Annotated in this window: 59 protein-coding genes, 19 tRNA genes, 3 rRNA genes and 2 pseudogenes (1 of these 83 only partly in view); 72 read left to right on the forward strand and 11 right to left on the reverse strand. The window is 40.7% G+C overall.

Going from position 1 to position 55,836, the window contains the following annotated elements; genetic code table 11:
* Positions 1-116 precede the first annotated feature (116 nt).
* The 19 genes from rimP (at position 117) to SK637_RS02020 (ending at position 17,900) form a co-directional block, all read left to right on the forward strand.
* On the forward strand, positions 117-596 hold the full coding sequence (gene rimP / locus SK637_RS01930; RefSeq protein WP_001808916.1) for a ribosome maturation factor RimP: 480 nt from the start codon (positions 117-119) through the stop codon (positions 594-596).
* Positions 597-639: 43 nt separating this feature from the next.
* The gene (gene nusA, locus SK637_RS01935; protein WP_033688160.1) at positions 640-1,776 is read left to right on the forward strand and encodes a transcription termination factor NusA; all 1,137 of its coding nucleotides are present in this window, start codon (positions 640-642) and stop codon (positions 1,774-1,776) included.
* Positions 1,777-1,797: 21 nt separating this feature from the next.
* Positions 1,798-2,091: an RNase P modulator RnpM gene (gene rnpM, locus SK637_RS01940; RefSeq protein WP_000857567.1), complete on the forward strand. Its 294-nt coding sequence runs from the start codon at positions 1,798-1,800 to the stop codon at positions 2,089-2,091.
* Positions 2,084-2,383 (forward strand): YlxQ-related RNA-binding protein, encoded by a 300-nt coding sequence (locus SK637_RS01945; protein WP_001041392.1) that lies wholly within the window; start codon positions 2,084-2,086, stop codon positions 2,381-2,383. Before rnpM ends, SK637_RS01945 begins: the two co-directional genes overlap by 8 nt.
* A 16-nt stretch (positions 2,384-2,399) precedes the next feature.
* Entirely contained in the window at positions 2,400-5,201 is a 2,802-nt protein-coding gene (gene infB, locus SK637_RS01950) for a translation initiation factor IF-2 (RefSeq protein ID WP_033688161.1), read from the forward strand.
* A 166-nt stretch (positions 5,202-5,367) separates the two neighbouring features.
* The gene (gene rbfA / locus SK637_RS01955) at positions 5,368-5,718 is read left to right on the forward strand and encodes a 30S ribosome-binding factor RbfA (protein ID WP_001273601.1); all 351 of its coding nucleotides are present in this window, start codon (positions 5,368-5,370) and stop codon (positions 5,716-5,718) included.
* Positions 5,719-5,933: 215 nt separating this feature from the next.
* Entirely contained in the window at positions 5,934-6,116 is a 183-nt protein-coding gene (locus SK637_RS01960; protein ID WP_033688163.1) for a hypothetical protein, read from the forward strand.
* Between the two features lie 265 nt (positions 6,117-6,381).
* Positions 6,382-6,615: a DUF1858 domain-containing protein gene (locus tag SK637_RS01965; RefSeq protein ID WP_000368739.1), complete on the forward strand. Its 234-nt coding sequence runs from the start codon at positions 6,382-6,384 to the stop codon at positions 6,613-6,615.
* Positions 6,615-7,949, forward strand: a complete 1,335-nt coding sequence (locus SK637_RS01970) for a DUF438 domain-containing protein (RefSeq protein ID WP_033688165.1) — start codon at positions 6,615-6,617, stop codon at positions 7,947-7,949. The genes SK637_RS01965 and SK637_RS01970 overlap by 1 nt, the downstream gene beginning before the upstream one ends.
* 9 nt (positions 7,950-7,958) lie before the next feature.
* Positions 7,959-8,213, forward strand: a complete 255-nt coding sequence (locus tag SK637_RS01975) for a DUF1912 family protein (RefSeq protein ID WP_000119706.1) — start codon at positions 7,959-7,961, stop codon at positions 8,211-8,213.
* A gap of 95 nt (positions 8,214-8,308) precedes the next feature.
* Positions 8,309-8,704, forward strand: a complete 396-nt coding sequence (locus tag SK637_RS01980; protein ID WP_033688166.1) for a helix-hairpin-helix domain-containing protein — start codon at positions 8,309-8,311, stop codon at positions 8,702-8,704.
* A gap of 285 nt (positions 8,705-8,989) precedes the next feature.
* Positions 8,990-9,568 (forward strand): flavin reductase family protein, encoded by a 579-nt coding sequence (locus tag SK637_RS01985; protein WP_033688167.1) that lies wholly within the window; start codon positions 8,990-8,992, stop codon positions 9,566-9,568.
* Positions 9,555-10,115 (forward strand): GNAT family N-acetyltransferase, encoded by a 561-nt coding sequence (locus SK637_RS01990; RefSeq protein WP_033688168.1) that lies wholly within the window; start codon positions 9,555-9,557, stop codon positions 10,113-10,115. Before SK637_RS01985 ends, SK637_RS01990 begins: the two co-directional genes overlap by 14 nt.
* The gene (locus SK637_RS01995; RefSeq protein ID WP_033688169.1) at positions 10,115-10,693 is read left to right on the forward strand and encodes a DEAD/DEAH box helicase family protein; all 579 of its coding nucleotides are present in this window, start codon (positions 10,115-10,117) and stop codon (positions 10,691-10,693) included. Before SK637_RS01990 ends, SK637_RS01995 begins: the two co-directional genes overlap by 1 nt.
* Positions 10,686-13,337, forward strand: coding sequence for a valine--tRNA ligase (locus tag SK637_RS02000; RefSeq protein ID WP_033688170.1), 2,652 nt, complete (start codon positions 10,686-10,688; stop codon positions 13,335-13,337). The genes SK637_RS01995 and SK637_RS02000 overlap by 8 nt, the downstream gene beginning before the upstream one ends.
* A 69-nt stretch (positions 13,338-13,406) precedes the next feature.
* Positions 13,407-14,162: a protein NO VEIN domain-containing protein gene (locus SK637_RS02005; protein WP_033679733.1), complete on the forward strand. Its 756-nt coding sequence runs from the start codon at positions 13,407-13,409 to the stop codon at positions 14,160-14,162.
* Between the two features lie 115 nt (positions 14,163-14,277).
* Positions 14,278-14,865 (forward strand): DNA-directed RNA polymerase subunit delta, encoded by a 588-nt coding sequence (gene rpoE, locus SK637_RS02010; protein WP_031227756.1) that lies wholly within the window; start codon positions 14,278-14,280, stop codon positions 14,863-14,865.
* A 235-nt stretch (positions 14,866-15,100) separates the two neighbouring features.
* Entirely contained in the window at positions 15,101-16,708 is a 1,608-nt protein-coding gene (locus tag SK637_RS02015) for a CTP synthase (protein ID WP_033688171.1), read from the forward strand.
* A 118-nt stretch (positions 16,709-16,826) separates the two neighbouring features.
* Positions 16,827-17,900 (forward strand): N-acetylmuramoyl-L-alanine amidase family protein, encoded by a 1,074-nt coding sequence (locus SK637_RS02020; RefSeq protein WP_033688172.1) that lies wholly within the window; start codon positions 16,827-16,829, stop codon positions 17,898-17,900.
* 24 nt (positions 17,901-17,924) lie between these two features.
* On the opposite strand, the gene SK637_RS10220 is transcribed toward SK637_RS02020, so the two are convergent.
* Positions 17,925-18,056, reverse strand: coding sequence for a hypothetical protein (locus SK637_RS10220; RefSeq protein WP_033688173.1), 132 nt, complete (start codon positions 18,054-18,056; stop codon positions 17,925-17,927).
* 93 nt (positions 18,057-18,149) lie between these two features.
* On the opposite strand from SK637_RS10220, the gene SK637_RS02025 reads away from it, so the two are divergent.
* The 8 genes from SK637_RS02025 to SK637_RS02060 all read left to right on the forward strand — a co-directional run bounded on the left by SK637_RS02025 (position 18,150) and on the right by SK637_RS02060 (position 23,665).
* Positions 18,150-18,449, forward strand: coding sequence for a DUF4651 domain-containing protein (locus tag SK637_RS02025; protein WP_033688174.1), 300 nt, complete (start codon positions 18,150-18,152; stop codon positions 18,447-18,449).
* Positions 18,446-18,763, forward strand: a complete 318-nt coding sequence (locus SK637_RS02030) for a thioredoxin family protein (protein ID WP_000615777.1) — start codon at positions 18,446-18,448, stop codon at positions 18,761-18,763. The genes SK637_RS02025 and SK637_RS02030 overlap by 4 nt, the downstream gene beginning before the upstream one ends.
* Positions 18,764-18,778: 15 nt before the next feature.
* Positions 18,779-19,405 (forward strand): YtpR family tRNA-binding protein, encoded by a 627-nt coding sequence (gene ytpR / locus SK637_RS02035; protein ID WP_033688176.1) that lies wholly within the window; start codon positions 18,779-18,781, stop codon positions 19,403-19,405.
* Positions 19,406-19,447: 42 nt separating this feature from the next.
* Entirely contained in the window at positions 19,448-20,209 is a 762-nt protein-coding gene (locus SK637_RS02040) for an SDR family NAD(P)-dependent oxidoreductase (RefSeq protein WP_033688177.1), read from the forward strand.
* Positions 20,210-20,286: 77 nt separating this feature from the next.
* The gene (locus tag SK637_RS02045) at positions 20,287-20,682 is read left to right on the forward strand and encodes a single-stranded DNA-binding protein (RefSeq protein WP_033688178.1); all 396 of its coding nucleotides are present in this window, start codon (positions 20,287-20,289) and stop codon (positions 20,680-20,682) included.
* A 155-nt stretch (positions 20,683-20,837) separates the two neighbouring features.
* Positions 20,838-21,122, forward strand: a complete 285-nt coding sequence (groES, locus tag SK637_RS02050) for a co-chaperone GroES (RefSeq protein ID WP_033688179.1) — start codon at positions 20,838-20,840, stop codon at positions 21,120-21,122.
* 15 nt (positions 21,123-21,137) lie between these two features.
* Positions 21,138-22,760: a chaperonin GroEL gene (groL, locus tag SK637_RS02055; protein ID WP_033688181.1), complete on the forward strand. Its 1,623-nt coding sequence runs from the start codon at positions 21,138-21,140 to the stop codon at positions 22,758-22,760.
* Positions 22,761-22,897: 137 nt separating this feature from the next.
* Positions 22,898-23,665, forward strand: a complete 768-nt coding sequence (locus tag SK637_RS02060) for an epoxyqueuosine reductase QueH (protein ID WP_000567567.1) — start codon at positions 22,898-22,900, stop codon at positions 23,663-23,665.
* 222 nt (positions 23,666-23,887) lie between these two features.
* Here SK637_RS02060 and ntdP read toward each other — a convergent pair whose 3' ends face one another.
* From ntdP to SK637_RS02100, 7 genes are all read right to left on the reverse strand, one after another.
* Positions 23,888-24,421 (reverse strand): nucleoside tri-diphosphate phosphatase, encoded by a 534-nt coding sequence (ntdP, locus tag SK637_RS02065; protein WP_000775316.1) that lies wholly within the window; start codon positions 24,419-24,421, stop codon positions 23,888-23,890.
* Positions 24,422-24,509: 88 nt separating this feature from the next.
* Positions 24,510-25,286 carry a recombination regulator RecX gene (gene recX / locus SK637_RS02070; protein WP_033688183.1) on the reverse strand — a complete coding sequence of 259 codons (777 nt, stop codon included), beginning with the start codon at positions 25,284-25,286 and terminating at the stop codon, positions 24,510-24,512.
* An 89-nt stretch (positions 25,287-25,375) separates the two neighbouring features.
* A complete protein-coding gene (locus tag SK637_RS02075) occupies positions 25,376-26,542 on the reverse strand; it encodes a tyrosine-type recombinase/integrase (protein WP_033688184.1) in 1,167 nt (388 codons plus the stop codon).
* A 408-nt stretch (positions 26,543-26,950) separates the two neighbouring features.
* On the reverse strand, positions 26,951-28,093 hold the full coding sequence (locus SK637_RS02085) for a Fic family protein (RefSeq protein WP_050489866.1): 1,143 nt from the start codon (positions 28,091-28,093) through the stop codon (positions 26,951-26,953).
* 419 nt (positions 28,094-28,512) lie between these two features.
* On the reverse strand, positions 28,513-29,052 hold the full coding sequence (locus SK637_RS02090) for a hypothetical protein (RefSeq protein WP_033688188.1): 540 nt from the start codon (positions 29,050-29,052) through the stop codon (positions 28,513-28,515).
* A 47-nt stretch (positions 29,053-29,099) separates the two neighbouring features.
* Positions 29,100-29,369, reverse strand: coding sequence for a DUF4177 domain-containing protein (locus tag SK637_RS02095; RefSeq protein WP_000505375.1), 270 nt, complete (start codon positions 29,367-29,369; stop codon positions 29,100-29,102).
* Positions 29,370-29,408: 39 nt separating this feature from the next.
* Positions 29,409-29,930 (reverse strand): helix-turn-helix domain-containing protein, encoded by a 522-nt coding sequence (locus SK637_RS02100; RefSeq protein ID WP_033688189.1) that lies wholly within the window; start codon positions 29,928-29,930, stop codon positions 29,409-29,411.
* Between the two features lie 201 nt (positions 29,931-30,131).
* On the opposite strand from SK637_RS02100, the gene SK637_RS02105 reads away from it, so the two are divergent.
* The 38 genes and pseudogenes from SK637_RS02105 to SK637_RS02290 all read left to right on the forward strand — a co-directional run bounded on the left by SK637_RS02105 (position 30,132) and on the right by SK637_RS02290 (position 46,332).
* A complete protein-coding gene (locus SK637_RS02105; protein WP_000794673.1) occupies positions 30,132-30,329 on the forward strand; it encodes a helix-turn-helix domain-containing protein in 198 nt (65 codons plus the stop codon).
* Positions 30,330-30,559: 230 nt separating this feature from the next.
* Positions 30,560-31,162 (forward strand): Rha family transcriptional regulator, encoded by a 603-nt coding sequence (locus SK637_RS02110; protein WP_033688200.1) that lies wholly within the window; start codon positions 30,560-30,562, stop codon positions 31,160-31,162.
* An 11-nt stretch (positions 31,163-31,173) separates the two neighbouring features.
* Positions 31,174-31,434, forward strand: coding sequence for a hypothetical protein (locus SK637_RS02115; protein ID WP_033688190.1), 261 nt, complete (start codon positions 31,174-31,176; stop codon positions 31,432-31,434).
* A 320-nt stretch (positions 31,435-31,754) separates the two neighbouring features.
* Positions 31,755-32,060 (forward strand): hypothetical protein, encoded by a 306-nt coding sequence (locus SK637_RS02125; protein WP_237397639.1) that lies wholly within the window; start codon positions 31,755-31,757, stop codon positions 32,058-32,060.
* Positions 32,017-32,220 carry a hypothetical protein gene (locus SK637_RS02130; RefSeq protein ID WP_033688191.1) on the forward strand — a complete coding sequence of 68 codons (204 nt, stop codon included), beginning with the start codon at positions 32,017-32,019 and terminating at the stop codon, positions 32,218-32,220. Before SK637_RS02125 ends, SK637_RS02130 begins: the two co-directional genes overlap by 44 nt.
* Position 32,221: 1 nt before the next feature.
* Positions 32,222-32,428 carry a hypothetical protein gene (locus SK637_RS10055; protein WP_078352928.1) on the forward strand — a complete coding sequence of 69 codons (207 nt, stop codon included), beginning with the start codon at positions 32,222-32,224 and terminating at the stop codon, positions 32,426-32,428.
* A gap of 4 nt (positions 32,429-32,432) precedes the next feature.
* Entirely contained in the window at positions 32,433-32,705 is a 273-nt protein-coding gene (locus SK637_RS02140) for a hypothetical protein (RefSeq protein WP_033688202.1), read from the forward strand.
* Positions 32,692-33,576, forward strand: a complete 885-nt coding sequence (locus SK637_RS02145) for a conserved phage C-terminal domain-containing protein (protein ID WP_033688192.1) — start codon at positions 32,692-32,694, stop codon at positions 33,574-33,576. The genes SK637_RS02140 and SK637_RS02145 overlap by 14 nt, the downstream gene beginning before the upstream one ends.
* Before the next feature lie 11 nt (positions 33,577-33,587).
* Positions 33,588-34,410: pseudogene (locus SK637_RS02150) on the forward strand (ATP-binding protein).
* Between the two features lie 5 nt (positions 34,411-34,415).
* Positions 34,416-34,571: a hypothetical protein gene (locus tag SK637_RS09835; RefSeq protein ID WP_000344069.1), complete on the forward strand. Its 156-nt coding sequence runs from the start codon at positions 34,416-34,418 to the stop codon at positions 34,569-34,571.
* A gap of 89 nt (positions 34,572-34,660) precedes the next feature.
* Positions 34,661-34,855, forward strand: coding sequence for a hypothetical protein (locus tag SK637_RS02155; RefSeq protein WP_000090304.1), 195 nt, complete (start codon positions 34,661-34,663; stop codon positions 34,853-34,855).
* 83 nt (positions 34,856-34,938) lie between these two features.
* Complete coding sequence (locus SK637_RS02160) at positions 34,939-35,799, forward strand: phage major capsid protein (RefSeq protein ID WP_033688194.1); 861 nt, start codon at positions 34,939-34,941, stop codon at positions 35,797-35,799.
* A gap of 9 nt (positions 35,800-35,808) precedes the next feature.
* Positions 35,809-36,360, forward strand: a complete 552-nt coding sequence (locus tag SK637_RS02165) for a hypothetical protein (RefSeq protein ID WP_033688195.1) — start codon at positions 35,809-35,811, stop codon at positions 36,358-36,360.
* Positions 36,361-36,785: 425 nt separating this feature from the next.
* The gene (locus SK637_RS02170) at positions 36,786-37,133 is read left to right on the forward strand and encodes a DUF722 domain-containing protein (RefSeq protein ID WP_237397640.1); all 348 of its coding nucleotides are present in this window, start codon (positions 36,786-36,788) and stop codon (positions 37,131-37,133) included.
* 254 nt (positions 37,134-37,387) lie between these two features.
* Positions 37,388-37,723, forward strand: a complete 336-nt coding sequence (locus SK637_RS02175) for a YjcQ family protein (protein ID WP_033688196.1) — start codon at positions 37,388-37,390, stop codon at positions 37,721-37,723.
* Positions 37,724-38,197: 474 nt separating this feature from the next.
* Positions 38,198-39,589, forward strand: a complete 1,392-nt coding sequence (rlmD, locus tag SK637_RS02180) for a 23S rRNA (uracil(1939)-C(5))-methyltransferase RlmD (RefSeq protein ID WP_033688197.1) — start codon at positions 38,198-38,200, stop codon at positions 39,587-39,589.
* Between the two features lie 26 nt (positions 39,590-39,615).
* A tRNA-Glu gene (locus SK637_RS02185) sits at positions 39,616-39,687 on the forward strand.
* A 242-nt stretch (positions 39,688-39,929) separates the two neighbouring features.
* Positions 39,930-41,475: ribosomal RNA gene (locus SK637_RS02190) — 16S ribosomal RNA — on the forward strand.
* Between the two features lie 52 nt (positions 41,476-41,527).
* A tRNA-Ala gene (locus SK637_RS02195) sits at positions 41,528-41,600 on the forward strand.
* Between the two features lie 125 nt (positions 41,601-41,725).
* Positions 41,726-44,626 (forward strand): 23S ribosomal RNA (locus SK637_RS02200).
* Positions 44,627-44,702: 76 nt separating this feature from the next.
* Positions 44,703-44,818 (forward strand): 5S ribosomal RNA (rrf, locus tag SK637_RS02205).
* Together the 16S, 23S and 5S rRNA genes with 19 tRNA genes alongside form the textbook arrangement of a ribosomal RNA operon.
* A 4-nt stretch (positions 44,819-44,822) precedes the next feature.
* Positions 44,823-44,895 (forward strand) — tRNA-Val (locus SK637_RS02210).
* Between the two features lie 2 nt (positions 44,896-44,897).
* Positions 44,898-44,970 (forward strand) — tRNA-Asp (locus SK637_RS02215).
* Between the two features lie 24 nt (positions 44,971-44,994).
* Positions 44,995-45,067: transfer RNA gene (locus tag SK637_RS02220), tRNA-Lys, on the forward strand.
* 5 nt (positions 45,068-45,072) lie between these two features.
* Positions 45,073-45,154: transfer RNA gene (locus SK637_RS02225), tRNA-Leu, on the forward strand.
* A gap of 18 nt (positions 45,155-45,172) precedes the next feature.
* Positions 45,173-45,245: transfer RNA gene (locus tag SK637_RS02230), tRNA-Thr, on the forward strand.
* Between the two features lie 22 nt (positions 45,246-45,267).
* Positions 45,268-45,339, forward strand: a tRNA-Gly gene (locus tag SK637_RS02235).
* Between the two features lie 7 nt (positions 45,340-45,346).
* Positions 45,347-45,432 (forward strand) — tRNA-Leu (locus SK637_RS02240).
* 11 nt (positions 45,433-45,443) lie between these two features.
* Positions 45,444-45,517 (forward strand) — tRNA-Arg (locus SK637_RS02245).
* Positions 45,518-45,532: 15 nt separating this feature from the next.
* A tRNA-Pro gene (locus SK637_RS02250) sits at positions 45,533-45,606 on the forward strand.
* Between the two features lie 5 nt (positions 45,607-45,611).
* A tRNA-Met gene (locus SK637_RS02255) sits at positions 45,612-45,685 on the forward strand.
* A 13-nt stretch (positions 45,686-45,698) separates the two neighbouring features.
* Positions 45,699-45,772, forward strand: a tRNA-Ile gene (locus SK637_RS02260).
* A 12-nt stretch (positions 45,773-45,784) separates the two neighbouring features.
* Positions 45,785-45,874, forward strand: a tRNA-Ser gene (locus SK637_RS02265).
* 10 nt (positions 45,875-45,884) lie between these two features.
* Positions 45,885-45,958 (forward strand) — tRNA-Met (locus SK637_RS02270).
* Positions 45,959-45,961: 3 nt separating this feature from the next.
* A tRNA-Phe gene (locus SK637_RS02275) sits at positions 45,962-46,034 on the forward strand.
* Positions 46,035-46,054: 20 nt separating this feature from the next.
* Positions 46,055-46,125: transfer RNA gene (locus SK637_RS02280), tRNA-Gly, on the forward strand.
* A gap of 39 nt (positions 46,126-46,164) precedes the next feature.
* Positions 46,165-46,238 (forward strand) — tRNA-Ile (locus SK637_RS02285).
* A gap of 6 nt (positions 46,239-46,244) precedes the next feature.
* A tRNA-Ser gene (locus tag SK637_RS02290) sits at positions 46,245-46,332 on the forward strand.
* 117 nt (positions 46,333-46,449) lie between these two features.
* Here the strand turns inward: SK637_RS02290 and birA are convergent.
* Complete coding sequence (birA, locus tag SK637_RS02295) at positions 46,450-47,385, reverse strand: bifunctional biotin--[acetyl-CoA-carboxylase] ligase/biotin operon repressor BirA (RefSeq protein WP_033688205.1); 936 nt, start codon at positions 47,383-47,385, stop codon at positions 46,450-46,452.
* Between the two features lie 283 nt (positions 47,386-47,668).
* Here birA and SK637_RS02300 point away from each other — a divergent pair, with 283 nt between their 5' ends.
* From SK637_RS02300 to SK637_RS02320, 5 genes and pseudogenes are all read left to right on the forward strand, one after another.
* Positions 47,669-48,862 carry an O-antigen ligase family protein gene (locus tag SK637_RS02300; protein ID WP_033688207.1) on the forward strand — a complete coding sequence of 398 codons (1,194 nt, stop codon included), beginning with the start codon at positions 47,669-47,671 and terminating at the stop codon, positions 48,860-48,862.
* Positions 48,863-49,007: 145 nt separating this feature from the next.
* On the forward strand, positions 49,008-49,451 hold the full coding sequence (locus tag SK637_RS02305) for a MarR family winged helix-turn-helix transcriptional regulator (protein ID WP_033688208.1): 444 nt from the start codon (positions 49,008-49,010) through the stop codon (positions 49,449-49,451).
* A gap of 34 nt (positions 49,452-49,485) precedes the next feature.
* Positions 49,486-49,677 (forward strand): annotated as a pseudogene (locus SK637_RS02310) (nuclear transport factor 2 family protein); the annotation flags it as partial.
* Positions 49,678-49,691: 14 nt separating this feature from the next.
* On the forward strand, positions 49,692-50,420 hold the full coding sequence (locus SK637_RS02315; protein ID WP_033688209.1) for an ATP-binding cassette domain-containing protein: 729 nt from the start codon (positions 49,692-49,694) through the stop codon (positions 50,418-50,420).
* Positions 50,413-51,933, forward strand: coding sequence for an ABC transporter permease/substrate-binding protein (locus SK637_RS02320; RefSeq protein ID WP_033688210.1), 1,521 nt, complete (start codon positions 50,413-50,415; stop codon positions 51,931-51,933). Before SK637_RS02315 ends, SK637_RS02320 begins: the two co-directional genes overlap by 8 nt.
* A 137-nt stretch (positions 51,934-52,070) precedes the next feature.
* Here the strand turns inward: SK637_RS02320 and SK637_RS02325 are convergent, their stop codons facing one another.
* Positions 52,071-52,607 (reverse strand): TetR/AcrR family transcriptional regulator, encoded by a 537-nt coding sequence (locus SK637_RS02325; RefSeq protein ID WP_033688213.1) that lies wholly within the window; start codon positions 52,605-52,607, stop codon positions 52,071-52,073.
* Between the two features lie 132 nt (positions 52,608-52,739).
* Between SK637_RS02325 and SK637_RS02330 the strand changes: the two genes are divergently transcribed.
* Positions 52,740-53,630 (forward strand): cation diffusion facilitator family transporter, encoded by an 891-nt coding sequence (locus tag SK637_RS02330; protein ID WP_033688214.1) that lies wholly within the window; start codon positions 52,740-52,742, stop codon positions 53,628-53,630.
* A gap of 142 nt (positions 53,631-53,772) precedes the next feature.
* Here the strand turns inward: SK637_RS02330 and galR are convergent, their stop codons facing one another.
* Positions 53,773-54,777, reverse strand: a complete 1,005-nt coding sequence (galR, locus tag SK637_RS02335; RefSeq protein WP_033688215.1) for a DNA-binding transcriptional regulator GalR — start codon at positions 54,775-54,777, stop codon at positions 53,773-53,775.
* 163 nt (positions 54,778-54,940) lie between these two features.
* On the opposite strand from galR, the gene SK637_RS02340 reads away from it, so the two are divergent.
* Positions 54,941-55,836: the 5' portion of a galactokinase gene (locus SK637_RS02340; RefSeq protein ID WP_033688216.1), read on the forward strand. It continues 283 nt past the right edge of the window; the window shows 896 of its 1,179 coding nt (coding positions 1-896); its start codon is at positions 54,941-54,943; the stop codon falls past the right edge of the window.

The raw sequence follows: 55,836 nt of genomic DNA on the forward strand, positions 1-55,836 counted from the left end.
TGAAATCAGGCTGTATAAGTACTTTTGCTTTACATAAGTAGTAAAAAGTGCTATACTGTAAGTAAGAATATGAAAAGTGAGGCGGGGAAATATCTTCGCCTCTTGCTTATGAGGAGGTGGACGCAATCGCAACAATCGTAGAATTAGTCAGAGAAGTTGTAGAACCTGTCATAGAAGCGCCTTTCGAACTCGTGGATATCGAGTATGGAAAGATTGGCAGTGACATGATTCTCAGTATTTTTGTAGATAAACCTGAAGGAATTACCTTGAACGACACGGCAGACTTGACAGAAATGATCAGTCCTGTCCTAGACACCATCAAGCCAGATCCCTTCCCAGAACAATATTTCCTAGAAATTACCAGTCCAGGCTTGGAACGTCCTTTGAAAACAAAGGATGCCGTCGCTGGAGCGGTTGGGAAATACATCCATGTCGGGCTCTACCAAGCCATCGATAAGCAAAAGGTCTTTGAAGGAACTTTGTTGGCCTTCGAAGAGGACGAGTTGACTATGGAATATATGGACAAGACGCGTAAGAAAACGGTCCAAATTCCATACAGTTTAGTATCAAAAGCACGTTTAGCAGTAAAATTATAGAAAAAGAAAGGATAGCTTTTGAGGATTCAAAAGTGAAGAAAACATGAGTAAAGAAATGCTAGAGGCCTTCCGCATTTTGGAAGAAGACAAGGGAATCAAAAAAGAAGACATCATCGACGCAGTAGTAGAGTCGCTTCGTTCCGCTTATCGCAGACGCTATGGTCAATCAGACAGCGTAGCTATTGACTTCAACGAAAAAACAGGTGATTTTACAGTTTATACTGTCCGTGAAGTTGTTGATGAAGTATTTGATAGCCGTTTGGAAATCAGCTTGAAAGATGCTCTTGCCATTAATTCAGCCTATGAGCTTGGTGACAAAATCAAGTTTGAAGAAGCACCTGCCGAGTTTGGTCGTGTAGCAGCCCAATCTGCCAAACAAACCATCATGGAAAAAATGCGCAAGCAAACACGTGCCATCACTTACAATACTTACAAAGAACATGAGCAAGAAATCATGTCTGGTACAGTAGAACGCTTTGACAACCGCTTTATCTATGTCAACCTTGGCAGCATTGAAGCCCAATTGTCAAAACAAGACCAAATCCCTGGGGAAGTTTTTGCTTCTCATGATCGTATTGAAGTTTATGTTTACAAGGTTGAAGATAACCCTCGTGGTGTCAACGTCTTTGTTAGCCGTAGCCATCCAGAAATGATCAAACGTTTGATGGAGCAAGAAATTCCTGAAGTTTATGATGGAACTGTTGAAATCATGAGCGTGGCTCGTGAAGCAGGTGACCGTACTAAGGTTGCTGTTCGTAGCCATAATCCAAACGTGGACGCTATCGGTACAATCGTTGGACGTGGTGGAGCTAACATCAAGAAAATCACTAGCAAATTCCACCCAGCTCGTTATGATGCTAAGAGCGACCGTATGGTACCAATCGAAGAAAATATCGACGTTATCGAGTGGGTAGCAGATCCAGCTGAATTTATCTACAATGCCATTGCTCCTGCTGAGGTTGACCAAGTTATCTTTGATGAAAACGACAGCAAACGTGCCTTGGTGGTTGTTCCAGATAACAAGCTTTCTCTTGCCATCGGTCGTCGTGGACAAAACGTTCGCTTGGCAGCTCACTTGACTGGTTACCGTATCGATATCAAGTCTGCTAGCGAATTTGAAGCCATGGAAGAAGCTGATTCGGTAGATTTGGAAGCAGAAAACGATATTGTAGAAGAATAAAAGCTGCTAGAGGAGGGAAAGATGAAAACGAGAAAAATCCCTTTGCGCAAGTCTGTTGTGTCCAATGAAGTGATTGATAAGCGTGATTTGCTCCGCATTGTCAAGAATAAGGAAGGACAAGTCTTTATCGATCCAACAGGCAAGGCCAACGGCCGCGGCGCTTATATCAAGCTAGACAATAAAGAAGCCCTAGAGGCTAAAAAGAAGAAGGTCTTTAACCGTAGCTTTGACATGGAAGTGGAAGAAAGCTTTTATGATGAGTTGATCGCTTATGTGGATCACAAAGTGAAAAGAAGAGAGTTAGGACTTGAATAAGCAAAAGATAAGTAATCTCTTGGGACTTGCTCAGCGAGCAGGGCGTATCATATCTGGTGAGGAATTGGTGGTCAAGGCCATTCAAGATGGCAAGGCCAAGATGGTCTTTCTAGCCCATGATGCTGGCCCCAATCTGACCAAGAAGATTCAAGATAAAAGTCACTATTATCAAGTAGAAATTGTAACCGTGTTTTCAACACTGGAATTAAGCATAGCAGTCGGGAAATCGAGAAAGGTTTTGGCTGTAACAGATGCTGGATTTACAAAGAAAATGAGGTCTCTTATGGAATAGAAGAGGAGGACATGATTTGTCTAAGAAAAGATTGTACGAAATCGCAAAAGAACTTGGAAAAGAAAGTAAAGAAGTTGTAGCGCGTGCAAAAGAGTTGGGCTTGGATGTGAAAAGCCACTCATCAAGTGTGGAAGAAGCTGTCGCTGCAAAAATCGCTGCCAGCTTTAAGCCTGCAGCTGCTCCGAAAGCAGAAGCAAAACCTGCAGTACCAAAAGCAAGTGCAGAAAAGAAAGCCGAGAAATCTGAACCAGCTAAACCAGCTGTAGCTAAGGAAGAGGCAAAACCTGCTGAGCCAGTCGCTCCGAAGGCAGAAAAAGTAGCAGCTAAACCGCAAAGCCGTAATTTCAAGGCTGAGCGTGAAGCTCGTGCCAAAGAACAGGCAGAACGACGCAAGCAAAATAAGGGCAATAACCGTGACCAACAACAAAACGGAAACCGTCAGAAAAATGACGGCCGTAATGGCGGAAAACAAGGTCAAGGCAACCGCGACAATCGTCTCTTTAATGACCAAGCTAAGAAACAGCAAGGTCAGCAAAATCGTGGAAATGAGCGCCGTCAACAAGAGGACAAACGTCCACATCAGGCGGCTCCACGTGTTGACTTTAAAGCCCGTGCAGCAGCCCTAAAAGCAGAGCAAAATGCAGAATATGCCCGTTCAAGTGAGGAACGTTTCAAGCAGACTCAGGCTGCCAAAGAAGCCTTGGCCCAAGCTAACAAACGCAAGGAGCCAGAGGAAATCTTTGAAGAAGTGGCTAAGTTAGCTGAACAAGCGCAACAAGAACAGCAAGTTCAAGCAGTGGTTGAACCGGCTCCTGTAGCTAAAGAAGCGCCAGTGGATACACGTCGTAAAAAACAAGCTCGACCAGACAAAAATCGTGACGATTATGATCACGAAGAAGATGGTCCTAGAAAACAACAAAAGAATCGAAGTAGTCAAAATCAAGTGAGAAATCAAAAGAATAGTAACTGGAATAACAACAAAAAGAACAAAAAAGGCAATAACAAGAACAACCGCAATCAGACTCCAAAACCTGTTACGGAGCGTAAATTCCATGAATTGCCAACAGAATTTGAATATACAGATGGTATGACCGTTGCGGAAATCGCAAAACGTATCAAACGTGAACCAGCTGAAATCGTTAAGAAACTTTTCATGATGGGTGTCATGGCCACACAAAACCAATCCTTGGATGGGGAAACAATTGAACTCCTCATGGTGGATTACGGTATTGAAGCTAAGCAAAAGGTTGAAGTGGATAATGCCGACATCGAACGTTTCTTTGTCGAAGATGGTTATCTCAATGAAGATGAATTGGTTGAGCGTCCACCAGTTGTAACTATCATGGGACACGTTGACCACGGTAAAACAACACTCCTAGATACCCTCCGTAACTCTCGTGTTGCGACAGGTGAAGCAGGTGGTATCACTCAGCATATCGGTGCCTACCAAATCGTGGAAAATGGCAAGAAGATTACCTTCCTTGATACACCAGGACACGCGGCCTTTACATCAATGCGTGCGCGCGGTGCTTCTGTTACCGATATTACGATCTTGGTCGTAGCGGCAGATGACGGGGTTATGCCTCAGACTATCGAAGCCATTAACCACTCAAAAGCGGCCAACGTTCCAATCATCGTAGCTATTAACAAGATTGATAAACCAGGTGCCAACCCAGAACGCGTTATCGGTGAATTGGCAGAGCATGGTGTTATGTCAACTGCTTGGGGTGGAGATTCTGAATTTGTTGAAATCTCAGCTAAATTCAACCAAAACATCGAAGAATTGTTGGAAACAGTCCTTCTTGTGGCTGAAATCCAAGAACTCAAGGCAGACCCAACAGTGCGTGCGATCGGTACAGTTATCGAAGCTCGCCTGGATAAAGGAAAAGGTGCGGTCGCAACCCTTCTTGTTCAACAAGGTACCTTGAATGTCCAAGACCCAATCGTTGTCGGAAATACTTTCGGTCGTGTCCGTGCCATGACCAATGACCTTGGTCGTCGTGTTAAGGTTGCTGGACCATCAACACCAGTTTCTATCACAGGTTTGAACGAAGCGCCAATGGCAGGTGACCACTTTGCCGTTTACGAGGATGAAAAATCTGCGCGTGCAGCAGGTGAAGAGCGTGCTAAACGTGCCCTTATGAAACAACGTCAAGCTACCCAACGTGTCAGCCTTGAAAACCTCTTTGATACCCTTAAAGCTGGTGAACTCAAATCAGTTAACGTTATCATCAAGGCCGATGTACAAGGTTCTGTTGAAGCCCTTTCTGCCTCACTTCAAAAGATCGATGTAGAAGGTGTTAAAGTTACCATCGTCCACTCAGCGGTCGGTGCTATCAATGAATCTGACGTGACTCTTGCGGAAGCTTCAAATGCCTTTATCGTTGGTTTCAACGTACGCCCTACACCACAAGCTCGTCAACAAGCCGAAGCTGACGATGTGGAAATCCGTCTCCACAGCATTATCTATAAGGTCATCGAAGAGATGGAAGAAGCCATGAAAGGGATGCTTGATCCAGAATTTGAAGAAAAAGTTATTGGTGAAGCAGTTATTCGTGAAACCTTCAAGGTGTCTAAAGTGGGAACTATCGGTGGATTTATGGTTATCAACGGTAAGGTTACCCGTGACTCTAAAGTCCGTGTTATCCGTGACGGTGTTGTTATCTATGATGGCGAACTCGCAAGCTTGAAACACTACAAAGACGACGTGAAAGAAGTTACAAACGGCCGTGAAGGTGGATTGATGATCGATGGCTACAATGATATCAAGACTGATGATGTGATTGAGGCTTATGTCATGGAAGAAATCAAACGATAATAGAGAAACGATAGCCAATTTGACTCGTCGTCAACAGCGCCTTGATGAACCCTTAGTTCTATCTAAGGCTTGTTTCCTAGATTCAAATGGCTCTAGTTCCTCCATCTAATAAAAATAGCTAGGTCTGCTGGCCTAGCTTTTGGTTCAAAGTAGAGAAAGGAATATCATGGCAAATCATTTCCGTACGGATCGTGTGGGCATGGAAATCAAGCGTGAAGTCAATGAGATTTTGCAAAAGAAAGTCCGTGATCCTCGTGTCCAAGGTGTGACCATCACAGATGTTCAGATGCTGGGTGACTTGTCTGTTGCCAAGGTTTACTACACCATTTTGAGTAACCTTGCTTCAGATAATCAAAAAGCCCAAATCGGGCTTGAGAAAGCAACTGGTACCATCAAACGTGAACTTGGTCGCAATTTGAAATTGTACAAAATCCCAGATTTGACCTTCGTCAAAGACGAGTCCATCGAGTATGGAAACAAGATTGACGAGATGCTACGCAATCTGGATAAGAACTAAGAAGGAGGGGTAACCCTCTTTTTTGGTGGGGAAATGGCTACAAAACATACTGGGGAATCTTTCTAGACTTAAAAATTATTAAAAAGCTTTATAAAATTTAGCTTGTATGATATTATAGGAAATGAAAAGAGTGAGATAAAACGATTTTTCAGCAATAGGCAGCAAGGCTGGTACCGTTAATATTTTGAAAGTGTAGTTAAACGAGGGAAGATAATTTGGGACTTATAAAAACTCTAGCTAAAACTTACGGGGATTACTTTTTGACCGTGCAAGGTGTAAAAGTAATGAAAACGATAAAGAAAGATGACCATGTCGTTGTTGGTCTGGGAAAATTCTTTATTGCAGATAAGCTAATGGATACGGCTCGGTGGCTCATCAAGCCAGAGGAGAGAGAATGAAATTTTTCTGGACAATTCTTGCCATTCTTTTTATTAAACCGATTATTGGAATTATGAAATTCCTGTGGATGATCATCTCTTTTGCAGTTCAATTATTGTTTTACAAGATAGTATTTAAGATATTGGATTGGCTCTTTAAACTTATTTAGGTCGTAATTCAAGTTGCAGATAACTAGCAGGAACTCCACTGCTAGTTTTTTAATCTCTTTCCTTGTGGTATAATATAAGCAGTAAAATCATTTTAGAACATACAATGGAGGTCATCATGGACAATATCATCGATGTGTCAATTCCTGTTGCAGAAGTGGTGGACAAGCATCCAGAAGTCTTGGAAATTCTAGTGGAGCTTGGTTTTAAACCCCTTGCCAATCCCTTGATGCGCAATACCGTTGGTCGTAAAGTATCACTTAAACAGGGTTCTAAGCTCGAAGGAACTCCTATGGACAAGATTGTTCGCACGCTGGAAGCAAACGGCTACGAAGTGATTGGATTAGACTAATGGCAGATGAACGAATTCATGTCCTACGGGATATTTTGTTAGAATTGCACAATGGCGCCTCTCCTGAGTCGGTTCAAGAGCGCTTTGATGCGACCTTTACAGGTGTTTCAGCCATCGAGATTTCCCTTATGGAGCACGAGCTGATGAACTCAGACTCAGGTGTCACCTTTGAAGATGTTATGGAACTCTGCGATGTCCATGCTAATCTTTTTAAAAATGCGGTAAAGGGCGTCGAAGTAGAGGATACCGAACACCCTGGCCACCCAGTTCGCGTTTTCAAGGATGAAAATCTGGCCCTCCGTGCTGCCTTGATTCGCATTCGGAGATTGTTAGATACTTATGAGTCTATGGAAGATGAAGAAATGCTTGCGGAGATGCGCAAGGGTTTGGTCCGTCAGATGGGACTTGTGGGGCAATTTGACATCCATTACCAACGTAAAGAAGAACTCTTCTTTCCTATCATGGAGCGCTATGGACACGATTCGCCTCCAAAAGTGATGTGGGGAGTGGATGATCAGATCAGGGAACTATTTCAAACAGCTCTAATGACAGCCAAGTCACTACCAGAAGTGCCGATTAGCACTGTAAAAGAAGCTTTTGAAGTCTTTGCGACAGAGTTTGAAAGTATGATTTTCAAGGAAGAGTCCATCCTCCTCATGATTCTCCTTGAGTCCTTTACTCAGGATGACTGGCTTCAGATTGCGGAGGAGAGTGATTCCTATGGTTATGCTATCATCCGTCCGTCTGAGAAATGGGTGCCAGAACGTCAGAGTTTCGTTGAGGAAAAGAATGCAGAGGAGCCCGTACAACTAGATACGGCAGAAGGTCAAGTTCAGCAAGTTATCGATACGCCAGAAGGACAGTTTACTATTACCTTTACCCCTAAGGAAAAGGAAACAGTGCTGGACCGTCATAGTCAGCAGGCTTTTGGGAATGGCTATCTATCGGTCGAGCAGGCGAATCTCATCCTCAATCACCTCCCTATGGAGATTACTTTTGTCAATAAAGACGATATTTTCCAGTATTACAACGACAATACGCCAGCTGATGAGATGATTTTCAAACGGACGCCGTCCCAAGTTGGGCGCAATGTCGAACTCTGCCATCCGCCTAAGTACTTGGACAAGGTCAAGACTATCATGAAGGGACTTCGTGAGGGGACCAAGGACAAGTATGAGATGTGGTTCAAGTCTGAGTCGCGAGGTAAGTTTATCCACATCACCTACGCAGCAGTGCACGATGAAGAGGGAGAATTCCAAGGTGTGTTGGAGTATGTTCAGGATATTCAGCCCTACCGTGAGATTGATACGGACTATTTCCGTGGATTAGAATAAGGAGAAAAAATGAGTTACGAACAAGAATTTATGAAGGAATTTGAAGCCTGGGTCAATACCCAGATTATGATCAATGACATGGCGCACAAGGAAAGTCAAAAAGTTTACGAAGAAGACCAAGACGAGCGTGCCAAAGATGCTATGATTCGCTACGAAAGCCGTTTGGATGCCTATCAGTTCTTACTTGGTAAGTTTGAAAACTTCAAGGCAGGCAAGGGATTTCATGATTTGCCAGATGGCTTGTTTGGTGAGCGAAATTATTAAACGAGATAGATTCTTGATTTTTTACTAAAATCTTGATAGAATATTTATATTAAATCCTTGTCAGAGCAGGGGTTTTTTATTGAAAGGATTTTATCATGTCAAAGAAACTCAATCGTAAAAAACAATTACGAAATAGCCTCCGTCGTGCAGGTGCTTTTTCATGTACTGTGACTAAGGTTGTAGAAGAGACAAAAAAAGTCGTAAAACGTGCAGAACAGTCAGCAAGCCAAGCTGGTAAGGCTGTTTCTAAAAAAGTTGAACAAGCAGTAGAAGCTACCAAAGAGCAAGCTCAAAAAGTAGCCAATTCTGTAGAAGATTTTGCAGCAAACTTGGGTGGACTTCCACTTGACCGTGCCAAAACTTTCTATGATGAAGGAATCAAGTCTGCTTCAGATTTCAAAAACTGGACTGAAAAAGAACTCCTTGCCTTGAAAGGAATCGGCCCAGCTACCATCAAGAAATTGAAGGAAAATGGCATCAAGTTCAAGTAATCTTTCTTGTGCCTTGCATTTCCGAAAAAATCTTGCTACAATAGAGCCATTAGAGGTGTTTTGAATCCCACATTTTACAGAAAGTGGAGGCGCTGAGAAGTCCACAAATGTGTCAAAACTGGTTGCTAATGGATGAAAAATTGAAATAAAAGTGTCTTTTTGTTTTAAAGACGAGAGTTGCGGGCGTCTCTGCCCGAAATTGGGTGGTACCGCGGATAAATACATTCGTCCCTGTCATGTAGATGGCAGGGGCGATTTTTTGTGTCTTAGGCAAAGGAGGTTGTTATGAAACAATCATTTAAAACTAATAAACTATACTATGGCTTTCCTGTTTTTATTTTAGGATATCAAGATCAGAATTTTGGATATAGCATCACGACCTGTAGTTCCTCTTATAGTCTAGGAGATTGGATTGTGGTTGGAGTCGTTGCGAGAGAGAATGTCGCAGAGCAAATTAAACATTATCAAAAATTTACTGTGAATATTCCTGATGAAAATCTCATGCTCGAGATGGAGCAGGCTGGTTTTATCAGTCATCAGGAGAAATTGGAACGTTTGGGAGTGCATTATGAGATTTCTGAACGGACTCAGGCACCGATTTTAGAGGACTGTCCAGTAGTATTGGATTGTCAGGTAGATCGGATTATAGAGGAAGATGGAATCTGTCATATCTTTGCCAAGATTATCGAACGACTAGCTGATCCAGAACTTTTGGATGACAAGGGGCATTTTAAAAATGACCGTTTTGCGCCGACTTACTTTATGGGGGACGGCCATCAGCGCGTTTACCGCTATTTAGATGACCGAGTAGACCCTATGGGGAGCTTCATTAAGAAAGCGAGGAAGAAAGATGACAAGAGCTGAGTTACCAGATAAAATTGAAACAGAACGTCTCGTTTTACGAGTCCGCACAGTTGCGGATGCTGAGGCTATCTTTGATTATGCTAGTCGTCCAGAAGTTTCTTACCCAGCAGGCTTTCCGCCCGTCAAGACCTTGGAAGATGAGATTTATTATCTAGCGCATATCCTACCCGAGCGCAATCAAAAGGATAATCTCCCAGCGGGTTACGGGATTGTCGTTAAAGGAACCGATAAGGTCATTGGTTCTGTCGACTTCAATCATCGCCACGAGGACGATGTGCTGGAGATTGGCTATACCTTGCACCCAGACTATTGGGGCAGAGGCTATGTACCAGAAGCAGCGTTTGCCTTGATTGATCTAGCTTTTAGAGAACTGGGGCTTCATAAGATTGAATTGACTTGCTTTGGTTACAATCTCCAAAGTCAACGAGTCGCAGAAAAACTTGGATTTACCCTCGAAGCTCGTATCCGAGACCGTAAAGATGTTCAAGGGAACCGCTGTGATGATTTGAGATATGGCTTGCTGAGGAGTGAGTGGGAGGTAATTTGATGCATGTTTTCATCATTGGTGCTCCGGCTTCTGGGAAAATGACGATTGGTCAAGAGTTATCTCGACTGACAGATGCTACCCTCTTTTATAACCATCAAGCCATCGATTTTGCACTAGAAATCTATCAGGACTTTACAGAGGAAATGTGGGAATTTGTTCGTGGAATGACCTTTTCTTTCCTTGGAGCAAGTGCTAGGAATCAGCGATCTGTGATTTTAACAGACGTAATTGATTTTTCAAATCAGTACCAGTTGCTGTATTTGAAGCAAATTCAGGATTTGTTGGATGACTATCATCAAGAGATTCTTTTTGTGGAGTTGGAAACAAGTCTTGAGGATCGATTACATCGAAATCGAACGGAGAATCGATTAAAGCACAAACCCTTAAAACGACATATTGAGGTATCTGAAAGAGAAATTTTAGAGACCGCTGAAACACTTCAATTAAATTCCCAACATCAACCGAATGAGTTGCACCACTACCTTAAAATAAATAATACGAGTTTGACTGCAAAAGAAGCTGCTAAGCAAATTCAAAATAAAATGAACACAATAGAGAAAGGACAAACATATGTCTAAAGAACTTTCACCTAAATACAATCCATCCGAGGTTGAGGCTGGTCGTTACCAAAAATGGCTTGATGCGGATGTTTTCAAGCCTTCAGGCGATCAAAAGGCTAAGCCTTATTCAATCGTCATTCCACCACCAAACGTAACTGGTAAACTCCACCTTGGTCACGCTTGGGACACGACTTTACAGGATATCATCATCCGTCAAAAACGCATGCAAGGTTTTGATACGCTTTGGCTTCCGGGTATGGACCATGCTGGGATTGCAACTCAAGCTAAGGTTGAGGAGCGCTTGCGTGCTGAGGGTATTTCCCGCTATGACCTGGGTCGTGAGTCTTTCTTGACGAAAGTCTGGGAATGGAAAGACGAATATGCCACTACTATCAAGGAACAATGGGGCAAGATGGGGCTCTCTGTAGACTACTCTCGTGAGCGTTTCACTCTCGACGAAGGTTTGTCAAAAGCTGTTCGTAAGGTCTTTGTGGACCTTTACAAGAAAGGTTGGATCTACCGTGGTGAATTCATCATCAACTGGGACCCAGCAGCTCGCACAGCACTTTCTGATATCGAGGTTATCCACAAGGACGTCGAAGGTGCCTTCTACCACATGAATTATATGCTGGAAGACGGCTCACGCGCTCTTGAAGTTGCGACAACTCGTCCTGAGACCATGTTTGGGGACGTTGCGGTTGCGGTCAATCCAGAAGACCCACGCTACAAGGACTTGATTGGTAAAAATGTCATCCTTCCAATTGCTAATAAATTAATCCCAATCGTTGGAGACGAACACGCAGATCCTGAATTTGGTACTGGTGTCGTGAAAATCACGCCTGCCCATGATCCAAACGACTTCTTGGTGGGTCAACGTCACAACTTGCCACAAGTCAACGTGATGAACGACGACGGAACTATGAATGACTTGGCCCTTGAATTTGCAGGCATGGACCGTTTTGAAGCTCGTAAGGCAGTCGTTGCTAAGCTGGAAGAAATCGGTGCCCTCGTTAAAATCGAAAAACGTGTCCACAGCGTTGGTCACTCAGAGCGTACAGGTGTTGTGGTTGAACCACGCTTGTCTACTCAATGGTTCGTTAAGATGGACCAATTGGCGAAAAATGCTATTGCCAACCAAGACACAGAGGACAAGGTCGAATTCTACCCGCCACGTTTCAACGATACCTTCCTCCAATGGATGGAAAATGTCCACGACTGGGTGATCTCTCGTCAGCTCTGGTGGGGTCACCAAATCCCTGCTTGGTACAATGCTGAGGGTGAAATGTACGTTGGTGAAGAAGCTCCAGAAGGTGACGGATGGACTCAGGACGAAGACGTCTTGGATACTTGGTTTAGTTCTGCCCTCTGGCCATTCTCAACCATGGGCTGGCCTGATGTCGACTCAGAAGACTTTAAACGTTATTATCCAACATCAACTTTGGTGACTGGTTATGATATTATTCCGTTCTGGGTGTCTCGGATGATTTTCCAAGGTTTGGAATTTACTGGCAAGTCGCCATTCAAAAATGCCTTGATTCATGGTCTCATTCGTGATGAGCAAGGACGCAAGATGTCGAAATCTCTCGGTAACGGGATTGATCCAATGGATGTTATTGATAAGTACGGAACAGATAGCCTTCGTTGGTTCCTTTCAAATGGTTCTGCACCAGGACAAGACGTGCGCTTCTCTTACGAGAAAATGGATGCTTCATGGAACTTCATTAACAAGATCTGGAACATCTCTCGCTACATCCTCATGAACAATGAAGGCTTGACCCTTGAGCAAGCAACTGCCAATGTGGAAAAAGTTGCAAACAAGGAAGCTGGAAACGTTACAGACCGCTGGATTCTCCACAATCTCAATGAAACGATTGGAAAAGCAACTGCCAACTTTGATAAATTTGAGTTTGGTGTAGCTGGCCACATCCTCTACAACTTCATCTGGGATGAATTTGCGGACTGGTATGTTGAGTTGACCAAGGAAGTCCTTTATAGCGATAACGAAGAAGAGAAAGTCATCACACGTTCTGTTCTCCTTTATACCTTGGACAAGATTCTTCGTCTCCTCCACCCAATCATGCCATTCGTGACAGAGGAAATCTTTGGGCAAATCTCAGAAGGTTCTATCGTCACGGCGGAATACCCAACTGTCAACCCAGCCTTTGAAGACCTTGCTGCCCATACTGGTGTGGAAAGCCTCAAAGACTTGATTCGTGCAGTACGTAATGCGCGTGCGGAAGTAAACGTAGCACCAAGCAAGCCTATCACAATCCTTGTTAAGACAAGCGATAGCGACCTGGAAGCCTTCTTTAACAGCAATGTCAACTACATCAAACGCTTTACAAATCCAGAACACTTGGAAATCGCATCAACCATCCCTGCCCCTGAACTTGCTATGTCAAGCGTCATCACAGGAGCAGAAATCTACTTGCCACTGGCAGACCTCCTCAATGTCGAAGAAGAACTGGCTCGTCTCGACAAAGAATTGGCTAAATGGCAAAAAGAACTGGACATGGTCGGCAAGAAGCTCTCTAACGAACGCTTCGTAGCCAATGCCAAACCAGAAGTCGTACAAAAAGAACGCGACAAACAAGCCGACTATCAAGCGAAATACGATGCGACTGTAGCACGTATTGATGAGATGAAGAAGTTGGTGAAATAAACACAGAAACACGGTCATGAGCCGTGTTTTTTGGTATAATGAAATCAATATTCATTGATGGAGAAAGTGATGTCTAAACACCCGCATTATGAATTGTTAAATTTGATTGGCTACGGTCTTGCCAAGTTTGACAAGCTTTTTATAAAAGAATTTCAATGTTCTAGTAAGTCGGAGTTTTATCGCTATGTGGTTTCTCTGGGAATTGCTGAAACAACTGGAGTTGTAAAAAATAGAATGGACTTATTCGATCCTTATTTTGACAATAATCGAAAAGGGTGGTGGCAGAAAGCTGAAGTTTACCGTTTTCGTAAAGATTTAATTGACATGATGTTTGGGAATGAAGATGTTCATAGTTATGCTGAAATAGTTAAAATGTTACTTGCCAGCGAAGGAAAGAAAACAGGTATTACTACCATTGAAAAGCCAATAATCCGAACTAAATTCAAACGTCTACAAGAAACTGGAATGGAAGCAGAAAATTACTTTATACTCCATTTTGATAAAGAAGAAAAATTTCAAGGTGGACAATTAACCGACGCCCGCCTCTATGGCGATGGATATGATTTCCAAGTAGATGTTCAAGAACATTCTTACCTTGCTGAAGTTAAAGGTATTCGAAAACCTAAAGGACGGATTCGTTTGACTGCCAGAGAATTTGAAAAAGCCAAGGAGTTTCAATCGGATTTTATTTTATCCTTGGTCACAAACCTTGATGATATTCCAAAGTTAGTGCTAGTTGATAATCCTTTAAAACATTTTGAGTTTAAAAAGAATATTATCAAAAATGAAATCATTGAATATAGAAGCTTAGAAGATTTGTATTAGTTCCCCCTTAACCTTTGACTATTCTGCAAAATTATCGTAAAATAAAGAGTAAATGATAAAATGAGGTCAGAGTCTGTTCGCTCTGGCGATAGTAGTATAAATGAGGAGAAACGCTTTGGAATTAGAAGTATTTGCTGGGCAAGAAAAAAGTGAACTATCTATGATTGAGGTAGCGCGTGCTATCTTGGAACTTCGTGGTCGCGATCATGAGATGCATTTTAGCGATCTTGTAAACGAAATTCAAAACTACCTTGGAACATCAAACAGCGATATCCGCGAAGCTTTGCCTTTGTTCTACACAGAGTTGAACTTTGATGGTAGCTTCATCTCACTTGGAGACAACAAATGGGGTCTTCGTTCATGGTATGGTGTGGACGAAATCGACGAAGAAATCATCGCTCTTGAGGAAAATGACGATGATGAAGTAGCACCAAAAGCTAAGAAGAAACGTGTCAATGCCTTCATGGATGGCGATTCAGATGCTATTGACTACAATGCGGATGATCCAGAAGACGAAGATGCATACGAAGCAGATCCAGCTCTTTCATACGATGATGAAAATCCAGATGATGAGAAAAATGAAGTGGAAGCTTACGATGCAGAAATCAACGAAATCGCCCCAGATGACTTGGGAGAAGACGTGGATCTCAACGAAGAAGATGATGAGTTTTCAGACGATGATTCTGAAAACATCGAGGAATAAAAATTAGCTATTGACAATTGTCCTATTTTTAGGTATCATATTGTTCGGGCACCTCTTTTAGAGGTCGGGGCTCCCTAGTTCTTAGGGAGCTATTTTTGTTTTTTCAAGAAGTTATCTTCTTGTATTTTAGTTGTGAATCTGGCGCAGTCATCCCAGATTATCTTATTAGTAGGGTCTTGTTTCCTATGTCCCCTCGTAGTTAACAAGGCCTTGAGCATTTTAGAAAGAGGAATCTATGTCTACGAAATATATTTTTGTAACTGGTGGTGTGGTATCGTCTATTGGGAAAGGGATTGTCGCAGCAAGTCTAGGTCGTCTCTTGAAAAATCGTGGTCTCAAAGTAACCATTCAAAAGTTTGACCCTTATATCAATATCGATCCGGGAACTATGAGTCCTTACCAGCACGGGGAAGTTTTTGTGACAGATGACGGAGCTGAGACAGATTTGGACTTGGGTCACTATGAACGTTTCATCGATATCAATCTCAACAAATATTCCAACGTGACAACTGGTAAAATTTACAGTGAAGTTCTTCGTAAGGAACGCCGTGGAGAATACCTTGGGGCAACTGTTCAGGTTATTCCTCATATCACAGATGCTTTGAAAGAAAAAATCAAGCGTGCCGCTCTAACGACCGACTCTGATGTCATTATCACAGAGGTCGGTGGAACCGTTGGGGATATCGAGTCCTTACCATTCTTAGAGGCCCTTCGTCAGATGAAGGCAGATGTGGGTGCGGACAATGTCATGTACATTCATACAACCTTGCTTCCTTACCTCAAGGCTGCTGGTGAAATGAAGACTAAACCAACTCAACACTCTGTAAAAGAATTGCGTGGATTGGGAATCCAGCCAAATATGTTGGTTATTCGTACAGAAGAGCCAGCTGGTCAAGGAATTAAAAACAAACTGGCCCAGTTCTGTGATGTGGCGCCAGAAGCCGTTATCGAATCGTTGGATGTTGAACACCTTTACCAAATTCCATTGAACTTGCAGGCGCAAGGTATGGACCAAATTGTCTGTGATCATTTGAAATTAGACGCACCAGTAGCAGATATGACAGAATGGTCAGCCATGGTGGACAAGGTCATGAACCTCAAGAAACAAGTTAAGATTTCCCTTGTCGGTAAGTATGTGGAGTTGCAAGATGCTTACATTTCTGTGGTTGAAGCCTTGAAACACTCTGGTTATGCCAACGACGCAGAAGTTAAAATCAATTGGATCAATGCCAATGATGTGACAGCAGAGAATGTGGCGGAACTCTTGTCTGATGCGGACGGAATCATCGTACCAGGTGGTTTTGGCCAACGTGGTACGGAAGGGAAAATCCAAGCCATTCGCTATGCGCGTGAGAATGATGTTCCTATGTTGGGTGTCTGCTTGGGAATGCAGTTGACTTGTATCGAGTTTGCTCGTCACGTTTTGGGGCTTGAAGGTGCCAATTCTGCAGAGCTTGCACCAGAAACAAAATACCCTATCATTGATATCATGCGTGATCAGATTGATGTTGAGGATATGGGGGGAACCCTTCGCTTGGGGCTTTATCCGTCTAAGTTGAAACGTGGTTCTAAGGCAGCGGCTGCTTATCACAATCAAGAAGTGGTGCAACGCCGTCACCGTCACCGTTATGAGTTTAACAACGCCTTCCGTGAGCAGTTTGAGGAAGCAGGCCTTGTCTTCTCAGGAGTTTCTCCAGATAATCGTTTGGTAGAAATTGTGGAAATTCCTGAAAATAAATTCTTTGTAGCGTGTCAGTATCACCCTGAACTGTCAAGCCGTCCAAATCGCCCAGAAGAACTCTACGCTGCCTTTGTTACTGCAGCAGTTGAGAATAGTAATTAGCTAAATCAGAACCTTTGAGAAGAATCTCATAGGTTTTTTGCTTGCATATTTAGGATATGAGTTGCAAAATAAAAATATAGTGATATAATTAACATAAAAATCCTAAGGAGGATCTACGATGAAAAAAATCACACTATTTTGTTTGTCTCTAGCTAGTCTAGCTTTACTGGCTTTTCCTCATTCAGGGCAGGCATTTGAACTTAAAGAAGAATGGGTTGTTAAGTGTGGAGTACAGTATCAAGATGGCAAGATTCTTCGGTTTAACAATGGTCATGAAGTGGATATCAAAGTCTTGGATTTGCCAAAAACCGAGAAAATCGAATGGACAGTTAGTCTCAATGGTCAAGATCAGACTGTCAATTTTCTAGGTCAAGAAAAGGACAAGTCTATGATCGGGGAAGAAGGGCGTTACCTGAATTTCTATGTTCCCTATGGCTATAGAGGAGATATCAAGGTAGAGGCCAAGAGCGGAAACGAAGTGAAGACCTGGTCAACGAAAGTTGTGGATGATATTCATAATGATAGTGGAAAGAGAGGTTACTATCGTATTGAAGAATCAAATAATCAATACACTTACCTCGATGCTAAATGGGATTATCAAACCAAGACTTACACTGCTACTTTACCAGAGACTGTTAATGGTCAAAAAGTTTTTGCTTGGGCAAATTATGATAATGACGAGTTGAAACTTGAAAAACTAAAGTCTATCAGTCATAAATATGATGGAGGATCTTTCAAAGAACTTTATCCAATTGTAAAAGCAGAAAGCTGGTTAAAATCAAACCAAAACTGGTACTATCAAAAACAAGGCCAACTAGTTCAAAATGCTTGGGTTAAGGACAAGGGAACTTGGTACTTTATGAATGATAAAGGAGTCATGTTCAATCAAACTTGGCTTTATCAAGGTAGCAACTGGTATGCCTTTAAATCATCAGGAGCTATGATTGCGAGTGACTGGCTTTACGATCAAGGCAAGTGGTACTATTTATCAGCTTCAGGGGCTATGAAAGCAAGCACTTGGGTTTATGACAAGGGAGACTGGTATTATGTAAGTTCTTCTGGTGCCATGCTAGCGAATGATTGGGTCAAAGATAATGGCAAGTGGTATTATCTAGCTTCATCAGGTAAGATGCTTCGCAATACCTACACCCCTGATGGTTACTACGTTGGCAACTCAGGTGCCTGGCAATAAGAATAATACTCTTCGAAAATCTCTTCAAACCACATCAGCTTCATCCACAATCTCAAAACGCTGTTTTGATCTGACTTCGTCAGTTCTATCTACAACCTCAAAGCAGTGCTTTGAGCAACCTGCGGCTAGCTTCCTAGTTTGCTCTTTGATTTTCATTGAGTATAAGAAGTTCTTTTCCTTAAAGGAAGAGGCTTTTTACTTGCTTTTCTGCTGCTTCCTCATTTGTCCTAAAGCCTTTTTTGTGTTAAAATGAATGGTATGAAAGCTAAAAAAATGTGGATGGCAGGTCTGGCTCTGCTTGGTGTTGGGAGCCTTGCCCTTGCTACGAAAAAAGTTGCAGATGACCGTAAGCTCATGAAGACTCAGGAAGAGTTGACAGCGATTATACGAGACCATTTTTCAGACATGGGGGAAATTGCGACCCTATATGTTCAAGTCTATGAAAGCAGTCTAGAGAGCTTGGTTGGTGGCGTCATTTTTGAGGATGGCCGTCATTATACCTTTGTCTATGAAAATGAAGACCTAGTCTATGAGGAGGAAGTCTTATGATACAACCAGCAAGTTTAGAAGAATTAGCATCTTTAGTGGAAAAAGATGGCAAGAAGGTCTTTCTTTTTGTGGCGGACTGGTGTGGCGATTGTCGTTATATCTATCCTGCCTTACCAGAAATTGAGGAGACCAATCCAGAGTTCACCTTTATTCGAGTGGACCGAGATCAGTATATGGATTTGGCCAAACTCTGGGATGTATATGGAATCCCTAGCCTTGTTGTTCTAGAAAAAGACAAGGAAATTGGTCGTTTTGTTAATCGCGACCGTAAAAGCAAGCAACAAATTAACGACTTTTTAGCAGGACTGAAATAGGAGAAAAGAGAAACAATGATTTTTACATATAACAAAGAACATGTCGGCGATGTTCTTATGGTCATCGTGAAAAACAGCGGAGATGCCAAACTGGATGTAGAACGCAAAGGCAAGGTAGCTCGTGTTTTCCTCAAAGATAATGGGGAAACAGTTGCTTGGAATATTTTTGAAGTTTCAAGTTTGTTTGAAATTGCAGAGCGCGGTCAAGTCTTTTTATCAGATGAGCAAGTCGCTCGTTTGAACCAAGAATTGCAGGCGGAAAGTTTTACAGAAGAAATTATCAATGACAAAGAGCCTAAGTTTGTTGTTGGTGAAATTGTCGAGATGGTAGCTCATCCAGATAGTGATCACCTCAACATCTGCCAAGTTGCAGTCGCAAGTGACAAGACAGTGCAAATCGTTGCAGGAGCACCCAATGCGCGTGTGGGGTTGAAAACCATTGTGGCTCTTCCTGGAGCAATGATGCCAAAAGGGAATCTCATTTTCCCAGGTGAACTTCGTGGTGAAAAGAGTTTTGGCATGATGTGTAGTCCTCGTGAATTGCATTTGCCAAACGCTCCGCAAAAACGTGGTATTATTGAATTATCAGAAGACCAAGTTGTTGGAACTCCATTTGACCCAGCCAAACACTGGACTGCTTAGGAACTTGTCAGTATCTGAATACACCAGATAGAAGGAAATAAGATGGCAAAAAATGTTGTGATTACAGGAGCGACATCCGGAATTGGTGAAGCGATTGCGCGTGCTTATCTGGAGCAGGGTGAGAATGTCGTTCTAACTGGACGACGGACAGATAGACTCGAAGTCCTTAAGGCGGAGTTTGCAGAAGCCTTCCCAAATCAAACTATCTGGACCTTTCCACTAGATGTGACGAATATGACCATGGTGAAGACTGTCTGTTTTGATATTCTAGAAACGATAGGGCAGATTGATATCTTGGTCAACAACGCCGGACTGGCTCTAGGTTTAGCACCTTATCAGGACTATGAAGAGCTGGATATGCTGACCATGTTGGATACCAATGTCAAAGGTTTGATGGCAGTCACTCGCTGTTTCTTGCCAGCAATGGTAAAAGCCAATCAAGGACATATCATCAATATGGGATCAACTGCAGGAATTTATGCCTATGCGGGTGCAGCAGTTTATTCAGCAACCAAGGCTGCGGTTAAGACCTTTTCAGATGGTCTGCGAATTGATACCATTGCAACGGATATTAAGGTGACAACTATTCAACCAGGGATTGTTAAAACAGATTTTTCTACAGTGCGTTTTCATGGTGACAAAGAGCGGGCTGCGACGGTTTATCAGGGAATAGAATCCTTGCAAGCTCAGGATATTGCAGACACAGTGGTCTATGTGACCAGTCAACCTCGTCGTGTGCAGATTACAGATATGACCATTATGGCCAATCAACAGGCGACAGGTTTCATGGTTCATAAAAACTAAAAAATTTTCTCGAAAAGTTACAAATTTCTGTAACTTTTTTTGATTTCCTACGAATAGATAAGTAGGAGGAAGAAAATATGTATAATAAAGTTATCTTAATCGGACGCTTGACGTCTACACCAGAATTGCACAAAACCAACAATGACAAGTCAGTAGCGCGTGCGACTATTGCAGTCAACCGTCGTTACAAAGACCAAAATGGGGAACGCGAAGCTGACTTTGTCAATATGGTCCTATGGGGCAGACTAGCAGAAACCTTGGCAAGCTACGCAACAAAAGGAAGTCTCATTTCTGCGGACGGAGAACTTCGTACCCGTCGTTTTGAGAAAAATGGTCAGATGAACTACGTTACCGAAGTACTTGTTACAGGATTCCAACTCTTGGAAAGTCGTGCCCAACGTGCCATGCGTGAAAATAATGCGGGGCAAGACTTAGCGGACTTGGTTTTGGAAGAGGAAGAATTGCCATTTTAAACATTGAAAAGTCTGAGTTGCTCTCAGGCTTTTTATCTTGCAAAAGTCAGACTTTTTTCTTGACTATTTCTGACCAAGTGATACAATAGAACTATAAATTAGCACTCATGTGTAAAGAGTGCTAATAATTTCTATCTCATCATGGAGGAAATCAGATGTTGAAACCATTAGGAGACCGTGTGGTCTTAAAAGTAGAAGAAAAAGAACAAACTGTTGGAGGTTTTGTCCTTGCAGGTTCAGCTCAAGAAAAAACAAAAACAGCCCAAGTTGTGGCTACTGGACAAGGTGTTCGTACCTTGAACGGTGACTTGGTTGCTCCAAGTGTTAAAGCTGGAGACCGTGTCTTAGTTGAAGCTCATGCAGGTCTTGATGTCAAAGATGGCGATGAAAAGTACATCATCGTAGGCGAAGCTAACATCTTGGCAATCATTGAAGAATAGAAGGAGAAAGTAAGTATGTCAAAAGAAATTAAATTTTCATCAGATGCCCGTTCAGCTATGGTTCGTGGTGTCGATATCCTTGCAGATACTGTTAAAGTAACCTTGGGACCAAAAGGTCGTAATGTCGTTCTTGAAAAATCATTTGGTTCACCCTTGATTACCAATGACGGTGTGACCATTGCCAAAGAAATTGAATTAGAAGATCATTTTGAAAATATGGGTGCCAAATTGGTATCAGAAGTAGCTTCAAAAACCAATGATATTGCAGGTGACGGAACGACAACTGCAACTGTCTTGACCCAAGCAATCGTCCGTGAAGGCATCAAAAACGTTACAGCAGGTGCCAATCCAATCGGAATTCGTCGTGGGATTGAAACAGCAGTTGCGGCAGCAGTAGAAGCCTTGAAAAATAATGCCATCCCAGTTGCCAATAAAGAAGCCATCGCTCAAGTTGCAGCCGTATCTTCTCGTTCTGAAAAAGTTGGTGAGTACATCTCTGAAGCCATGGAAAAAGTTGGCAAAGATGGAGTCATCACTATCGAAGAGTCACGTGGTATGGAAACAGAACTTGAAGTTGTGGAAGGAATGCAGTTTGACCGTGGTTACCTTTCACAGTATATGGTAACAGATAGCGAAAAAATGGTAGCTGATCTTGAAAATCCATACATTTTGATTACTGATAAGAAGATTTCAAATATCCAAGAAATCTTGCCACTTCTAGAAAGCATTCTCCAAAGCAATCGTCCACTCTTGATTATTGCGGATGATGTGGATGGCGAAGCTCTTCCAACCCTTGTATTGAACAAGATTCGTGGAACCTTCAGCGTAGTAGCAGTCAAGGCACCTGGCTTTGGTGATCGTCGCAAAGCAATGCTTGAAGATATCGCCATCTTGACAGGTGGAACAGTTATCACAGAAGATCTTGGTCTTGAGTTGAAAGATGCGACAATTGAAGCACTTGGTCAAGCTGCGAGAGTGACTGTTGATAAAGATAGCACTGTTATCGTAGAAGGTGCTGGAAATCCTGAAGCGATTTCTCACCGTGTTGCAGTTATCAAGTCTCAAATCGAAACCACAACTTCTGAATTTGACCGTGAAAAATTGCAAGAACGTTTGGCAAAATTGTCAGGTGGTGTCGCAGTGATTAAGGTCGGAGCTGCAACTGAAACTGAGTTGAAAGAAATGAAACTCCGCATTGAAGATGCCCTCAACGCTACTCGTGCAGCTGTTGAAGAAGGAATCGTTGCTGGTGGTGGAACAGCTCTTGTCAATGTCATTCCAGCAGTGGCTGATTTGGAATTGACAGGAGACGAAGCAACAGGACGCAATATTGTTCTCCGTGCCTTGGAAGAACCTGTTCGTCAAATCGCCCACAATGCAGGATTTGAAGGATCAATCGTTATTGATCGCTTGAAGAATGCTGAAGTTGGTACAGGCTTCAACGCAGCAACTGGCGAGTGGGTCAACATGATTGATCAAGGGATTATCGACCCAGTTAAAGTGAGCCGTTCAGCCCTACAAAATGCAGCATCTGTAGCTAGCTTGATTTTGACTACGGAAGCAGTCGTAGCCAATAAACCAGAACCAGTGGCCTCAGCTCCAGCAATGGATCCAAACATGATGGGCGGTATGATGTAAGCTTTCTATAGAAAACAACTTATAAAAAACACAAAAGGAGGGAATGCCTACCCCTCCTTTTTATGCTATTCACTTCTAAATTGATTTGAGCTCTCCTAACTTATATGATAAAATAAGACTAGAAAAAGGAGAAGAACATGATCGATGTAGAAGAAATTCTGAGCAAGATGAACCCCAATCAGAAGATAAATTATGACCGTGTCATGCAGAAGATGGTACAAGTATGGGAGAAAAATGAGCAACGGCCAACCATTCTCATGCATGTTTGCTGTGCCCCTTGCAGTACCTATACTCTAGAATACCTTACCAAGTATGCAGATGTGACCATCTATTTTGCCAATTCTAATATCCATCCCAAGGCAGAATACCATAAGCGGGCCTATGTTACCAAGAAATTTGTCAGTGATTTTAATGAGCGGACTGGAAATACGGTCCAGTATCTAGAAGCTCCCTATGAACCAAATGAATATCGTAAGTTAGTCAGAGGACTGGAAGAAGAGCCAGAAGGTGGCGACCGTTGCAAGGTTTGCTTTGACTACCGACTGGATAAGACAGCGCAAGTGGCTATGGACTTGGGCTTTGACTACTTTGGTTCGGCTTTAACCATAAGTCCCCATAAGAATTCTCAAACCATCAACAGCATCGGAATCGATGTGCAAAAGATTTACACGACCCACTATCTTCCCAGTGATTTCAAGAAAAATCAAGGCTACAAACGTTCAGTTGAGATGTGTGAGGAGTATGACATCTATCGTCAATGTTATTGTGGATGTGTCTATGCAGCTCAAGCCCAGAATATTGACCTGGTTCAAGTTAAGAAGGACGCCACAGCGTTCTTGCTGGATAAGGATGTTGAAAAAGACTATTCCCATATCAAATTTACTGTTACGAAATTGGATATATAAGGATAAGCCCAGCTGCAAGGCTGGGTTTTTATACTCTTCGAAAATCAAATTCAAACCGTGTTAACGTCGCCTTGCCGTATGTATGGTTACTGACTTCGTCAGTTCTATCTATAACCTCAAAACAGTGTTTTGAGCAACCTGCGGCTAGTTTCCTAGTTTGCTCTTTGATTTTCATTGAGTATTAAAATAAAAAACCAGGGCTCTCACCCCAGTTTGACAACTTTACCGATTCTTTAGTTCTACATAGCGCTTGTACCAAATGTTTACATAGGCTTCTGAGAAAGGACCTCGTCCATTGTTAATCCAATCAACAAGAATTTTGACATGTTCTTTTAAAATATAGTCCAAGTCATCAGAATAATTCATTTTGCGTTTGTGACGCTCATACTCCTCAACGTCCAAGAGACGTTTTTCCCCATCTGTAAAAATTTTAACATCCAAATCGTAATCAATATACTTCAGTGCTTCTTCATCCAGATAGTAGGGGCTAGCCATATTGCAATAGTAGGAAATTCCGTTATCACGAATCATGGCAATGATATTAAACCAATATTTCTTGTGAAAGTAAACAATAGCCGGTTCTCGAGTAACCCAACGACGACCATCACTTTCGGTAACAAGTGTATGATCGTTGACACCAATAATGGCATTTTCTGTTGTTTTTAGTACCATGGTGTCCCGCCAAGTTCGGTGGAGACTCCCATCATGCTTATAACTTTGAATTGTAATAAAGTCGCCTTCTTTTGGAAGCTTCATAACTAACCAACTTTCTACAATTTATAAGTTTATCGTTTACTATTGTACCATAAAATTACCTAAAATCTGTGAATTTTACATGAAAATATTAAAGATATTCTCTGAGAGCGCTTGCTATATCCGAAAAATCGTAGCCTCTTCGTGCTAAAACTTGAGTTAAACGCTGTTTAAGTTCGTATCCTTCATACTTTCGGGCATACTTAGCATATTGCTTATCAAGTTCCTTGAAGATGAGTTCCTGAGTCGTTTCTTGGTCAACTTGGCTATCCAAGTCGTCAAAGGCACTTTTAGCATCAGAGTAAGAGAAGCCCTTGTTGGTCAAGTTCTGGATGATCTTATCTTTCAAGGCACGAGCTGGAAGTTTTCCTTCATATTTTTTCAAGAGTTTATTAGCTACACGTTGAGCAACTTCCGAAAAATCAAATTCTTTCAAGTTCTCTTCTATAGTAGATTTTGGAATTCCTTTTTGTGTTAGTTTCTGAGTCAGTACATAAGGCCCCTTGTCTCCTGAAAGTTGATTGGCATTGATGATAGCATAAGCGTACTGGCCATCATTAATCCACTTATCCTCTTTAAGATTAATAATGACTTGAGAAATGATGTTTTCATCAATATCGTATTTTTTCAGATATTCTCTGACTTCTTTTTCAGTTCGAGCTTTAAAGGATAGGTGGTAGAAGGCTAGATTTTTACCATAAGAAAATTGGGCAAAGTCCTGAATCTCTTTCAATTCTTCTTCGCTTATCACCTTATCTCTTGATAACATAAAACGAACAATAGTATCTTCAGTAATGTAGGATTTATCACCATTATCAAGCTCCATCAGATAGAGTCTTTTTTTCTTTTCAAGTTTTGTGATTTTCATAGTTCTATTATAACTCAAAATGTGAGAAAAAGCTGAAACCCCTTGATATAGCCGTTTTTTGTCCCTTAATGATGAATTTTAAGAACTTTTTAGGAACTTTGTAACTTCTCAATGGCTTTTTCATAAAAGGAAGTCGCCTTTTTCTTATTGTCTTTGGATAGGTGGCTATAGATATCCATAGTCATTGAAATTTTAGAATGGCCTAGCCGTGTTTGGATTTCTTTGTAAGGCAGGCCAGCATTAAGCAATAGACTAGCGTGGGTGTATCGGAAGGCATGGAAACTCAAACGAGGACATCCAGCCAGTTTTAAATGCTTTTCTAGTCTAAATCTAAGCGCCCCAGCTTCTCTATAGTTGTCAAAGGTATCAGAGAACACTTTTTCAAAAGTTACCCCTATTTCCCTACCTATTTGGGATTGTCTTGCTTTATAGAGCCGAAGCATGAGTACCGTTTTGGTATCAAGTGCTATTTCTCTAATACTACTTTTACTTTTAGGGCTAGTGATTTCCTTGAGGGTGTTTAAAGTCTTGGTAACTGAAATGCTACCGTTTTGTAAGTCAATATCAGACCATTTCAATGCTAAACACTCACGAATACGCAAACCAGTAGCTAGAAGTGTCTTATATAACACCGTATCAGAGAAATTTTTGTAAGTGTTTGGCAACTGATCCAGATAATCTAAGAATTTTTTCAAATTGTCGTCATCCAGATATTTCAGTTTTTGCCCTTCTTTGGGTTTGCGCCGTGGGACGATGATATCACTAGCTGGGTTTGAAGCAATGACTTGCAAGGAAACGGCATAGGATAATATGCGTTTATTTAAGGCATGAAGTTGATTATATTGCTGATAACCTTTTCCTAGTTGATTGTAATCTATTGCCCACTGGTTTACCTGGTGCTGGATGATTGGGGGCGTTAGTTTATCTAGTTTGTAGTCTCCAAAGGCTGGTAGGAGATACTTTTTTATGTTGTTTTTTGCCCCTATAAGAGTGCTATGTTTGACTGTATGGCAATAATTTTCTAGCCAGAGTTCCGTCAATTCCTGATAGGTGGTAACGTTAATGGCTTTTGTGACTGTTGAGCCGTTTTTTTTAAACTCTACCTTGGCTTGGATAGCCTTGCTTTTGAGCCTGTTCTTAGTTCTGTCTGAAATAGTTGTCTTGACTTTCTTACCTGTTACGGTATCGATGCCAAGATAAACGCTGGAACGGTAAACTACTGATCCATCTTTCTTTTTGTACTCTGTAATCTTCATGGTCTTACTCCTTTTCCATCAGCAGGCAAGCAATTAGAAAAGGTTTTGAGTTTATACCATGCGAGAGGCTACGAAAACCCCCTTATTTTCGATTTTAAGCAGTCAGACGATAAATTGTACCAGAATAGGAAACAAGACGGATATGGGGCTTATATGAGGTTTGAAAAAGCCTCAGTATTTCAAGAGTTTTACTTAGAAAATAAAAAGGAAGTAACAACTAAGCTACTTCCCTGGAGCGCTGAGGCTCAAAGTTTAAAAATATGAGGGTAAACCTCTAAGTAACTTAATTATAGATTAAAGTCTAATAGATGTCAATCAGCAGGCAAGCAATTAGAAATGGTTTTGAGCTATACCATGAGAGAAGTTACGAGAATTTTAATTTAACTTGCCATTAATAAATAGTGCTAACTATTTTGTACTATAATCAAAGAATTCTTCAACAATTGCATGTTTTAATGGGCGCTTTGCAACTTTAATTAATATTTTTTTGTTTTCTAAATCTTTTATAGTTTGTTTTAGACTTCTTTGTGAATATTCAGTATGTTGTAAAAGGTTCAAAAGTTCATTGTCGTTAATGCTTGCTTCAAAATCTGACACAAATAATTGGGATTGAATAAGTAGAAATAATATCGTTGCTTCAATATCAGTGAAACTACTATCTTGCAATTTTTGATGGTAATAGTATAGCATTTCTTGTTTTTCTGATAGTGTATTTATTATTTCATATTGTCCCTTAATAATAAAACTTAAGATTGTATGTACAAATTGAGTACCATCTGCTTTGTTTAGTATGTTTCCAGTATCTGAGAATGCTTTATAGTATTTATTTTTATCTTCATTTATTTTTTTACTAATAATAAGGCCTGAAAATTTATCTAATTTTCTTGAAAGATACTTAGATAGGATATAACGGCCAGTTCTTCCATTGCCATCATAAAACGGATGAATGTTTTCAAAAAAATAATGTGCTAGACTAGCTTTTATAAGGAAAGGAACATTTTCTATATTGATGAAATTAATCCAGCTAAGTAGCATTTCCTTAATTGTTTCTTCTTTACCTGGCGCAATATGCTCTATCTTCCCATTTCGATTATTAACAATAGAGACATAGTTTTTCCTAAATAGTTCACCATCCAGTTCATCATCATCTTCAATTTCTCCGCTAGTTAATGCATTATATATTTCTCGAATATGAGTTAGTTCTGTTATATTTAGATAATCTTCTGAAAGTATATCTAGATACATTCGGACAGTAGATTTATGTTTCAGTTTTTCTTTTTTATCTTTGTTAAGAGCCTCAATTGCAACTGCTACATCTTTTCTTGTAGTTCCAATGCCTTCAATTTCATTTGTGGAAATAATGGCATTGAATAGTTGTTCATTATAAAATTGTTGATGAGCAACGTCTGGTAGATCATTAGCTAAATCGGTGATAGTAGAAGATAATTCGATGATTTTTTGGGAAAGAAGTTGGATTTCCATAATTGGTACAACAAATAGTGGATATTCGTTTGTTGCGAACTCCTCTTTTTTCATCAGATATGGAAACATTGTAGTTTTTGTGGTGCCGTATCCATTTATTCTTTGTAGGTATTCTTTTTCATAAATACTACGTTCACTGTAATAAATTTTTTTTAGACTTTTATACTCCATACTCTAAATTTAATTAATGACAAAAATGTAACTTTGTCATTAATAGCTCCTTTTAATTTTTTAATTATTGACAAAAACGCTATTTTGTTAATAATAGCTCGATTTAATTTTTTAATTATTGACAAAAACGCTATTTTGTCAATAATAGATTGATTTAATTTTTTAATTATTGACAAAATAGCGTTTTTGTCAATAATTATTTTTCCGTTTTTTTGCGCTTTAGTCTGTAAAAATGGCTTTCTATTCTTCAATTTCCTCTGTATTTGCACAATAGACCTTAGAAATAGGGGCGCTATTGGCGAATATGGGGGAGTTTTTTAATTTACGATGAGTTCTCCAACAGGGATAAAATCTTTTTGTTTTGAAGATTTTGCGATTAAGTCGTATTGATCAGCAGATTTTTCATACCCAAGGGAAAGAGTAGTACTGTCGTCTGGTAATTTTTTAGCAAACTCAGATATAGACATCCGAAATACAGTAATTGCATTTTGCTGATTAGTTGTAGCAGAATTTGAATTGATTGCGTCCATAGTCTCTTTAGCGTTATCTTTAGCCGTTCCAGTTAGCAAAATCATGATTGTATCATGCGGTTCGGATGAATCTGAATCGATTACGTTATTTTGAATTTTTACGCTTATTGCGCCAGTTGATTCAGGATCTAATTTTGACTTGATTTCAGAAATTAGGTTGTCGTATTTATTGTTATCTACTTTGGCTTTTGTGTTTGTTGAAGTAGTGTTTTTTTGCTCCGTTTTTGGTTGCTCCGAGCTATCTTTAGTAGTTGATTGATTATTAGAGCAAGCTACTAGAACGGTAGCAGAAAGTAAAATAGCTGACGTGCCTAGTAATTTTTTCATAAGTAGCCTCCTATATGTATGCTGATGTTTTAAAAGATGGGGAATTTTTATAGAATCTTCTCAAATACCATTGTGGCTTGGATACGGTCACCACCGCCTAGTCCTTTGCTTCCACCATTGGCGGTTGTGATTGTATGCAGGCGATAACCTTTTGAAGCTTGTTTATTGATAACATCTTCTAATTCTGTAAGGTTTCCTGATCCAGTACCGAAAAATTTTTCTTTCAAAGTTACCTGAAGGACAACGTAGTGTAGTCCATTTACTCCAGATGCAGTAGAAAAGCTTCCTTCTTGTTTTACAGTGTCAAAAAATCCCATGAGAGTTACTCCTTTTATTATGTTAGTAATTGATAAAAATTAGTCAATGATTTTTTTGTATTGTTCGAATTGTTCTTCTATTGCATCTTCCTTGTAAAGTATATTAGATATTTTAATTAATCCTTCAGTTGGCATATAATTTAACTTTACAGAGTACATAGATTTAAGCTTTTCTACATCTGTTTCTGTGTACCTGTAATAGGAATTCAGTTCAGATAAATCTTGTAATTGATAAAAAATCATTTCTATTTGTTTATCAGATAAAACGATATCACTTAGTGTAATAAAGTCTAAAAATCTAATAAATGCTTCTTTGTTCATCCTCTCCATAACATTGTTATGGAAATTGATTTCATCTTCCGTAACATCATCAATATTGAATCCTAACAGATATCCAACACTGACTCCGAATATATCCGCTAGATGCTGGGCTTTTTCTGGTTTTATCTGGCTTTCTCCGTTTTCCCAACTTTGTAATGTTCTTAGAGGTATACCATTATCTTTAGCAAAAGCTACTTGCGTGATTTTATCTCGTTTTCTCAATTCCTTTAATCTATTCATTTATATCAACACCTTTCAAAGATTATTATATCACGTTTTCAAAATCCAAACGCAAAAAAATCGCATCTTTTTTTTAAAAAATGATTGATAACGCAAAAAATAAGCGGTATAATTCAAAATGTAACGCATATATCTTGCGTTATAATTCAACACTTTTTAAATTATTCAACTGATATTTTCCAATAAAGGAGGTTTAGTACTATGAAAAATAACATGAGATTATTATTAGCTAAGCAACGTAAGAAAACTGCTGATGTTGCAGAGGCTACAGGAATTTCAAAAAGCACTTTAACGGCTTTGTACTATGAACGTGCAAAGAATCCAAGTCTTGATACGTTAAAAAAAGTATCTAGTTACTTGGGCGTTACGCTGGATGAATTTCTAGATACGAAAGAATAGAAAGGAGCGAACCAATCGTAATACTACTCTACATTTATAGATTTCTCATGTGGTGCTTTACTACTGGGGATTGATAAACGGATCTAGCTAAATATTCGCTTGCTTGCTACCTATAGCAGTATCAAGGGTTTGTAGGGGTTCATATTCTCCGATTTTACCCTACTTTAATGCTTTACCTTGGTACTGTTTTAGGTGGCAAGCACGAGCAACAAGAAGAAAGGAGTGAACCAATGGAATTGGTTTATATGGACGGCAAGAAAGAGCCGTATACACTGAGCAGTATCGTTGCCGACTGCGCTGAAATTAAGCACAGACATTTGAAGATTTTGCTGAACAAGCACCGAGAGGACTTTGAAATCTTCGGAAAGGTGCAATTTAAAATTTCACCTTCAAAGAGTGGGCAAAATGTACGGGACTATATTTTGAATGAGCAACAAGCAACCTTGATGATCACTTACTTACGAAATACAGAACCCGTAAAAGAGTTTAAGAAGAACCTGGTTAAAGCCTTTTTTGAAATGCGTGATGAACTTTCTAAGCGTTATCTTCAAAGAGAACTGGAAAAACCAAAGCGCAAGACCTTAACCGAAGCTATCAAATCATGGGAGAAAGCGCCCAAGCATGCCTATAGTACACTTACAAACTTATTGCTAAAGGGAGCGACTGGGAAAAACAAAGCCCAACTCATGCAAGAGCGAGAAAGTGGAAACGGTATTGACAGTTTAACCAGTGATGAACTTACAAACTATCAGCGCTTGGAAGATATGGCAATAGCTATGATCAACTTGAATAGGGGGTATCATGAAATTAAGGAATTAATTTTTAAATCATAGGAGTATAGACAATGGAAAATGAATTTAAGACAGTTACAAATGCCAAGGGGTTAGAAATTCCTAAGTATCCCAAGGATTTTAAAAAGCTAGTTGAGAAAGACAGACAACTAGCCGAATATCTTTGTATGAACTACGAGAACCTGGAGAGTGAAGACCTGGGCGCATTTCTTGAAACGGTTGAGCAGGGATTCAGTTGGATTCTGGATCTTATCGAGAGTAAAGACTTGCTTTATAAACCAAAGTCAGGTAGTAATCATGCAAAAAGAAAATAAAAAAATCACTTGCTCAAATTTTAGACGAGGCGAGCAAGCGACACAATTCAGAGTATAGAAATTTTTTCTATGCTCCTATTATAGCAGAAAACAGCTATTTTATCAAATACATACAAAAACCGAAGAGCAGGCAAGCAATTAGAAAAGGTTTTGAAAAACAAGTGCTGACAGGGGGATTCTAAGACTTTGTTTAGCTGAAAAATGGGTAATTACTCACGAAATACCACTACAAGCGTTCGCCAACTAGGGGCAATCGCCCAGCGTTTGGAGTGGTGCTAATTACGTATAGGAAACAGGCAAAAAAAGCACAGGAAAACAATATGACATTAAATATAAAGGAAATTCAAGAGCAAGGAGGCAGACTTGGAGATGTGCTTCCCAGAATTGAATTAGTAAGACAGTTGAGTAATTCGCTGATAATGGCGAAAAATAACGGAGTAGATACTGATATCTTATCTGGACAGATGACAGAGGGGTTAGGCGTTATTCGTGACCAGATGGAACAACTCTATAGAGAGTTGGATGGGATTGCAGTTTATCTCCTTAATTGTGAGAATTTTGAAGAATTGGGGTACAAGTCAGATGAAAATTCCAGATGTAATGAAAGTGACTCAAGTAGAAATTGATGATTTTATGGCCGATTTAAAGGTTAACAATCCAAATCTATTACAGTTTATTATTGATTTTTTAGATAACAAAGTATCTATCAAGGAAGTTGAAGCTTTCCAAAAGATGGAACATCAAGCCCAACAGTTATATATCAAGAATTACAAAGCGAGGGCATAGCATGAATGAACTAGATTTAAGCAATACACAGGCGCTTATTTTCACCGTGATTTTGATTGGCTTTCTAATTTACCTAAACCATCGAGACCGCAAAAAGAGCGCCCAACTGGATCGAGAAAACAGGAAACTAGGAGAAAGACCTAGTGAGAGTTTAAGCCCTGACTATGGGCGATATATCCAACTTGCAAGCATTAAGCCGTGGAGGTGATGATATGTTTGAAAGAATGATTGAAGAAATTCAAATAAAAATATTAGAAGCCTTAGAACGTTACCTGAAAAGTTATGAGAAAATACCTCCCCGAATCATTGGGCTGATTTCCGCAAAACGAGTACAAGAAGAGTTAGATATAAAATACCTGACCTTGCAAAAATGGGAAAGAATGGGCCTGAAGCGTTATCAGCCCCTGGGAGACGATAGCAGAAAAGTTTATTATAAAGTGGACGACATTTATAAGTTTATGGGGGTATATGATGGCAAAAACTAAAGTATATTTTTGGTTGAAAATTGATAAGAAATTTTTTGACAATCTCTTTATTAAGCGACTCAAAAGTATGCCTGGCGGTTATACCATGACAGTAATCTATATCCGCATGATGTTAGAAAGTCTTGAAAGTGATTGTATTCTGTATTACGAGGGATATTTTGAAACATTAAAAGAAGAACTAGCCTTGAAATTAGATGTTTCAGAAGATGATATATCTATGACTATAGCTTATTTTACGCAATGTGGCCTGATTCAGATTGATGAAGATAAGAATGCCGAGTTAACCCAAGCAAAAGCTTTAGTACAACAAGAAACAAACCATGCTGCATATATGAGAAGTTACCGCAAAGAGCAACAAGAGAAAGAAAAAAATCTTACAATGTTATCTAATAATTTTACAACGTTATCTACATGTAAGACAGAGATAGAGATAGATAAAGAGTTAGAGCAAGATTTAAAGTTAGATATAAATAAAGAATATATAGCCGAGGAAACCTCGCCTAATGAGCAAAGCTCATCTTTCATTTTTCCTACTTGGCTTGAAGAAACAGCTATAAAAGATTTAGAGAAAACAAAACATAAAGAACTTTGGGTTCCTATTGCTTATCTGAATCAAGTAGCTAACAAGAGATATAAATTTGTTGACAAGACTAAAAGGCTTTTACTAGCACGATTCAAAGAAGGCTATACACTTGAAGATTTTAAACAGGTGATAGATATTAAAACGGCAGAATGGAAGGATAGTCCTGAATTTTCTAAATATCTGAGACCTGAAACACTTTTCGGTTCTAAGTTTGACGGTTATTTGAATCAAAAGCCTAAAACAATAAGAGGGAAGTCTGAAGATAACTTCCCAGACCTACCATTTTAGGAGTTGCAAAGATGAAGGAACAATTTAAAGAATTTAATAACAGAAAAATATCAGATAAAGTTTGTGATATTCATCAGGTAAATTACTGGGAAATTTCTATACCTGTAGTAGGGGGTTCAGAAAGAAAAATACAACCATTTTGCCCGGAGTGTGTGAAGGGGGATATTAAACAAAAAGAGAAAGACCTATTACAGCGGTTTGATGATAGACAAACATATTTTAAAACTTATGATGTATTAATGCGTGATAGTACAATTCCTAAAGAGTTAAAGGGAGCGACATTTGATAATTTCTTTGTTAAGACTATAGAGGAAGGTCAGATGTTAGAGTTTGTAAAGGGGCAAGCCCAGAAATACTTTAATCAGCGGTAGCACAGGAATAGGAAAAAGTCATTTATCGCTTGCCCTGGCCAAAGAAATCAATGAGAGTTTCAGAGAGAAGAACGATCCTAAGAGTGTCTTATTTGTCAGCTTAACCGAGATTATCAAGCAGATAAAAGAAGGTTGGGCTTATGGAAGAAATGCCAACTTAACAGAATATGAGGCGGTTAAAAAGCTTGTTGATGTTGATTTTCTAATCATCGATGACCTGGGCGCAAAAAATGGGACAGTAACACCTAAGAGCGATTGGGAACAGGATTTCTTGTTTGATATTATCAACAATCGAGAAACTACGATTTTCAACACGAACCTAGATAGTAGTGAACTACGGACGGTGTACAATGCTAGAAATTCAAGTAGAATTTTGAAAGGTTTAGAAGGGAACACTTTTAAGGCTTTCACAATCAAAGATAAGCGATACACGATTAACACAGTGAGAGGAGAGAAAGGTTAATAGATATGGATGAAATGAAATTTTCAACAGAAAAAGGCTTTATTGTCTACGAAAAATGTGGTATAATAGAGATAGAAAAAGTTCCAAGATTTGGAGAGATAACTTTAGTCTACTCAGATGGGAAATTTACTCATCTAGTCAAAAAAGAAACTAAAAAATAAGTCTATTGAGAACAACTCAGGGGCATACCGTAAGCATATAATGCTAGTGGTATGTCCCTTTTTGTTTGAATAGAAAGGGGGTGAGTATTATGGCAAGAGATACTTCTTTAGGGTATATAGTAGCCAATAAGTTTTCTATGGATCCAGATAAAAGACAGAAAATATTTTCTCAGTGTAAAAAAGAAGATAATAGCTTAGAACAACGGAAACAAGAAATACTAGAAAAATATGCTGACAAAAATAAAGAATCAACAGCTAGAAAAAATGATTTTAAAAGCTCGTAGAGTTCTAAAAGAAAAGCTAAGAGCTAAGAACTTTAGAAAAAATTATAAACAACGAGGAGCAATAAAGAGATAAAGGAGAAAAAATGACAATTAACTTGGCTAAACAAAAAGAAAATCTAGAAGCTTATATCCGGAGTACAGGTTATAACACTAGAGGGATGAAAGTAGAAAATAATCATGTACTCATTGAAAAAACAATCCTTGATAGTTACGAAGACGAACATCAACGTAAAGAACTGGTTGATTTAGTAAATATTATTGAGACTCGTACCCGTGGTGGGGAGTATGAAGTAACTGACTTTGAATCTGATTCATTACAAGAAGTTAGCGAAAATTCGGTTGAGAGAACAGAAGCAGATAAAAAGAAAACTATCAGCGTTAATTACTTAGTTAAATTATTCAGTGGAAAACTTGATTTTTCACAGGAACAATTAGATGATGGCCAATATAATTTAACGGATTTTCTTGGTAAGAAGATTATTAAATTAAAACGTAGAACACGAAATAGAGAGATTGGGAAAATTCTCCAAACTGCGAAAGTGCAGACTGTTACAAGTATGGACGACTTGAAATCTATTGTTTCTTTAATCAATCCAGAGCGCAATGTATCTATGGTTGTTAGTCAATCACTATTTAGTGTCTTAGAAAAAATGAAAGACACTTCAGGAAATTATCTTCTTAAAGTTGATAAAGAGACAGGAACAAGTGAAACATTCTTTGTAGATAACTTTTTAATTGTAGATGATACAACATTAGGGAATAAAGGTGACCAAAAAGGCTTTATCGGAGATCTAGAAAACTTTGTTACTTTGTTTGATCGCAAGAAAGATACACTTAGTTGGGTGAATGCGAATGACTATTTTGGAAAACGGTTGATTTTATATACCAGATTTGATGTAAAAAAAGTTGAAGAAGATTGTGGTTACTTTATTCAATGGAACTAGGAGAAAGAAATGGATATTAATCAAGTATTTGAAACACTGGATGATCTAGATAATAAAAAAAGTAAGATTAATTCAGCACGAGAACAGTTAAGCGAAAAAAGGAAAAGCCTGTTAGGCAATCAAGCAGTTTCATTTGAGAACATAGATTCTTTTTTGTCAAATAACTTAGAATCTTTAGAGCAGCTGGAAAAGATGGAAAAAGCTATTAATGGCCTTCAGGAAAAATTTGATAGTGATTTTTCAGAAGCTAATGCAGTCATCTTTGAATACATTTTTAAAGAAACTAAGCAACGGATGGAAGCTAAGAAGATCTATAAACAATACCGAAAGAAACTTAGACGAATTCTGGACGCATATGATGAAATTCAAGAACTGAAGAAGGATGTAGAAGAAATCCATACAGGTGTAGTCAGAGAAATAAGTCAGAGACATTCTCTATCGCCGTATCGAACAGAAGTAAGCCCGCTTACTGTCCTACCATTCTTAACCCCTGATTCTAGCGGATGGATGAATTTTTCTAAGGAATATCGTGAGATTAAAGAGTATTTAGGTAAAGAGTAATTCATTAGAAACAAGGCTGATTTGAATATCAAGAAATTGATAGCTATATCAAAAATGGCCTTGTTTTTAATTTCAGTAAATTAGTTTCACAAAATGAAGAAAGCATAAACTAAAACAGAGTATAGGTTTGAAAGCCATGTATATCAGTAAGTTATAGAATGGGGTGAGTTTCACAGAATGTAAGATAAGAGAAACTGGGGAATAAATTAGAGGGATACTTCTTTAAATTGTCATATTGAAGAGTTGTCAAACTTAAAACAATGATACCTGGTAAGTGGAGTGTTGAAAGGCTTTTAAGCTTTTGTCAGTTTGACAGAATGCAAGATAAGAAAATTTTAAAATTGAAGTGGAGGTACTTGGCTATGTATGAACTGAGTAACAGAGACCTGGACGGGATAGATATCGAGTTAGGGCGATATAGAACGATGGCTAATAAAATTTACTTGAGAAGACAAGAGTTGATACATAACAAGAAACATGGGAATGAAACGTATATTAGATCTCAGGGCAAGAAAGTTTCAAGTCCTACTGAAGATACTATAATTAGAATTGAAGAAGATTTAACCTTAAGATATCTGGAAGGTTTTAAATTAATTGTAGATACCTTGATGGAAAATCTGATTGATACTGATCTAGTCATCTTTAAAATGAGATTTTTAGAAGCTGGTGTGACTTGGGAAGACGTGGCAGAGAAACTAAATAAAAGTACTCGTTATATAAATAGTCGAAGAAAAGTAATCGCTAAAAGATTTATAGAACTGAAAGGATATTGACTCCCCCCACGTTGAAAAAAATTTTTTGAATACTTTGGGAACCGGTGAAGGGAACTTTTTCCAAGTCGGAGACCTCCAGACAAAAAGGGGGTAAAAACTGACCAATTTACCAGAAAAATGATTAGTTTTGAATGGCAGTATATATACTGAAGAGGAGAAATAGATAAAACTTGATTTATTGCAGGAAGATAGCAAAAGAGCTATAATAAAGTGGAGCGCAAAGGATTATATTTTTAAAAAAGGAGATTGTAGTCATGGCAAAAAATGATTATTGGGTAGTTGTGTATAAAATCCTTAATTATTATTTTCAGAAAATGAAGCATGGAGAGCCGGCCGATGAAAATGAAATAAACTCTTCCGTCCTGGAAATTCCCCACCAGTATTTAATGGATGTCTATCGTAATTTATTTGATGATGGATTTTTGACAGGTACTTGTGTAACTGGAGACATGTCTGGGGATGTTTATATTGAGAATTTGTCTCTTGTTAGAATTACAACTAAAGGTATTGAATATTTGGAGGACAACTCTAAAATGAAACAGGCTTATAAAATTTTGAAAGAAATAAAAGATTGGATACCTGGAATGTAGCGCTGGGGATATATGAGCGCTAGTGAAATAATTAGTAGGCCGAAAGCTATTATAATCGAATTTATTGGATTTTATGAAGTAGTGTTTTTCTGATTTGGTTTGATAAAATAGAGGTGTGAGGGGGATTTCGTCCTCCATCTTAGTGTTTATCTCTCTTTTGCGAGAGTCAGGTTTACGTTTTTTTAAATTTTTGAGAGTATATAAATTTGGTGAGGATATGCTACAATATTACCAGGTAATAAAAAAAGCACGTTTGACCGTGCTAGTTTCTTGCCTGCTGAACTCATCATATAGTGTAGTGGCTCCTTTATGGGGCTTTTTTTGTGAACATTTTTAGGAACTTTTAAAGAAATTAAAGAAAATATAAGGAAATATGATTTTAAAGAAAATCAGGAATATCAAGGCCTTTACTTACTAATGAAATATAAAAATCAAGCGGTAGCGGAATAACTCAAAATGTGATAAGATAGGGGTATGAATCTGAAAGTGAAACAAAAAATACCATTAAAAATCAAGCGCATGGGAATTAATGGTGAGGGAATCGGCTTTTATCAAAAAACATTAGTCTTTGTGTCTGGTGCTCTCAAAGGAGAAGATATCTATTGTCAGATTACTTCTATTAAACGTAACTTTGTTGAGGCAAAATTACTGAAGGTCAACAAGAAGTCTAAATTCCGTGTTGTGCCAGCTTGTACTATTTACAATGAGTGTGGAGGTTGCCAAATCATGCACCTGCATTATGATAAGCAGCTAGAGTTCAAGACGGACTTACTTCATCAAGCGCTAAAAAAATTTGCCCCTGCAGGATATGAAAATTATGAAATCCGCCCGACGATTGGAATGCAGGAACCCAAGTACTATCGTGCTAAGTTACAATTTCAGACTCGAAAATTTAAAAATCAGGTCAAGGCAGGTCTGTATGCACAAAACTCTCATTATTTGGTAGAGTTGAAAGACTGCCTAGTACAAGATAAGGAAACCCAAGTGATTGCTAATCGCCTAGCAGAATTGCTTACTTATCACCAGATTCCAATCACCGATGAGAGAAAAGTTCTAGGTGTTAGAACTATAATGGTTCGACGAGCAAGAAAGACTGGACAGGTTCAGATTATTATTGTTACAAACCGTCAGCTTAACTTAACCCAACTAGTAAAAGACTTAGTTAAAGATTTTCCAGAAGTTGTGACAGTAGCTGTGAATACAAATACAGCTAAAACCAGTGAGATTTATGGTGAAAAGACAGAGATTATCTGGGGAGAAGAGAGTATTCAAGAAGGTGTACTCGATTATGAATTTTCACTATCTCCTCGAGCTTTCTATCAACTAAATCCTGAACAAACAGAAGTCCTTTATAGCGAGGCAGTAAAAGCGCTGGATGTTAGTAAAGAAGACCATTTGATTGACGCTTATTGTGGAGTTGGAACAATTGGTTTTGCCTTTGCAAAGAAAGTAAAAACACTCAGAGGTATGGATATTATTCCAGAAGCTATTGAAGATGCCAAGCGAAATGCTAAAAGAATGGGATTTGACAACACACATTACGAAGTTGGAACAGCGGAAGAGATTATTCCTCGCTGGTATAAAGAAGGCTACCGAGCAGATGCTCTGATTGTAGACCCACCACGTACTGGTCTGGATGATAAGTTATTAGACATTATTCTTACTTATGTACCAGAAAAAATGGTTTATATTTCTTGTAATGTTTCGACCTTGGCTCGTGATTTGGTGAGGTTAGTAGAAGTCTACGATATCCATTATATTCAGTCGGTCGATATGTTTCCACACACCGCTCGAACTGAAGCTGTTGTAAAGTTAATTAAAAAAGTTTCAAAAAAGGTGTTGACAAAGTTAGAAAAGTCGGTATAATAGTAAGAGTTGAAAATAACAACTCTGGTCCGTTGGTCAAGGGGTTAAGACACCGCCTTTTCACGGCGGTAACACGGGTTCGAATCCCGTACGGACTATGGTATGTTGCGGTTAGAACACTTGATGAAAAAAGTTTTAAAAAAGTTTCAAAAAAGTGTTGACAAGAAAAAGCAGCTGTGATATACTAATATAGTTGTCGCTTGAGAGAAGTAAGTGACAAAGACCTTTGAAAACTGAACAAGACGAACCAATGTGCAGGGCGCTATAACTAAGGTTATAGTACTGAACAATGAAAAAACAATAAATCTGTCAGTGACAGAAATGAGTGAGAACTCAAACTTTTAATGAGAGTTTGATCCTGGCTCAGGACGAACGCTGGCGGCGTGCCTAATACATGCAAGTAGAACGCTGAAGGAGGAGCTTGCTTCTCTGGATGAGTTGCGAACGGGTGAGTAACGCGTAGGTAACCTGCCTGGTAGCGGGGGATAACTATTGGAAACGATAGCTAATACCGCATAAGAGTAGATGTTGCATGACATTTACTTAAAAGGTGCAATTGCATCACTACCAGATGGACCTGCGTTGTATTAGCTAGTTGGTGGGGTAACGGCTCACCAAGGCAACGATACATAGCCGACCTGAGAGGGTGATCGGCCACACTGGGACTGAGACACGGCCCAGACTCCTACGGGAGGCAGCAGTAGGGAATCTTCGGCAATGGACGGAAGTCTGACCGAGCAACGCCGCGTGAGTGAAGAAGGTTTTCGGATCGTAAAGCTCTGTTGTAAGAGAAGAACGAGTGTGAGAGTGGAAAGTTCACACTGTGACGGTATCTTACCAGAAAGGGACGGCTAACTACGTGCCAGCAGCCGCGGTAATACGTAGGTCCCGAGCGTTGTCCGGATTTATTGGGCGTAAAGCGAGCGCAGGCGGTTAGATAAGTCTGAAGTTAAAGGCTGTGGCTTAACCATAGTACGCTTTGGAAACTGTTTAACTTGAGTGCAAGAGGGGAGAGTGGAATTCCATGTGTAGCGGTGAAATGCGTAGATATATGGAGGAACACCGGTGGCGAAAGCGGCTCTCTGGCTTGTAACTGACGCTGAGGCTCGAAAGCGTGGGGAGCAAACAGGATTAGATACCCTGGTAGTCCACGCCGTAAACGATGAGTGCTAGGTGTTAGACCCTTTCCGGGGTTTAGTGCCGTAGCTAACGCATTAAGCACTCCGCCTGGGGAGTACGACCGCAAGGTTGAAACTCAAAGGAATTGACGGGGGCCCGCACAAGCGGTGGAGCATGTGGTTTAATTCGAAGCAACGCGAAGAACCTTACCAGGTCTTGACATCCCTCTGACCGCTCTAGAGATAGAGCTTTCCTTCGGGACAGAGGTGACAGGTGGTGCATGGTTGTCGTCAGCTCGTGTCGTGAGATGTTGGGTTAAGTCCCGCAACGAGCGCAACCCCTATTGTTAGTTGCCATCATTCAGTTGGGCACTCTAGCGAGACTGCCGGTAATAAACCGGAGGAAGGTGGGGATGACGTCAAATCATCATGCCCCTTATGACCTGGGCTACACACGTGCTACAATGGCTGGTACAACGAGTCGCAAGCCGGTGACGGCAAGCTAATCTCTTAAAGCCAGTCTCAGTTCGGATTGTAGGCTGCAACTCGCCTACATGAAGTCGGAATCGCTAGTAATCGCGGATCAGCACGCCGCGGTGAATACGTTCCCGGGCCTTGTACACACCGCCCGTCACACCACGAGAGTTTGTAACACCCGAAGTCGGTGAGGTAACCGTAAGGAGCCAGCCGCCTAAGGTGGGATAGATGATTGGGGTGAAGTCGTAACAAGGTAGCCGTATCGGAAGGTGCGGCTGGATCACCTCCTTTTCTAAGGATAAGGAACTGCGCATTGGTCTTGTTTAGTCTTGAGAGGTCTTGTGGGGCCTTAGCTCAGCTGGGAGAGCGCCTGCTTTGCACGCAGGAGGTCAGCGGTTCGATCCCGCTAGGCTCCATTGGTGAGAGATCACCAAGTAATGCACATTGAAAATTGAATATCTATATCAAATAGTAACAAGAAAATAAACCGAAAACGCTGTAGTATTAATAAGAGTTTATGACTGAAAGGTCAGAAAAATAAGGTTAAGTTAATAAGGGCGCACGGTGGATGCCTTGGCACTAGGAGCCGAAGAAGGACGTGACAAACGACGATATGCCTTGGGTAGCTGTAAGTAAGCGATGATCCAGGGATTTCCGAATGGGGAACCCAACAGGTACTACCTGTTACCCGCATCTGTTAAGGATGTGAGGAGGAAGACGCTGTGAACCGAAACATCTAAGTAGCTGCAGGAAGAGAAAGCAAAAGCGATTGCCTTAGTAGCGGCGAGCGAAACGGCAGGAGGGCAAACCGAAGAGTTTACTCTTCGGGGTTGTAGGACTGCAATGTGGACTCAAAGATTATAGAAGAATGATTTGGGAAGATCAGCCAAAGAGAGTAATAGCCTCGTATTTAAAATAGTCTTTGTACCTAGCAGTATCCTGAGTACGGCGGGACACGTGAAATCCCGTCGGAATCTGGGAGGACCATCTCCCAACCCTAAATACTCCCTAGTGACCGATAGTGAACCAGTACCGTGAGGGAAAGGTGAAAAGCACCCCGGGAGGGGAGTGAAATAGAACCTGAAACCGTGTGCCTACAACAAGTTCGAGCCCGTTAATGGGTGAGAGCGTGCCTTTTGTAGAATGAACCGGCGAGTTACGTTATGATGCGAGGTTAAGTTGAAGAGACGGAGCCGTAGGGAAACCGAGTCTGAATAGGGCGCCTTAGTATCATGACGTAGACCCGAAACCATGTGACCTACCCATGAGCAGGTTGAAGGTGCGGTAAGACGCACTGGAGGACCGAACCAGGGCACGTTGAAAAGTGCTTGGATGACTTGTGGGTAGCGGAGAAATTCCAAACGAACTTGGAGATAGCTGGTTCTCTCCGAAATAGCTTTAGGGCTAGCGTCGACATTAGAGATTCTTGGAGGTAGAGCACTGTTTGGGTGAGGGGTCCATCCCGGATTACCAATCTCAGATAAACTCCGAATGCCAATGAATTATGGTCGGCAGTCAGACTGCGAGTGCTAAGATCCGTAGTCGAAAGGGAAACAGCCCAGACCACCAGCTAAGGTCCCAAAATAATTGTTAAGTGGAAAAGGATGTGGGGTTGCACAGACAACTAGGATGTTAGCTTAGAAGCAGCTATTCATTCAAAGAGTGCGTAATAGCTCACTAGTCGAGTGACCCTGCGCCGAAAATGTACCGGGGCTAAAACAATTTACCGAAGCTGTGGATACCTTTATAGGTATGGTAGGAGAGCGTTCTATGTGTGATGAAGGTATACCGTGAGGAGTGCTGGAACGCATAGAAGTGAGAATGCCGGTATGAGTAGCGAAAGACAGGTGAGAATCCTGTCCACCGTAAGACTAAGGTTTCCAGGGGAAGGCTCGTCCGCCCTGGGTTAGTCGGGACCTAAGGAGAGACCGAAAGGTGTATCCGATGGACAACAGGTTGATATTCCTGTACTAGAGTATGTAGTGATGGAGGGACGCAGTAGGCTAACTAAAGCAGACGATTGGAAGTGTCTGTCTAAGCAGTGAGGTGTGAACTGAGTCAAATGCTTAGTTCTATAACATTGAGCTGTGATGGGGAGCGAAGTTTAGTAGCGAAGTTAGTGATGTCACACTGCCAAGAAAAGCTTCTAGCGTTTAAACATACTCTACCCGTACCGCAAACCGACACAGGTAGTCGAGGCGAGTAGCCTCAGGTGAGCGAGAGAACTCTCGTTAAGGAACTCGGCAAAATGACCCCGTAACTTCGGGAGAAGGGGTGCTGACTTTAAGTCAGCCGCAGTGAATAGGCCCAAGCAACTGTTTATCAAAAACACAGCTCTCTGCTAAATCGTAAGATGATGTATAGGGGGTGACGCCTGCCCGGTGCTGGAAGGTTAAGAGGAGTGCTTAGCGTAAGCGAAGGTATGAATTGAAGCCCCAGTAAACGGCGGCCGTAACTATAACGGTCCTAAGGTAGCGAAATTCCTTGTCGGGTAAGTTCCGACCCGCACGAAAGGCGTAATGATTTGGGCACTGTCTCAACGAGAGACTCGGTGAAATTTTAGTACCTGTGAAGATGCAGGTTACCCGCGACAGGACGGAAAGACCCCATGGAGCTTTACTGCAGTTTGATATTGAGTGTCTGTACCACATGTACAGGATAGGTAGGAGTCTAAGAGATCGGGACGCCAGTTTCGAAGGAGACGTTGTTGGGATACTACCCTTGTGTTATGGCCACTCTAACCCGGATAGGTGATCCCTATCGGAGACAGTGTCTGACGGGCAGTTTGACTGGGGCGGTCGCCTCCTAAAAGGTAACGGAGGCGCCCAAAGGTTCCCTCAGAATGGTTGGAAATCATTCGCAGAGTGTAAAGGTATAAGGGAGCTTGACTGCGAGAGCTACAACTCGAGCAGGGACGAAAGTCGGGCTTAGTGATCCGGTGGTTCCGTATGGAAGGGCCATCGCTCAACGGATAAAAGCTACCCTGGGGATAACAGGCTTATCTCCCCCAAGAGTTCACATCGACGGGGAGGTTTGGCACCTCGATGTCGGCTCGTCGCATCCTGGGGCTGTAGTCGGTCCCAAGGGTTGGGCTGTTCGCCCATTAAAGCGGCACGCGAGCTGGGTTCAGAACGTCGTGAGACAGTTCGGTCCCTATCCGTCGCGGGCGTAGGAAATTTGAGAGGATCTGCTCCTAGTACGAGAGGACCAGAGTGGACTTACCGCTGGTGTACCAGTTGTCTTGCCAAAGGCATCGCTGGGTAGCTATGTAGGGAAGGGATAAACGCTGAAAGCATCTAAGTGTGAAACCCACCTCAAGATGAGATTTCCCATGATTTTATATCAGTAAGAGCCCTGAGAGATGATCAGGTAGATAGGTTAGAAGTGGAAGTGTGGCGACACATGTAGCGGACTAATACTAATAGCTCGAGGACTTATCCAAAGTAACTGAGAATATGAAAGCGAACGGTTTTCTTGATTTGAATAGATATTCAATTTTGAGTAGGTATTACTCAGAGTTAAGTGACGATAGCCTAGGAGATACACCTGTACCCATGCCGAACACAGAAGTTAAGCCCTAGAACGCCGGAAGTAGTTGGGGGTTGCCCCCTGTGAGATATGGAAGTCGCTTAGCTCTAGGGAGTTTAGCTCAGCTGGGAGAGCATCTGCCTTACAAGCAGAGGGTCAGCGGTTCGATCCCGTTAACTCCCATAGGTCCCGTAGTGTAGCGGTTATCACGTCGCCCTGTCACGGCGAAGATCGCGGGTTCGATTCCCGTCGGGACCGTTTAAGATAACGGAAGTTATTTTAGACTCGTTAGCTCAGTTGGTAGAGCAATTGACTTTTAATCAATGGGTCACTGGTTCGAGCCCAGTACGGGTCATATATGCGGGTTTGGCGGAATTGGCAGACGCACCAGATTTAGGATCTGGCGCTTAACGGCGTGGGGGTTCAAGTCCCTTAACCCGCATTGAGATATAATAAATGAGCCGGCTTAGCTCAGTTGGTAGAGCATCTGATTTGTAATCAGAGGGTCGCGTGTTCAAGTCATGTAGCCGGCATTTTTAGATAGAAGAAAACAGTGCGAACGTAGTTCAGTGGTAGAACACCACCTTGCCAAGGTGGGGGTCGCGGGTTCGAATCCCGTCGTTCGCTTAGAGAGGCCGGGGTGGCGGAACTGGCAGACGCACAGGACTTAAAATCCTGCGATTGGTAACGATCGTACCGGTTCGATTCCGGTCCTCGGCATAAACTAATGAGCACCCTTAGCTCAACTGGATAGAGTACCTGACTACGAATCAGGCGGTTAGAGGTTCGACTCCTCTAGGGTGCATTTTTCTATTTAACTCGGGAAGTAGCTCAGCTTGGTAGAGTACTTGGTTTGGGACCAAGGTGTCGCAGGTTCGAATCCTGTCTTCCCGATATATGGCGGTGTAGCTCAGCTGGCTAGAGCGTCCGGTTCATACCCGGGAGGTCGGGGGTTCGATCCCCTTCGCCGCTATAATGATCTTGTTGGACCTTTAGCTCAGCTGGTTAGAGCTCTCGGCTCATAACCGAGTGGTCGTAGGTTCAAGTCCTACAAGGTCCATTTGAATAGTATGGAGGATTACCCAAGTCCGGCTGAAGGGAACGGTCTTGAAAACCGTCAGGCGTGTAAAAGCGTGCGTGGGTTCGAATCCCACATCCTCCTTTTGTATTAACGCGGGATGGAGCAGCTCGGTAGCTCGTCGGGCTCATAACCCGAAGGTCGTAGGTTCAAATCCTGCTCCCGCAATAAGGCTCGGTAGCTCAGTTGGTAGAGCAATGGATTGAAGCTCCATGTGTCGGCGGTTCGATTCCGTCTCGCGCCATTTTTATTTATAATATTTATGCGGGTGTAGTTTAGTGGTAAAACTACAGCCTTCCAAGCTGTTGTCGCGAGTTCGATTCTCGTCACCCGCTTTGAACTTTGTTCAAATTACATTACCAAGTTTTTAACTTGGGCGCGTAGCTCAGGTGGTTAGAGCGCACGCCTGATAAGCGTGAGGTCGGTGGTTCGAGTCCACTCGTGCCCATTAATAGGAGAATTACTCAAGAGGCTGAAGAGGACGGTTTGCTAAATCGTTAGGTCGGGTAACTGGCGCAAGGGTTCGAATCCCTTATTCTCCGTTTTATTGAGAGTTTATAACTCTTTTTTTGTATTTTTAAGAATAGTAGAATAAAAACTTCAGATGTGTAGAACTTAATTGAATTACTCATCTGGAGTTATTTTATAATTGTATTATTTTACTTCCAACTCTTGAGTGAAATTTCTCCGCTATTGAGCCAGATTTCTTTTCCGTTATCACATTGAACTAAAAGTTTACCACCTTCAGAGATGTCTTTAGCAAGTCCTTTGTGGTCTTTTTGATCTAGTGTAAAAGTCACTTCTTTTCCTAGAACGAAGGACTGTTTTTTGTATAGGTATAATAGCTCTTCTGCTGGTGTTTCGAAGAAAGCACGCCAGATCTCTATAATTAATTCATTTCTGGTAATAGGTGCTGGAGCTTTAAATAAGCTAGCAGCTTTTTCTTTTAATTCTTGTGGAAAATCATTGATAGTGAAGTTGATTCCTACTCCAATAATGATATCTGTGACTAGACTTGTTTCTACAGAGGTCATTGCTTCAGTGAGGATTCCTCCAATTTTATGATTGTTTAGGTAGATATCATTGACCCATTTTATGTCGACATCTATTAAAGTTAGGTTCTTAATGGCTTTGTAGACAGCTCCAGCTACAAGTAGTGTGTAGGATGGTAATTTGTCATAGGCGAGATTTGGTTTAAGATGGAGTGTCATATAAATACCACCTTGTGGTGAGTAGAAGGAACGTTGAAAACGGCCTCGCCCTGCTGTTTGATAGGAAGCTATATAGAGGGTGTTTGCTTCATTTCCTAAATCAATTGCTTCTTTTGCATCGAGTTGTGTTGACTTTGTTTTGGGTTTAAAACTGACTTTAATTGGAAGATTTTCTTCTAGAAGTTCTGGAAGAATAAGGTCTCCATTCACCAGTTTATAGCCTTTGTTTTTGATACTATCAATTTCAATGCCTTCTTGTTCTAGTCGCTTGATGGCTTTCCAAATTGATGTTCGGCTGAGGGATAGTTCTTCTGCAATTTTTTCTCCGCTGATATAGTCGGTTTCTTTAGATAGGATTTGGTAGACAGCTTGGTAGGATTTCATAGTGTTGCCTTTCTTTAAGAATAGTATATGATTTGAATCTAGTTGGGATAGTTGTGCCTAATCTATATTTTATTACTACTATTTTAACATATGCCTACTATTTACGGCATGATTTTCTTAGAGAAAATGCAATCATTAAGATTGAGTTTTGAAATCTCAGTATTTTTGCTCCCTTTTTTACCTAGGAATCGTTTCCTTTGTTTTCAAATTGCTAAAAAAGTGGTACAATAAAGGGTAGCTTACTATTATCTGAATCAACTGATTTGGAGAGAAAGGATTCATTTTGAAATCAATAGGCTTTATTGAAAAGCTGAAAGGGTTGTCTAGTAAAGAGCTGATTTTATTGGGAATTATCCTGAGTATCTTTTTACCCTTTTATCTTTTTGTAGTTGTATTCTGTTTATATATTATCAGTTTGATTTTTACAGGAGATATGAAAAGTATTCTTCAGAAAATGGGAGAGCATCCGATGCTGCTTCTTTTTCTTGGCTATAGTACTGTAATATCCATTTTTGCACAAAATTGGATGGGAGTTGTGGCTTCAGTAGGAATGTTTCTATTTACTGTTTTCTTTTTGCACTATCAGTCGATTTTATCACATAAATTCTTTCGATTGATTTTGCAGCTCGTCTTGTTTGGTAGCGTCTTATCAGCTGCTTTTGCGAGTTTAGAACATTTCCAAATTGTAAAGAAATTTAACTATGCTTTTCTTTCACCCAATATGCAGGTATGGCATCAGAATCGTGCAGAAGTGACCTTCTTTAATCCTAATTATTATGGAATTATTTGTTGTTTCTGTATCATGATTGCCTTCTATCTGTTTACAACGACCAAGTTGAATTGGTTGAAAGTATTCTGTGTGTTTGCAGGCTTTGTGAATCTCTTTGGATTGAACTTTACGCAAAATCGAACTGCCTTTCCTGCTATTATCGCTGGAGCCATTATTTATCTCTTTACGACCATTAAAAACTGGAAGGCCTTTTGGCTTAGTATTGGAGTCTTTGCGATTGGCTTGAGCTTCCTCTTTTCCAGTGATTTGGGAGTTCGGATGGGAACTTTAGACTCTTCTATGGAAGAACGAATTTCTATCTGGGATGCTGGGATGGCCTTGTTTAAGCAAAATCCTTTTTGGGGTGAGGGGCCATTGACCTACATGCACTCTTATCCTCGGATAAATGCTCCTTATCATGAACATGCTCACAGTCTTTATATTGATACGATTCTGAGTTACGGAATTGTGGGGACTATTTTATTAGTTTTGTCTTCTGTGGCTCCTGTTCGCTTGATGATGGATATGAGTCAGGAGTCGGGGAAACGTCCGATTATCGGTCTTTATCTGTCTTTCCTTACAGTGGTTGCTGTGCATGGAATCTTTGACTTGGCTCTCTTCTGGATTCAGTCAGGTTTCATTTTCTTGCTAGTTATGTGCAGTATTCCATTGGAGCATCGAACGTTGGTATCGGACATGACGGATTAAGTTGTATAAGATTGAAATCTTCTACTTTGGGTGGGAGATTTTTTTACTGGAAAAAATTATTTCTAAATCGAAATAGTTGACAGTTAGAATGATGAGTGTTACAATTATTTTATTCTTTTCGATATCGAAATAAATTGGAGGTGTTATGAAAGATAGTCATTTGGTAGCCCATCATATTCGTTTGTTGAATGGGCGGATTTTTCAAAAGTTACTGAGCCAAGATCCTGAAGCTCTTTATCGTAGTGAACAGGGCAAGATTTTAGCGGTTTTATGGAATAGTGAAACTGGCTGCGCAACTGCGACAGATATTGCTTTGGCGACTGGACTTGCTAATAATACGCTGACGACGATGATTAAAAAGCTAGAGGAACAAAATCTTGTAACTATTAGTCCATGTGGAGAGGATAAGCGTAAGAAGTATTTAGTTTTAACAGAGTTGGGGCAGTCTCAGAAAGAAGTGGGGCATCGTGTCAGTCAGAAATTGGATACGATCTTTTACAAAGGATTTTCAGAGGAAGAAATTCGTCAGTTTGAAGCCTTTCAAGAAAGAATTTTGGCTAATCTGAAAGAGGAGGAAAATGAGGTTTAAAATGGAGTAAATTAGCTGTTTATAAGTAAAGACCACTTTTGACTTTGTTTTCCAACTCTTAGGACAAGGGAATTACGTGGTTAGCTATGGTTAGACTCAGATTGGTGGAGTTGCCTATGCCCAGTACGATATCTTCCGTCTAGAAAACGGGAAAATTGTGGAACATTGGGACAATAAGGAAGTCATGCCTAAGGTAGAAGACTTGACCAATCGAGGGAAGTTTTAAATTGAGGATACAGAATGATTGAATACAAAAATGTAGCCTTGCGCTACACAGAAAAAGATGTTTTAAGAGATGTCAATTTACGGATTGAGAATGGGGAGTTTATGGTTTTAGTTGGGCCATCTGGGTCCGGTAAGACGACCATGATCAAGATGATTAACCGTCTTTTGGAACCAACTGATGGAAATATTTATATGGATGGCAAGCGCATCAAAGACTATGATGAGCGTGAACTTCGTCTTTCTACTGGTTATGTTTTACAGGCCATTGCTCTCTTTCCTAATCTAACGGTTGCGGAAAATATTGCCCTGATTCCTGAGATGAAGGGCTGGACTAAGGAAGAAATTGCTCAGAAAACAGAAGAGCTTTTGGCCAAGGTTGGCTTGCCAGTAGCTGAGTATGGGCATCGACTTCCGAGTGAATTGTCTGGTGGGGAGCAACAGCGTGTTGGAATTGTACGGGCTATGATTGGTCAGCCTAAGATTCTCCTCATGGATGAGCCTTTTTCAGCCTTGGATGCTATTTCAAGAAAACAGTTGCAGATTCTGACGAAAGAATTGCATAAAGAATTTGGGATGACAACGATTTTTGTAACCCATGATACGGATGAGGCCTTGAAGTTGGCGGACCGTATTGCTGTTTTGCAGGATGGAGAGATTCGTCAGGTGGCGAATCCTGAGACCATTTTAAAAGTCCCTGCAACAGACTTTGTAGCAGACTTGTTTGGAGGTAGTGTTCATGACTAATTTAATTGCAACTTTTCAGGATCGTTTTAGTGATTGGTTGACAGCTCTATCTCAACATTTGCAGTTGTCACTTTTGACCCTGTTACTAGCTATTTTTATCGCGATTCCTTTGGCTGTTTATCTTCGCTATCATGAGAAGTTGGCAGATTGGGTTTTGCAGATTGCAGGGATTTTCCAGACCATCCCATCTCTGGCCTTGTTGGGGCTCTTTATCCCCTTGATGGGAATTGGGACTTTGCCTGCATTGACAGCTCTAGTGATCTATGCGATTTTTCCGATTTTGCAAAATACCATCACTGGACTCAAGGGAATTGATCCGAGTCTGCAAGAGGCTGGTATTGCCTTTGGGATGACCAGATGGGAGCGTCTCAAGAAGTTTGAAATTCCACTTGCCATGCCTGTTATCATGTCTGGGATTCGAACTGCGGCGGTCCTAATTATCGGTACGGCAACTTTAGCGGCTTTGATTGGGGCAGGGGGACTGGGTTCCTTTATCCTTTTGGGAATTGATCGTAATAATGCTAGTCTGATTTTGATTGGGGCCCTTTCTTCTGCAGTGCTGGCCATTGCCTTTAACTTCCTACTAAAAGTGATGGAAAAGGCAAAATTGCGGACGATTTTCTCTGGTTTTGCCTTGGTGACAATATTACTTGGTCTATCTTATAGTCCAGCCCTTTTGGCTCAAAAAGAGAAAGAAAACTTGGTTATTGCTGGGAAATTGGGTCCAGAACCAGAAATTTTGGCCAATATGTATAAGTTGCTAATTGAAGAAAATACCAGTATGACTGCGACTGTTAAACCAAATTTTGGGAAAACAAGCTTTCTTTATGAAGCTTTGAAAAAAGGCGATATTGACATCTATCCAGAATTTACAGGAACGGTGACTGAAAGTTTACTTCAGCCATCACCTAAAGTGAGTCATGAGCCAGAGCAGGTTTATCAGGTAGCGCGTGATGGCATTGCCAAACAGGATCACCTAGCCTATCTCAAACCCATGTCTTATCAAAATACCTATGCTGTAGCTGTTCCGAAAAAGATTGCTCAAGAATATGGCTTGAAGACCATTTCGGACTTGAAAAAAGTGGAAGGGCAGTTGAAGGCAGGTTTTACTCTCGAGTTTAATGACCGTGAAGATGGCAATAAGGGCTTGCAATCAATGTACGGTCTCAATCTCAATGTAGCGACTATGGAGCCAGCTCTTCGCTATCAGGCAATTCAGTCAGGCGATATTCAAATCACGGACGCCTATTCAACCGATGCAGAGTTGGCGCGTTATGATTTGCAGGTCTTGGAAGATGACAAGCAACTCTTCCCACCTTACCAAGGGGCTCCACTCATGAAAGAAGCTCTTCTCAAGAAACATCCAGAGTTGGAAACAGTTCTCAATAAATTGGCTGGTAAAATTACTGAAAGCCAGATGAGCCAGCTCAACTACCAAGTCGGTGTTGAAGGCAAGTCAGCAGAGCAAGTAGCCAAGGAGTTTCTACAAGAAGAAGGTTTGTTGAAGAAATAGTTTGAAAATATCAAACTCAACTTTGTTAAACGACCATATAGAAAACTGCTCAGACAATGTTGTCTGGGCTTTTTTTATTGTCGAAAAAATAAAAACTCAGTAGCCTGGGCATAAGGCGACTGAGCTCTAGTCTGTATTTAGTCTTTAGAAATGAGAAGGTCTAGATAAAACTGGACAACTTCCTGATTTGTGAAGTCTTGACCTTTTTTGAGCCACCAGGTCAATGTTTCGATAAAGTTGGTTACAACTAAGTGTTGGAGATAAGAAGCAGGCAGACTTGGGTGTGCTTCTTTCAAATCATCAACCAGCATGGGGTAGACGTGGTGTTCCAACTCTCTCTGGAGTTGGCGGAGGAAGTAGTCATTTTTGGAGAATAGTAAACTAGTGATATGGTCTTGATTTTTCTGAAAATGTAGAAAGAGGTGGGCAAGGTAATCTTCGGTTGAAATGGCTTGCTCTCTTTCAAAGAGATGATGGAAGAGGTAACGACAGAGCTCATCTAGAAGTAGCTCTTTGCTTTCATAGTGACAGTAAAAGGTGGAACGTCCCACATCTGCGAGATCAATGATATCCTGAACAGTAGTGGCCTCGTAGCCCTTAGCATTCAAAAGTTGTAGAAAAGCTTGATAGATAGCTTTTTTTGTTTTACTGATACGGCGGTCAATCTTAGTCATATGGACACTTGAGGCAAATTGTTCAGAACTGAATAAAGCTGACGCTTTGCTTCTATCCTTTCTTTGAGTTTTAGTGGATAATGATAATGAACAAGATGTTCATGAATCTATTATAACAAAGGAATGAGAAATATGAAGACAAAATATGCTGTTTGGGTGGCCTTTTTCTTAAATTTGACTTATGCCATTGTCGAGTTTATTGCAGGTGGAATATTTGGTTCTAGCGCTGTTCTTGCTGACTCTGTGCATGACTTGGGAGATGCGATTGCAATTGGAATATCAGCTTTTCTAGAAACCATCTCTAATCGTGAAGAAGATAATCAGTACACCTTGGGCTATAAGCGGTTTAGTCTGCTAGGAGCCTTGGTAACAGCGATAATACTCATGACAGGATCAGTTCTAGTCATTTTGGAAAATGTCACGAAGATTTTAAATCCGCAACCAGTCAATGATGAGGGGATTCTCTGGTTAGGAATTATTGCGATTACTATTAATGTGTTAGCGAGTCTAGTGGTTGGTAAGGGAAAGACAAAGAATGAGTCTATTCTGAGTCTGCATTTTCTGGAAGATACCCTAGGGTGGCTGGCTGTGATTCTGATGGCGATTGTTCTTCGGTTCACGAACTGGTATATCCTAGACCCACTTTTGTCCCTTGTCATTTCTTTCTTTATTCTTTCAAAAGCCCTTCCACGTTTTTGGTCTACGCTCAAGATTTTCTTGGATGCTGTGCCAGAAGGTCTTGATATTGAGCAAGTAAAGAATGGCCTGGAGCGATTGGACAATGTGGCCAGTCTTAATCAGCTTAATCTCTGGACTATGGATGGTTTGGAAAAAAATGCCATTGTCCATCTCTGTTTAGAAGATTGGGAGCAGATGACGGAAACAAAGAATCAAGTACGTCAGCTCTTAGAAGAAAGAGGTGTGCAGAATATTACTATCGAAGTGGACACCAGTCAAAGCAATCATGCGCAACATAAGCGAAAGGTAACAGCTTTAGAGCAGCACCACGGGCATCAACACTAGAAAAAGAGGCTGGGACAAAACTCAATTTCAAGAGAGAATGAAGTAAATCTTCACACAAAAACGCATAGTATCAAGGTTTCTAAACATTTGACACTATGCGCTTTTTGCTTTTAGAGACTTTTTGCCTAGCTTATTTAATATCTTAATCATTCCTTGTACTTTCTCTCAATGTCAGTCTGGTTCCCAGCATGGTTAGGCTAGGGATTTTGCGACCGTGGAGGACTTCCTTATTAAGAATATCCATGCCTGCTCGGCCCATTTCCTCAGTATAAACCGTGATACTAGAAAGGGGAGGATAAACTTGTTTGGTCAGACTAGTGTCGTTAAAGGAAATGAGGCTGACGCGGTCTGGTAGGCTGATTCCAGCTTCTTGGAGGGCACGGAGGGCACCGATGGCTAAACTATCGCTGGCTGCGAAAAAGGCTGGCGGGAGTTGGTCTCCTAAGTTCTGAATGGCCTCCTTCATCAAGTTATAGCCAGACTGGGCAGTAAAGCTCCCTTGAAAGACCAGTTCATCATGATAGATTCCTTTTGCTTGACTGTAGTTTTTAAAATTCTCCAACCGCTTATCCTCAATGATTTCTTCTTGGTCAGTTGTTTCCTCAAGACCTGTTAGAATCCCAATGCGATTCAACCCTTGACTGAGGAAATAATCGACAACCTGTTTCATGGCAGTGTAAAAGTCCGTGATAATGCAGGTATGTCCCAGCGAGAGGGTATCGCTGTCTAAAAATACAAGAGGCTTTTGGTATTCTTCAAAGGCAGAAATCTGAGCTCGGCTAAATTTTCCGATGCAGAGAATCCCAATTACTTCCTCGCTTAATGTAAAAGGATGGTCATTAAAATAGCGCAAGATATCATAGTCCAGTTCTTGGGCTCTTTTTTCGATGCCTAGGCGAATCTGGTAGTAGTAGAGATCGTCTAGCTCCCCTTGTTCGCTGACCCATTGGATAATGGCAATCTTTTGCTTGGGCTTGTGGGACTCGCCTGTCTTGAGATGCTTAGTGTAGCCCAGCTCTTCAGCAACGGTTAAAATACGATGTCTCGTTTCTTCTGTAACAGATAGGCTCTGGTCGCGGTTGAGGACACGGGATACGGTCGCGATAGAGACAGAGGCTAGCTGTGCAATGTCTTTTAAGGTAGCCATAAATCCTCCTTGATTAGATTAGTATATCATATTTTTCTGTATTTTACTGATACTTTAGTAAAATTTTAGTAAAAAGGATTGACCTTGGAAAATCCCTTGGATACAATAGAAGAAAACGATTACACGTTAAGGTGACTTAACGGACAGTCAAAGGAGAATTCATATGACACAACATCTTACTACAGAAGTACTTCGTAAAGACTTTCTTGCTGTTTTTGGTCAAGAAGCAGACCAAACATTCTTTTCACCAGGTCGTATCAATTTGATTGGTGAGCACACAGACTACAACGGTGGGCACGTTTTTCCTGCTGCTATTTCCTTAGGAACTTACGGTGCAGCTCGTAAGCGTGACGACCAAATTTTACGTTTCTACTCAGCTAACTTTGAGGAAAAGGGCATTATCGAAGTGCCTCTAGCTGACCTCAAATTTGAAAAAGAGCACAACTGGACCAATTATCCAAAAGGAGTTCTTCATTTCTTGCAAGAAGCTGGGCACGTGATTGACAAAGGTTTTGATTTTTATGTTTATGGGAATATCCCAAATGGTGCTGGCTTGTCTTCTTCAGCATCCTTGGAACTCTTGACAGGAGTCGTGGCAGAGCATCTCTTTGATTTAAAATTAGAGCGTCTCGATTTGGTTAAAATCGGAAAACAAACAGAAAACAACTTTATCGGAGTCAACTCTGGTATCATGGACCAATTTGCTATTGGTATGGGAGCTGACCAACGTGCTATTTACCTTGATACTAACACCTTAGAGTATGATTTGGTACCACTTGATTTGAAGGACAATGTCGTTGTTATCATGAACACTAACAAACGCCGTGAATTGGCGGATTCTAAATATAATGAACGCCGTGCTGAATGTGAAAAAGCAGTGGAAGAATTGCAAGCAGCTTTAGATATTCAGACCTTGGGTGAATTGGATGAGTGGGCCTTTGACCAATATAGATATCTGATTAAAGATGAAAATCGTTTAAAACGTGCTCGTCATGCTGTGCTTGAAAACCAACGTACCCTTAAAGCTCAAGCAGCCCTCCAAGCAGGAGATTTGGAAAC

It is taken from the genome of Streptococcus mitis (genome assembly GCF_000722765.2).
GTDB classification, from domain to species: domain Bacteria; phylum Bacillota; class Bacilli; order Lactobacillales; family Streptococcaceae; genus Streptococcus; species Streptococcus mitis_AQ.

Coding starts and splice junctions, on each gene's coding strand:
- nusA (WP_033688160.1), top strand. CDS start 640: ATGAGTAAAGAAATGCTAGAGGCCTTCCGCATTTTGGAAGAAGACAAG.
- rnpM (WP_000857567.1), top strand. CDS start 1,798: ATGAAAACGAGAAAAATCCCTTTGCGCAAGTCTGTTGTGTCCAATGAA.
- rbfA (WP_001273601.1), top strand. CDS start 5,368: ATGGCAAATCATTTCCGTACGGATCGTGTGGGCATGGAAATCAAGCGT.
- SK637_RS01965 (WP_000368739.1), top strand. CDS start 6,382: ATGGACAATATCATCGATGTGTCAATTCCTGTTGCAGAAGTGGTGGAC.
- SK637_RS01970 (WP_033688165.1), top strand. CDS start 6,615: ATGGCAGATGAACGAATTCATGTCCTACGGGATATTTTGTTAGAATTG.
- SK637_RS01975 (WP_000119706.1), top strand. CDS start 7,959: ATGAGTTACGAACAAGAATTTATGAAGGAATTTGAAGCCTGGGTCAAT.
- SK637_RS01980 (WP_033688166.1), top strand. CDS start 8,309: ATGTCAAAGAAACTCAATCGTAAAAAACAATTACGAAATAGCCTCCGT.
- SK637_RS01985 (WP_033688167.1), top strand. CDS start 8,990: ATGAAACAATCATTTAAAACTAATAAACTATACTATGGCTTTCCTGTT.
- SK637_RS01990 (WP_033688168.1), top strand. CDS start 9,555: ATGACAAGAGCTGAGTTACCAGATAAAATTGAAACAGAACGTCTCGTT.
- SK637_RS01995 (WP_033688169.1), top strand. CDS start 10,115: ATGCATGTTTTCATCATTGGTGCTCCGGCTTCTGGGAAAATGACGATT.
- SK637_RS02000 (WP_033688170.1), top strand. CDS start 10,686: ATGTCTAAAGAACTTTCACCTAAATACAATCCATCCGAGGTTGAGGCT.
- SK637_RS02005 (WP_033679733.1), top strand. CDS start 13,407: ATGTCTAAACACCCGCATTATGAATTGTTAAATTTGATTGGCTACGGT.
- SK637_RS02015 (WP_033688171.1), top strand. CDS start 15,101: ATGTCTACGAAATATATTTTTGTAACTGGTGGTGTGGTATCGTCTATT.
- SK637_RS02020 (WP_033688172.1), top strand. CDS start 16,827: ATGAAAAAAATCACACTATTTTGTTTGTCTCTAGCTAGTCTAGCTTTA.
- SK637_RS10220 (WP_033688173.1), bottom strand. CDS start 18,056: ATGAAAATCAAAGAGCAAACTAGGAAGCTAGCCGCAGGTTGCTCAAAG.
- SK637_RS02025 (WP_033688174.1), top strand. CDS start 18,150: ATGAATGGTATGAAAGCTAAAAAAATGTGGATGGCAGGTCTGGCTCTG.
- SK637_RS02030 (WP_000615777.1), top strand. CDS start 18,446: ATGATACAACCAGCAAGTTTAGAAGAATTAGCATCTTTAGTGGAAAAA.
- ytpR (WP_033688176.1), top strand. CDS start 18,779: ATGATTTTTACATATAACAAAGAACATGTCGGCGATGTTCTTATGGTC.
- SK637_RS02040 (WP_033688177.1), top strand. CDS start 19,448: ATGGCAAAAAATGTTGTGATTACAGGAGCGACATCCGGAATTGGTGAA.
- SK637_RS02045 (WP_033688178.1), top strand. CDS start 20,287: ATGTATAATAAAGTTATCTTAATCGGACGCTTGACGTCTACACCAGAA.
- groES (WP_033688179.1), top strand. CDS start 20,838: ATGTTGAAACCATTAGGAGACCGTGTGGTCTTAAAAGTAGAAGAAAAA.
- groL (WP_033688181.1), top strand. CDS start 21,138: ATGTCAAAAGAAATTAAATTTTCATCAGATGCCCGTTCAGCTATGGTT.
- SK637_RS02060 (WP_000567567.1), top strand. CDS start 22,898: ATGATCGATGTAGAAGAAATTCTGAGCAAGATGAACCCCAATCAGAAG.
- ntdP (WP_000775316.1), bottom strand. CDS start 24,421: ATGAAGCTTCCAAAAGAAGGCGACTTTATTACAATTCAAAGTTATAAG.
- recX (WP_033688183.1), bottom strand. CDS start 25,286: ATGAAAATCACAAAACTTGAAAAGAAAAAAAGACTCTATCTGATGGAG.
- SK637_RS02075 (WP_033688184.1), bottom strand. CDS start 26,542: ATGAAGATTACAGAGTACAAAAAGAAAGATGGATCAGTAGTTTACCGT.
- SK637_RS02085 (WP_050489866.1), bottom strand. CDS start 28,093: ATGTTTCCATATCTGATGAAAAAAGAGGAGTTCGCAACAAACGAATAT.
- SK637_RS02090 (WP_033688188.1), bottom strand. CDS start 29,052: ATGAAAAAATTACTAGGCACGTCAGCTATTTTACTTTCTGCTACCGTT.
- SK637_RS02095 (WP_000505375.1), bottom strand. CDS start 29,369: ATGGGATTTTTTGACACTGTAAAACAAGAAGGAAGCTTTTCTACTGCA.
- SK637_RS02100 (WP_033688189.1), bottom strand. CDS start 29,930: ATGAATAGATTAAAGGAATTGAGAAAACGAGATAAAATCACGCAAGTA.
- SK637_RS02105 (WP_000794673.1), top strand. CDS start 30,132: ATGAAAAATAACATGAGATTATTATTAGCTAAGCAACGTAAGAAAACT.
- SK637_RS02110 (WP_033688200.1), top strand. CDS start 30,560: ATGGAATTGGTTTATATGGACGGCAAGAAAGAGCCGTATACACTGAGC.
- SK637_RS02115 (WP_033688190.1), top strand. CDS start 31,174: ATGGAAAATGAATTTAAGACAGTTACAAATGCCAAGGGGTTAGAAATT.
- SK637_RS02125 (WP_237397639.1), top strand. CDS start 31,755: ATGACATTAAATATAAAGGAAATTCAAGAGCAAGGAGGCAGACTTGGA.
- SK637_RS02130 (WP_033688191.1), top strand. CDS start 32,017: ATGAAAATTCCAGATGTAATGAAAGTGACTCAAGTAGAAATTGATGAT.
- SK637_RS10055 (WP_078352928.1), top strand. CDS start 32,222: ATGAATGAACTAGATTTAAGCAATACACAGGCGCTTATTTTCACCGTG.
- SK637_RS02140 (WP_033688202.1), top strand. CDS start 32,433: ATGTTTGAAAGAATGATTGAAGAAATTCAAATAAAAATATTAGAAGCC.
- SK637_RS02145 (WP_033688192.1), top strand. CDS start 32,692: ATGGCAAAAACTAAAGTATATTTTTGGTTGAAAATTGATAAGAAATTT.
- SK637_RS09835 (WP_000344069.1), top strand. CDS start 34,416: ATGGATGAAATGAAATTTTCAACAGAAAAAGGCTTTATTGTCTACGAA.
- SK637_RS02155 (WP_000090304.1), top strand. CDS start 34,661: ATGGCAAGAGATACTTCTTTAGGGTATATAGTAGCCAATAAGTTTTCT.
- SK637_RS02160 (WP_033688194.1), top strand. CDS start 34,939: ATGACAATTAACTTGGCTAAACAAAAAGAAAATCTAGAAGCTTATATC.
- SK637_RS02165 (WP_033688195.1), top strand. CDS start 35,809: ATGGATATTAATCAAGTATTTGAAACACTGGATGATCTAGATAATAAA.
- SK637_RS02170 (WP_237397640.1), top strand. CDS start 36,786: ATGGCTAATAAAATTTACTTGAGAAGACAAGAGTTGATACATAACAAG.
- SK637_RS02175 (WP_033688196.1), top strand. CDS start 37,388: ATGGCAAAAAATGATTATTGGGTAGTTGTGTATAAAATCCTTAATTAT.
- rlmD (WP_033688197.1), top strand. CDS start 38,198: ATGAATCTGAAAGTGAAACAAAAAATACCATTAAAAATCAAGCGCATG.
- birA (WP_033688205.1), bottom strand. CDS start 47,385: ATGAAATCCTACCAAGCTGTCTACCAAATCCTATCTAAAGAAACCGAC.
- SK637_RS02305 (WP_033688208.1), top strand. CDS start 49,008: ATGAAAGATAGTCATTTGGTAGCCCATCATATTCGTTTGTTGAATGGG.
- SK637_RS02315 (WP_033688209.1), top strand. CDS start 49,692: ATGATTGAATACAAAAATGTAGCCTTGCGCTACACAGAAAAAGATGTT.
- SK637_RS02320 (WP_033688210.1), top strand. CDS start 50,413: ATGACTAATTTAATTGCAACTTTTCAGGATCGTTTTAGTGATTGGTTG.
- SK637_RS02325 (WP_033688213.1), bottom strand. CDS start 52,607: ATGACTAAGATTGACCGCCGTATCAGTAAAACAAAAAAAGCTATCTAT.
- SK637_RS02330 (WP_033688214.1), top strand. CDS start 52,740: ATGAAGACAAAATATGCTGTTTGGGTGGCCTTTTTCTTAAATTTGACT.
- galR (WP_033688215.1), bottom strand. CDS start 54,777: ATGGCTACCTTAAAAGACATTGCACAGCTAGCCTCTGTCTCTATCGCG.